42 protein-coding genes and 1 tRNA gene (1 of these 43 only partly in view) are annotated in these 41,265 nt (G+C 64.7%); 29 read left to right on the top strand and 14 right to left on the bottom strand.

The genetic code is table 11. From position 1 onward, the window contains the following. From SE92_RS03825 to SE92_RS03805, 5 genes are all read right to left on the bottom strand, one after another. Window positions 1–749, bottom strand: a 749-nt coding sequence (locus tag SE92_RS03825) for an NAD(P)-dependent oxidoreductase (RefSeq protein ID WP_063203331.1), incomplete at its 3' end; no start/stop codon positions are given. Between the two features lie 34 nt (window positions 750–783). Beyond that, a complete protein-coding gene (locus SE92_RS03820) occupies window positions 784–1,884 on the bottom strand; it encodes an ABC transporter ATP-binding protein (RefSeq protein ID WP_063194538.1) in 1,101 nt (366 codons plus the stop codon). 20 nt (window positions 1,885–1,904) lie between these two features. Beyond that, entirely contained in the window at window positions 1,905–2,816 is a 912-nt protein-coding gene (locus tag SE92_RS03815; protein ID WP_063194537.1) for a carbohydrate ABC transporter permease, read from the bottom strand. Further along, window positions 2,816–3,754, bottom strand: a complete 939-nt coding sequence (locus tag SE92_RS03810; RefSeq protein ID WP_063194536.1) for a carbohydrate ABC transporter permease — start codon at window positions 3,752–3,754, stop codon at window positions 2,816–2,818. The genes SE92_RS03815 and SE92_RS03810 overlap by 1 nt, the downstream gene beginning before the upstream one ends. 139 nt (window positions 3,755–3,893) lie before the next feature. Then, window positions 3,894–5,234, bottom strand: a complete 1,341-nt coding sequence (locus tag SE92_RS03805; RefSeq protein WP_063194535.1) for an ABC transporter substrate-binding protein — start codon at window positions 5,232–5,234, stop codon at window positions 3,894–3,896. Window positions 5,235–5,731: 497 nt separating this feature from the next. Between SE92_RS03805 and SE92_RS03800 the strand changes: the two genes are divergently transcribed. Both SE92_RS03800 and SE92_RS03795 read left to right on the top strand, forming a co-directional pair. Continuing rightward, window positions 5,732–6,526: a Spy/CpxP family protein refolding chaperone gene (locus tag SE92_RS03800; protein WP_063194534.1), complete on the top strand. Its 795-nt coding sequence runs from the start codon at window positions 5,732–5,734 to the stop codon at window positions 6,524–6,526. A 111-nt stretch (window positions 6,527–6,637) separates the two neighbouring features. Further along, window positions 6,638–7,015, top strand: coding sequence for a response regulator (locus SE92_RS03795; RefSeq protein ID WP_063194533.1), 378 nt, complete (start codon window positions 6,638–6,640; stop codon window positions 7,013–7,015). A 74-nt stretch (window positions 7,016–7,089) separates the two neighbouring features. Here the strand turns inward: SE92_RS03795 and SE92_RS36465 are convergent, their stop codons facing one another. The 3 genes from SE92_RS36465 to glk all read right to left on the bottom strand — a co-directional run bounded on the left by SE92_RS36465 (window position 7,090) and on the right by glk (window position 8,729). Continuing rightward, the gene (locus tag SE92_RS36465; RefSeq protein WP_198172549.1) at window positions 7,090–7,245 is read right to left on the bottom strand and encodes a hypothetical protein; all 156 of its coding nucleotides are present in this window, start codon (window positions 7,243–7,245) and stop codon (window positions 7,090–7,092) included. 144 nt (window positions 7,246–7,389) lie between these two features. After that, window positions 7,390–7,593: a hypothetical protein gene (locus SE92_RS03790; protein WP_063194532.1), complete on the bottom strand. Its 204-nt coding sequence runs from the start codon at window positions 7,591–7,593 to the stop codon at window positions 7,390–7,392. A 143-nt stretch (window positions 7,594–7,736) separates the two neighbouring features. Then, window positions 7,737–8,729: a glucokinase gene (gene glk / locus SE92_RS03785; protein WP_063194531.1), complete on the bottom strand. Its 993-nt coding sequence runs from the start codon at window positions 8,727–8,729 to the stop codon at window positions 7,737–7,739. A 271-nt stretch (window positions 8,730–9,000) separates the two neighbouring features. Between glk and pncA the strand changes: the two genes are divergently transcribed. The 15 genes from pncA to SE92_RS35575 all read left to right on the top strand — a co-directional run bounded on the left by pncA (window position 9,001) and on the right by SE92_RS35575 (window position 24,922). After that, window positions 9,001–9,627: a bifunctional nicotinamidase/pyrazinamidase gene (pncA, locus tag SE92_RS03780; RefSeq protein WP_063203330.1), complete on the top strand. Its 627-nt coding sequence runs from the start codon at window positions 9,001–9,003 to the stop codon at window positions 9,625–9,627. 16 nt (window positions 9,628–9,643) lie between these two features. Further along, entirely contained in the window at window positions 9,644–10,759 is a 1,116-nt protein-coding gene (locus SE92_RS03775; protein ID WP_063194530.1) for an alpha/beta fold hydrolase, read from the top strand. 140 nt (window positions 10,760–10,899) lie between these two features. After that, complete coding sequence (locus SE92_RS03770) at window positions 10,900–12,933, top strand: NAD(+) synthase (protein ID WP_063194529.1); 2,034 nt, start codon at window positions 10,900–10,902, stop codon at window positions 12,931–12,933. A gap of 31 nt (window positions 12,934–12,964) precedes the next feature. Continuing rightward, window positions 12,965–13,348, top strand: coding sequence for a GrlR family regulatory protein (locus SE92_RS03765; protein WP_063194528.1), 384 nt, complete (start codon window positions 12,965–12,967; stop codon window positions 13,346–13,348). Between the two features lie 91 nt (window positions 13,349–13,439). Beyond that, window positions 13,440–14,627, top strand: coding sequence for a DUF1236 domain-containing protein (locus SE92_RS03760; RefSeq protein WP_063194527.1), 1,188 nt, complete (start codon window positions 13,440–13,442; stop codon window positions 14,625–14,627). Window positions 14,628–15,074: 447 nt separating this feature from the next. Next, complete coding sequence (locus tag SE92_RS03755; protein WP_063194526.1) at window positions 15,075–15,890, top strand: sugar phosphate isomerase/epimerase family protein; 816 nt, start codon at window positions 15,075–15,077, stop codon at window positions 15,888–15,890. 23 nt (window positions 15,891–15,913) lie between these two features. After that, window positions 15,914–17,551 carry an ABC transporter substrate-binding protein gene (locus SE92_RS03750; RefSeq protein ID WP_063194525.1) on the top strand — a complete coding sequence of 546 codons (1,638 nt, stop codon included), beginning with the start codon at window positions 15,914–15,916 and terminating at the stop codon, window positions 17,549–17,551. 2 nt (window positions 17,552–17,553) lie between these two features. Further along, on the top strand, window positions 17,554–18,537 hold the full coding sequence (locus SE92_RS03745) for an ABC transporter ATP-binding protein (protein ID WP_063194524.1): 984 nt from the start codon (window positions 17,554–17,556) through the stop codon (window positions 18,535–18,537). Continuing rightward, window positions 18,534–19,520, top strand: coding sequence for an ABC transporter ATP-binding protein (locus tag SE92_RS03740; protein ID WP_063194523.1), 987 nt, complete (start codon window positions 18,534–18,536; stop codon window positions 19,518–19,520). Before SE92_RS03745 ends, SE92_RS03740 begins: the two co-directional genes overlap by 4 nt. After that, window positions 19,520–20,449: an ABC transporter permease gene (locus SE92_RS03735; protein ID WP_063194522.1), complete on the top strand. Its 930-nt coding sequence runs from the start codon at window positions 19,520–19,522 to the stop codon at window positions 20,447–20,449. The genes SE92_RS03740 and SE92_RS03735 overlap by 1 nt, the downstream gene beginning before the upstream one ends. Next, a complete protein-coding gene (locus tag SE92_RS03730) occupies window positions 20,446–21,303 on the top strand; it encodes an ABC transporter permease (protein ID WP_063194521.1) in 858 nt (285 codons plus the stop codon). Before SE92_RS03735 ends, SE92_RS03730 begins: the two co-directional genes overlap by 4 nt. Before the next feature lie 271 nt (window positions 21,304–21,574). Beyond that, window positions 21,575–23,425: a dihydroxy-acid dehydratase gene (ilvD, locus tag SE92_RS03725; protein WP_063194520.1), complete on the top strand. Its 1,851-nt coding sequence runs from the start codon at window positions 21,575–21,577 to the stop codon at window positions 23,423–23,425. Window positions 23,426–23,770: 345 nt separating this feature from the next. Further along, on the top strand, window positions 23,771–24,094 hold the full coding sequence (locus tag SE92_RS03720; RefSeq protein ID WP_063203329.1) for a hypothetical protein: 324 nt from the start codon (window positions 23,771–23,773) through the stop codon (window positions 24,092–24,094). Between the two features lie 312 nt (window positions 24,095–24,406). Further along, window positions 24,407–24,496, top strand: a tRNA-Ser gene (locus SE92_RS03710). Between the two features lie 90 nt (window positions 24,497–24,586). After that, window positions 24,587–24,922, top strand: coding sequence for a hypothetical protein (locus tag SE92_RS35575; RefSeq protein ID WP_157095069.1), 336 nt, complete (start codon window positions 24,587–24,589; stop codon window positions 24,920–24,922). 1 nt (window position 24,923) lies between these two features. On the opposite strand, the gene SE92_RS03705 is transcribed toward SE92_RS35575, so the two are convergent. Together SE92_RS03705 and SE92_RS35570 are read right to left on the bottom strand one after the other, a co-directional pair. After that, entirely contained in the window at window positions 24,924–25,691 is a 768-nt protein-coding gene (locus SE92_RS03705) for a hypothetical protein (protein ID WP_063194518.1), read from the bottom strand. A 52-nt stretch (window positions 25,692–25,743) separates the two neighbouring features. Next, window positions 25,744–25,938, bottom strand: coding sequence for a hypothetical protein (locus SE92_RS35570; RefSeq protein ID WP_157095067.1), 195 nt, complete (start codon window positions 25,936–25,938; stop codon window positions 25,744–25,746). 1,119 nt (window positions 25,939–27,057) lie between these two features. Between SE92_RS35570 and SE92_RS03695 the strand changes: the two genes are divergently transcribed. Beyond that, entirely contained in the window at window positions 27,058–27,795 is a 738-nt protein-coding gene (locus tag SE92_RS03695; RefSeq protein WP_063194516.1) for a DUF7168 domain-containing protein, read from the top strand. Between the two features lie 109 nt (window positions 27,796–27,904). Here SE92_RS03695 and SE92_RS03690 read toward each other — a convergent pair whose 3' ends face one another. Beyond that, window positions 27,905–28,513, bottom strand: a complete 609-nt coding sequence (locus SE92_RS03690; RefSeq protein WP_063203328.1) for a sll1863 family stress response protein — start codon at window positions 28,511–28,513, stop codon at window positions 27,905–27,907. A gap of 96 nt (window positions 28,514–28,609) precedes the next feature. On the opposite strand from SE92_RS03690, the gene SE92_RS03685 reads away from it, so the two are divergent. From SE92_RS03685 to SE92_RS03675, 3 genes are all read left to right on the top strand, one after another. Next, the gene (locus SE92_RS03685; protein ID WP_245324437.1) at window positions 28,610–30,850 is read left to right on the top strand and encodes a VTT domain-containing protein; all 2,241 of its coding nucleotides are present in this window, start codon (window positions 28,610–28,612) and stop codon (window positions 30,848–30,850) included. After that, on the top strand, window positions 30,850–31,515 hold the full coding sequence (locus SE92_RS03680) for an endonuclease/exonuclease/phosphatase family protein (RefSeq protein ID WP_063194515.1): 666 nt from the start codon (window positions 30,850–30,852) through the stop codon (window positions 31,513–31,515). Before SE92_RS03685 ends, SE92_RS03680 begins: the two co-directional genes overlap by 1 nt. A 167-nt stretch (window positions 31,516–31,682) precedes the next feature. Then, window positions 31,683–31,874 (top strand): hypothetical protein, encoded by a 192-nt coding sequence (locus tag SE92_RS03675; protein WP_063194514.1) that lies wholly within the window; start codon window positions 31,683–31,685, stop codon window positions 31,872–31,874. A gap of 45 nt (window positions 31,875–31,919) precedes the next feature. Here SE92_RS03675 and SE92_RS03670 read toward each other — a convergent pair whose 3' ends face one another. Further along, entirely contained in the window at window positions 31,920–32,144 is a 225-nt protein-coding gene (locus tag SE92_RS03670) for a hypothetical protein (RefSeq protein ID WP_063194513.1), read from the bottom strand. Between the two features lie 254 nt (window positions 32,145–32,398). Here SE92_RS03670 and SE92_RS03665 point away from each other — a divergent pair, with 254 nt between their 5' ends. Next, window positions 32,399–32,719, top strand: coding sequence for a DUF1476 domain-containing protein (locus tag SE92_RS03665; protein ID WP_063203326.1), 321 nt, complete (start codon window positions 32,399–32,401; stop codon window positions 32,717–32,719). A gap of 264 nt (window positions 32,720–32,983) precedes the next feature. Continuing rightward, the gene (locus SE92_RS03660) at window positions 32,984–33,217 is read left to right on the top strand and encodes a hypothetical protein (protein ID WP_157095835.1); all 234 of its coding nucleotides are present in this window, start codon (window positions 32,984–32,986) and stop codon (window positions 33,215–33,217) included. A 24-nt stretch (window positions 33,218–33,241) separates the two neighbouring features. On the opposite strand, the gene SE92_RS37345 is transcribed toward SE92_RS03660, so the two are convergent. Next, complete coding sequence (locus SE92_RS37345; RefSeq protein WP_283806755.1) at window positions 33,242–33,370, bottom strand: hypothetical protein; 129 nt, start codon at window positions 33,368–33,370, stop codon at window positions 33,242–33,244. Between the two features lie 803 nt (window positions 33,371–34,173). Here SE92_RS37345 and SE92_RS03655 point away from each other — a divergent pair. Further along, entirely contained in the window at window positions 34,174–35,100 is a 927-nt protein-coding gene (locus SE92_RS03655; RefSeq protein ID WP_063194511.1) for a septal ring lytic transglycosylase RlpA family protein, read from the top strand. On the opposite strand, the gene SE92_RS03650 is transcribed toward SE92_RS03655, so the two are convergent. Further along, the gene (locus SE92_RS03650; RefSeq protein ID WP_063194510.1) at window positions 35,097–36,050 is read right to left on the bottom strand and encodes an alpha/beta fold hydrolase; all 954 of its coding nucleotides are present in this window, start codon (window positions 36,048–36,050) and stop codon (window positions 35,097–35,099) included. The two genes, SE92_RS03655 and SE92_RS03650, sit on opposite strands and share 4 nt — an antisense overlap. Before the next feature lie 152 nt (window positions 36,051–36,202). On the opposite strand from SE92_RS03650, the gene SE92_RS03645 reads away from it, so the two are divergent. The 5 genes in view from SE92_RS03645 to SE92_RS03625 are tightly spaced (at most 47 nt apart) and all read left to right on the top strand, a layout consistent with a single transcriptional unit that may run on beyond the window. Continuing rightward, complete coding sequence (locus SE92_RS03645; RefSeq protein ID WP_063194509.1) at window positions 36,203–37,465, top strand: D-alanyl-D-alanine carboxypeptidase family protein; 1,263 nt, start codon at window positions 36,203–36,205, stop codon at window positions 37,463–37,465. 2 nt (window positions 37,466–37,467) lie between these two features. Beyond that, a complete protein-coding gene (tmk, locus tag SE92_RS03640) occupies window positions 37,468–38,154 on the top strand; it encodes a dTMP kinase (protein ID WP_063194508.1) in 687 nt (228 codons plus the stop codon). Beyond that, window positions 38,151–39,197: a DNA polymerase III subunit delta' gene (locus tag SE92_RS03635; protein ID WP_063194507.1), complete on the top strand. Its 1,047-nt coding sequence runs from the start codon at window positions 38,151–38,153 to the stop codon at window positions 39,195–39,197. Before tmk ends, SE92_RS03635 begins: the two co-directional genes overlap by 4 nt. Window positions 39,198–39,244: 47 nt before the next feature. Beyond that, window positions 39,245–41,233 carry a methionine--tRNA ligase gene (gene metG, locus SE92_RS03630; RefSeq protein WP_084251747.1) on the top strand — a complete coding sequence of 663 codons (1,989 nt, stop codon included), beginning with the start codon at window positions 39,245–39,247 and terminating at the stop codon, window positions 41,231–41,233. A gap of 12 nt (window positions 41,234–41,245) precedes the next feature. Further along, window positions 41,246–41,265, top strand: the beginning of a protein-coding gene (locus tag SE92_RS03625) for a TatD family hydrolase (protein ID WP_063194506.1). It continues 757 nt past the right edge of the window; 20 of the gene's 777 nt are visible here — the first part of the coding sequence; the start codon lies at window positions 41,246–41,248; its stop codon lies beyond the right edge, outside the window.

The following is a 41,265-nucleotide window of genomic DNA, read 5'->3' as shown; positions in this document are numbered from 1 at the left end:
AGCGCGGCTTCCTTCACGATGCCACCGCGGGCGGTGTTGATGAGATATGCTTTCGGTTTCATCCGGCCGATCCGCGCTGCGTCGAACAGGCCGATCGTCTCCGGCGTCTTCGGGCAGTGGATGGTGACGAAATCGGCGTGAGGCAGCGCAGCGTCGAGGTCGGTCACGGGCTCGCAGCCGGCAGCCTTGATGTCAGCAGCTCCCTTGTAGGGATCGTAGACCTGCACGTTCATTTCCATCGCCAGGCACCGCTTGGCGATGCGGCTGCCGATGCGGCCGAAGCCGATGACCAGCACGGTCTTGCCGTAGAGGTCGAACGGCAGCATACCGAGCCGGTCGGCCCATTTGCCGTCCTTGACGCAGGCGTGCAGCTCCTGGGCGCGCTTGGCGAGCGTCAGCATCATGAACAGCGCCGCTTCCGCGACCGAAGGTGAGTTGGCGCTGCCGGCAACCATCAGCGGCACCTTGCGACGGGAGAGGGCGGGCACGTCGACGGCGTCGTAGCCGACGCCGATGCGGGTCACGACCTTCATGTCCTTGGCGGCTTCGAGCTCGGTCTCGCCAAAGGCGGTGGCGCCGAGCGCCACGCCATGGACCGGCGCATGGCTCTTCAGCAGGGATTCAAAGTCCTTGGCCGAGATCAGGTTCGAAAACTCGACGAGCTCGATATCGTCGCGCTGGGTGAGGAGGGCGCGTGCCCCTGGCGACAAAGTTTGTGTAACGAAAATCTTCTTCTTGTTGGTCGCCATCGTCCCCTGCCTGCGCGAGTTTCTTGGACCGGCGTCACAACACGACGCCGGTCGCCTCGTTTAGCAGGTGCATATTGTTGAGGTCCATCGCCAAACGCATGGGTGCCCCGTCCTTGGCGCCGGCATTGGGATTGACGCGGCCGCAGATCGGCGTGCCCTCGAGCCCGAAATAGACCAGCGTCTCCATGCCCATCGGCTCGGTGACGTCGAGCACGGTGTCGAAGCTCTCGACGCCGGGCTCCAGATGCGCATGCGACTCGGTGAGATGCTCGGGCCGGAGGCCGAGCAGCAGCTTCTCGGTGCGCGGCAGCGCGTTGTAGCGCGCAGCGCGGGCCGGCGGCAGCGCGAAGGCGATGCGGTCGGTGAGGCGGATCTGCAGCGTGCCGCCTGCATCCTCGAGCCGGCACGGGATGAAGTTCATCGCGGGCGAGCCGATGAAGCCGGCGACGAAGCGCGTGGCCGGCTTGTGGTAGAGTTCGTTCGGCGTGCCGATCTGCTCGATCCGTCCCTTGTTCATCACCACGACTCGGTCGGCCAGCGTCATCGCCTCGACCTGGTCGTGCGTGACGTAGACGGTGGTGGTGCGCACCTTCTGGTGAACCTTCTTGATCTCGATCCGCATCTGCACGCGCAGTTTCGCGTCGAGATTGGACAGCGGCTCGTCGAACAGGAACACCTTCGGATTGCGCACGATGGCGCGGCCCATCGCGACGCGCTGGCGCTGCCCGCCGGAAAGCTGCTTCGGCTTGCGGTCGATCAGGTCGGTGATGTCGAGGAGGCGGGCGGCCTCCGTCACCCGCGCCTTGATCTCGGCCTTGGGATAGTGCTTCAGGCGCAGCCCGAAAGACATGTTCTCCGCGACCGTCATGTGCGGGTACAGCGCGTAGTTCTGAAACACCATCGCGATGTCGCGATCCTTCGGCGGCACGTCGTTGACGACGTCGCCGCCGATCATGATGTCGCCGTCGCTGATGTCCTCGAGGCCCGCGATCATGCGCAGCGTCGTCGACTTGCCGCAGCCGGAGGGGCCGACCAGCACGATGAACTCATGATCCGCAATGTCGAGGTCGATGCCGCGCACCGCTTCGACATCGTCGTAACGCTTGACTACTTTCCGCAAAGCAACGTCAGCCATCGAACTTCAGCTCCTCGACATCAACCCTTTGTCGCACCGGCGGTCAGGCCGGCAATGTAATAGTCCATCAGGAAGGCGTAGATAACGAGCGGCGGCGCGGCGCCGAGCAGCGCGCCGGTCATGATCTGTCCCCAGTTGAAGACGTCGCCCTTGATCAGCGTGGTGGTGATACCGACCGGCAGCACGAGCTGATCCACCGATGTCGTGAACACCAGGGGATAGAGGAACTGGGCCCAGGACACCGTGAAGGCGAAGATTGTCGCCGCGATCAGGCCGGGCAGTGCCACGGGGATGAAGATCCGCGTCAGCGTCTGCAGCCAGGAGGCGCCGTCGATGAGGGCGGCTTCATCCAACTCCTTCGGGATCGAAGCGAAATAGCCGATCATGATCCAGGTGCAGAACGGCACGGTCAGCGTCGGATAGATGAACACCAGCACGTACCATCTGTTGAGGAGCGTGATGCCGGTCAGGTCCTGGACGACCCCGAGCACCTTGAACAAGGGGATGAACAGAAGGCTGTCCGGGATCAGGTAGGTGAGGAAGACGCCGGTGGCCAGCGTCGCCGAGCCCCAGAACTTCATCCGGGCCAGCGCGAAGGCCGCGGGGATGCTGATCATCATGGTCACGATCACCACGATGATCGAGATCACCGATGAATTCCAGAAGAAGCGCAGGAACTGGTTCGAGCTCAAAAGCTCGACATAGTTCGACAGCGTCGGATGGAACACCCACCACGGGTTGGTCGCGGCCGATATTTCCGCGCTGCTCTTCAGCGAGGTGATCAGCATGTAGATCGGCGGCGTCAGGAAGAAGATGGCGAACAGCACCAGGAAGAAGTAGGACCAGCGCAGCGCCCAGGCGCGGTCGCGGCTCATGCTGCCGTATTTGACCTTGCGGGACGGGCCGGCCTTGTCGATTGCGAGCGTGCTCATCAGGCTTCGTTTCCGCGTTTGTTGACATCGCGCAGGATGAAGATCGCTGCGACCGCCAGGATCGGCACCATGAACAGCGAGACGCAGGCGCCGAGCGGAATGTCGCTGCTCTGGATGCCGACCTGGAACGCCCAGGTGGCGAACAGATGCGTCGTATCCAGCGGGCCGCCCGACGTCAGGATGCGCACGATATCGAAATTGGCGAAGGTGACGATCAGCGAGAACAGCGTGGTGATCGCGATGATGTTGCGCATCATGGGCAGGGTGATGTGCCAGATCTTCTGCCACCAATTGGCGCCGTCGATCTCCGCGGCCTCATAGAGCTGATCAGGCACGGATTTCAGCGCGGCCAGATACATGATCATGAAGAACGGCGCGCCGTACCAGACGTTGACGAGGATGACGGAGAAACGCGCCCAGAAGGTGTCGCCGAGCCAGGGGATCGGCCCGACGCCGAAGAAGGACAGGGTGTAGTTGAAGGCGCTGTAGGAGGGGTCGAACAGCCACAGCCAGGCGAGTGTGCTCATCGCCGGCGGAATCACCCAGGGCACCAGCAACATGCCGCGCCATTTGCGCTGGCCCTTGGCCGGGATGTTGTGGACGAAGTGCGCGACGATGAAGCCGATCAAGGCCTTGAAGACCACGGCGGTGATGGCGAAGATGCAGGACTGTCGCACTACCATCCAGAACGTTTCGCGCTTGAACAGGAAGGTGAAGTTGCTGAGGCCGACGAACTTCGTCATCGCCTTGTTCAGCGTGGCGAGGTGAATCGAGTAGAGCGCGGGGTAGAGCACGAGCAGCAGGATCAGGAGGATCAGCGGCAGCGTCAGGAAGAACGCGACCGTCGACTTCCGCCCGAGCGTGTTGCGCAGGCTCGATCCCTTTCGCGCGCCCGTTGCCCGGGCGACGCGACCTTGTTCGACGACGACATCGGCCATATCGGTTCCTTGGGTCAGCTTTCTTGCAAACTGTCCAACCGCCAAGCCGCCAGAAGAGGCTGCTTCGCGGTCATGCGGATTGGTGCAGGAAATGCGGGCGGCCCACGCACATGGCGTGGACCGCCCCGTCATTCCCGGCCTAACTCCGCATGAAGCCTTCGCACTCGCCTTCGGCCCAGGCGAGGGCCTGATCCATGGTCTCGCCGCGCGCAAAGCGCAGCGCCATCTTGGTCAGCGTCGCCTGGAAGTAGATCTGCTGCGCGATCTTGGGCGGCGCGGGTGACGCCGCGATCGACAGCGTCTGGTGCTTGTAGGGGTCCGGATAGTGGAACAGCGTTCCCTTCGGCGGCCCTTCCTCCTGCCAGGTCTTGAACTTGGTCATGTTCGCATAGGCCGGCAGGTCATAGCCGCCGCTCACCGCGACGAACTTCTCGATCGACGAGGGCGAGGACATGTGAACCAGCAGGCTCTTGGCCGCCTCCTTGTTCTTGCCGAAGCTCCATACGCCCCAGAAGTAGGGCAGGTACGGCGCGAACCGTCCCTTCGGGCCGGACGGGAATCCATGCGTCCAGCACTGCTCGGCGACCTGCGGCGCGTCGCGCTTGGCGACGGCCCAGGCGCTCGGCGGATTGAGGATCATCGCGCCGCGGCCGGAGATCAGCCATTTGTTGTTGGAGGCGTCGTCCCAGGACGGCGCATCGGTTGGCAGGAACGCGATCAGCTTCTTGTAGAACTCCATGGCCTGGCGAACCTGGTCGGTCTTCACCGTGATATCGCCCTTGGCATTGACGAGCTCGGCGCCGAACGACTGGAAGATCGCGCCGGCGGTGTCCACGCTGTCGGTGGTCTCGCCGAGCCCGATGCCGAAGGGAACGCCGGCCTTGTGGCAGGCCTCGGCTGCCTTCAGGAAGGTCTCCATGGTCCAGTTGTCCGCCTTGGGCGGACCGCCGGCCGGGTACATCTCCTGCACGTCGATGCCGGCATGCTTCTTCATCAGATCGATGCGGGAGCAGGGCCCCTTGATCTGGCTGCCGGGTGTCGCGGGCACTGCGAGCCATTTTCCGCCCGACTGTCCGAGGTATTTGACGGTGCCGTTGACCTCGCCATTCTGTTTGAGCAGCGGCTCCATGACGTCGTTGAGCGGCTCGAGATTCTCGGAATAGGCCTGCGGCCACCAGCTCGGCATCTGAAGGATGTCGTGACCGGACTTGGCCTGGGCCTCGGCCGCTGCGGTCAGCTCGATCTTCTTGTTGTTGCTGGTGATGTAGTCGATGGAGACTTCGACCTTCTCCTTGGCGGCCCATTCGTTGACGAGATCGGTCGAGGCCTTGTTGGCGCCGGGGACCCAATGGTCCCAGAAGCCGATCGAGAGCTTGCCGGCGGCGTAAGCGCCCCGGACGTAGGGCGCCGTGATCAGCGCCGCGGAGGACATTGCAGTGGCAGCCACAAATTGACGTCGCGTCAGTTTCTTGCGTGACATCTCGTTTCCTCGCCTGGGTGTTGTTGTTGGAGTTTCCTCTGAGAGACTTTTCTTTTTGAGTTCTTGCTTGTTGAGTTCTTGTTGTTGGATTTTCTTATTGGTGCCGTCGGCTGACGTGAACAATCCACGCTGGCCGCAGCAAATTGGTAGCGCGATCAGATCATGATTGATCGCGTCTGTCGAGAAAGCCTAAGGGCTCCTCGTCTAGAACTAAGGGTGTGTCCGGCGCCGTCTTGATTGCACGTCGGGATCATGCGTCGCGCGTCAACGCAGCCGTTCATTTTGCGACGCACACTTCGTGCAAGCGAGCCCTCGAGCGATCCGTGCGCAATTACGCCGCAGTTTCGAATAAGCCTGCATAACCGCTTCGCACGAAAGACTTTTCGGGCGTGGACAGCAATCGGCTGCGTCTGGACCGCGAAGCGGCGGAGACGATAGAGTTGCAATTGGCGGGCGTTCTCGCCGGCAGGCCAGTCAGATCGACGATGGAGACGAGAATGATCAACCCGGCGCCGCCAGCGCGGCTTCACTTGCGACAATGGTTTGCGCTGGGGTCCGTGCTCGCGCTGCTGCTCGGCAACGCCGCGGCGGCGAATGCTCAAGGTTTGGTCAAAGGCGTGCAGGACGGTGCGGCGGCCGGGAACAAGGCGGCCGGTCCGGTCGGGGGCGTGCTCGGCGGCGCAATCGGCGGTGTGGTCGGCGTCTTCACCGGGGTGCTCGGCGTCGGCAACAATAACGGCAATCAGGCGCCAGCTGCCAAGGATACTGCGAAGGACACCGGCAAGGACGCCAAGCAGCAGGGCGCGGGCAAGGACAAGGAAGCCAAGAGCGGCAAAGCGGGCAAGGGCGCCAAGGCGAGCAAGGAGGCAAAGAACACCCCGCAGGGCAAGGACAACAAGGATGTCACGGTCCTCACCCAGCCCGGCGCGCCGCAGCAGACCGCCGAACAGATCGTCGCCAACAGCGATGCCTATATCGAGCGGATCAAGACCCAGCTGAACCTCACGCCCGACCAGGAGAAGCATTGGTACGGCTTTTCGAGCGCAATGCACTACCTCGGGCATAATGGCGCGGAGCGGCTCAACTTGCGGGTTGCGCGCGCCAAGCGGGATCCCCCCGACGACATCATCGAGCAGATGCGTAACGAGTCGCAGTTCCTGATCGACCGGGCCGCCGACCAGCGCAATGTCGCGGACGCCGCCGAGCCGCTCTTTTCGAGCCTCGACGACAAGCAGAAGCAGGTCTTCATTCAGGAGATGGTGCGCCTCAGCCACGAGCGCGGATTGGATTGATCAAGTTGAATTGGATCGGGCGCGTGTGAATTAACGCCGCCCGCCACGAATTCGTGAATCCTCTCCACAATTGATGTATGGTTAGCTTTGCAAGCTGACTGCGGGGTTGATATGGCGGACGGACTCTCCGTTTTCCTGGTCGAAGACGAGGCGTTGATCCGGATGATGATCGCCGACATGGTGGTGGAGCTCGGCCACCACGTCGTCGCGGAAGCGGACAATGTCCGGGACGCCAGCGCCTTCGCCATGACCGCGCAATACGATCTGGCGATCCTCGACATCAATCTCATGGGCGTTTACGTCGATCCCGTCGCGGATCTGATCGAACGTCGCGGAAAGCCGTTTCTGTTCGCTACGGGCTACGGTCCGGAATTGCTGCCGTCCTTGCTCCGGCGCAGGCCGATCTTGCGCAAGCCGATCGCAATGGATCAGCTCAAGGCGATGATCGATTCGATGTTTCCGGGAGCTCCCGTCAAAGCCCCGCACTGAGTGACGGTGACGATGCCGCAAACGAAATGGCCGCCCGTTGGGGCGGCCATTTGGCTACGGAATTTGTTGCGGTCTCAGATCAGGCCGGCGCTGAGGTCGACGCCAAGCGCCATCAGGCCGAACGAGGCCACCAGGCCCGTGCAGCAGAACAGCAAAATGGTCTTGAAGGACGAATCGGCGAAACGCGTTTCGACGACGGCCGGCATCGCGGCGATCGAAATCATGCTCATGTTCATTGCCCCCGTTGTTTGACCCTGAATTGCATCAGGCGGGGGAACTCTTAGAGCAAAAAGTTTGACGTCAGATTGCGGAAAATCGTTAATGAAGTCGCAATCACGTCCCGCAGTCGCGCGATGTTCGCCGGATTGCAAGCCTCAGTTGCGGCCGTTCTTCAGCACCGTGGCGATGGTGTGGGCCGTCATGGCCGCACGGTCCGACGCGCGCTGGGCGGCCAGCCGGTCCCGCGCCTTTTCCTCGATCAAGAGGTCGATCAGGGCCAGCCGCTTGTCTTCATTGTCCGCCTCGCTCAGCAGGCGGTGATAGCGGTGATAGTCGAAACCCAGATCCTGCTTACGCATGTTACGCCCCCGCAACTACGCCACATACACACTTGATTGTTTCTGATCGGGAACAGGCAGGCAAGCATGTTCGTGCGTGGAACCGCACATGCGCTGAATCATCTGTGAATATTGGAACCCGCGCGCCGAGGGCCTTTCGTGCCTCAATCCAGATTGTGATCGGCAAACATCTTCAGACCGACGAAGCTCGCATCGGGCTTGGTCACGAGCCGGGTTGGAATGTTACGCAAATAGTCCTGGAACCGGCCTTTGGCTTCGAAGCGCGACCGAAACGCAGAGGCCATCAGGTACTCGGGAAAGCGCGGCACGATTCCGCCGGCGATATACACACCGCCGCGGGCGCCGAACGTCACCGCGAGATTGCCGGCGACGGAACCAAGGATGGCGCAAAACATCTCCAGCGTCGCGCGGCTGACGGGACAACTGTTCTCCAGGGCGGCCTTGGTGATGCCGGCGGCATCGCGTTGCGGCACCTGGGCGCCGTCAACCTCCGCCAGGGCTTCGTAGAGATTCTGCAGCCCGGAACCCGAAAGCGCGCCGCGCTCGATGGAGACGTGGCCGAGGCGCCGGCGCAAGCACGCGATCACACGTTCCTCCCGCTCGTTCTCCGCCGGCAGCGTCGCGTGTCCGGCTTCGGTGACGACGGCGAGGCGCGCACCATGGCGCTCGACCAGGCAGGAGACGCCAAAGCCTGTTCCGGGTCCAACCACCAGCAGCGGCTCTCCGGGCAGGCCGTCTCCTCCGCCAAGCGGGGTCAGATCGGCAGGCTGCAAGGCGGGCAGGGACCAGGCGACCACTTCGAAATCGTTGAGCACATGGACGCTGTCGAAGCCGAGAGCCGGTTGCAGCTCGTTACCGTCGATGACCCAGGGACTGTTGGTCATGACGCAGCGGTTGTTGGTGACGGGACCCGCGACGGCCAACACGGCTCTGTAAGGCTGTTCGCCGCCGGACCGGCGCGCCAGGACGTCCGCGATGGCTTCCCGGACGGTGGGGAAGTCGGCGACCTTCACATAATCGATCGGTCCGATCTGATCGAAACCGCCCCGGCCCGATTCGCTCCGGCTCAGCGCGAAGCGCGCATTGGTACCGCCGATATCGGCGAGAAGAATCTGTCCTGTCTTGCCGATATTCATGACTTCGTGGCTGCCACCGCCATTCGGCCGCGCCAACCCTGTCCTCCACGCCTTTGACCCGACCCGCCTGTCGCGGACGGTTGCGAGAATCCGCCCTCGGGTGCGCCTAGTCAACACGGACGAGGCCGATCCGTTGCATCCCGGCAATGGTCAGGTGACCAATTCGCGCGGGCCTCGCAAGGTGCTGCCGGTTGCGAAGCAGCGCGGGAAGGCCGACACTAAGCGGACGGGCCTGGCTCCGGCGGGCAAGACATATCGAACGAGATGGGCGATGAAGATTTCCGACCGCGACGTGCTGCTGGCGATCGACGTGCAGAACGACTTCTGCTCCGGCGGAGCGCTCGCCGTTCCCAGCGGCGAGAAGGTCGTCCCGGCGATCAACCGCATCGCCCAAAGATTCGGCAATATCGTGCTGACCCAGGATTGGCATCCGCGCGACCACGTCTCGTTCGCGCCGAACCATGCGGGCAAGCAGCCGTTCCAGACCATTGAGCTCGATTACGGCACCCAGGTGCTGTGGCCGATGCATTGCGTGCAGGGCACCTCGGGCGCCGAATTCCATCGCGATCTCGACATCGTCAGGGCGAGCCTCGTGGTGCGCAAGGGTTTTCGCCGCGGCATTGATTCCTATTCGGCGTTATTCGAGAACGACAAGAAGACGCCGACAGGCCTGCTCGGCTATTTGCGCGAACGCGAGCTGAAGACCGTCTTCGTCGCCGGGCTTGCACTCGATTTCTGCGTCCGCTTCTCGGCAGAGGATGCCCGCGCGGCGGGATTCGATGTCGTCGTCATCGAGGACGCCTGCCGCGGCATCGATCTCGACGGTTCGGTGGCGTCGACGCATCAGAGCTTTCGACAGCGCGGTATTTCGGTGGTCGGCCTGGAGGCGTTCCTCTAGGGGGCGCGAGATAGTCATGGCAGAGAAGGCCGGCAAAGACAGAGGCACACAGGACGCCATCCCCGACGATCCGCTGCTGTGGCCATTTGCGGCGGCCCGTCTCGCCATGGATTCCTGCTTGTGGTGGCTGGAGCGCGGCCCGGCGGAGCAGGAAGAAAGCAGTCTGCCCTGGACGACGCCGAACAACGTCGCGCTCGAGCTTGTGACCATGCGGCTGCGCGATTGCTCACGGGGGCGGTCCGGCCAGGCTGCGCTGGTCTGCGCGCCCTATGCGCTGCATCGAGCCCTGATCGCCGATTTCGCGCCCGGCCACAGCGTGGTGGGGTCGCTGCAAGACGGCGGCGTTGACCGGGTCTATCTCACCGATTGGCGGTCAGCCACATCCGACATGCGCTACCTCTCGATCGACAGCTATCTCGGCGATCTCAACGTCGCCGTCGACGAGATCGGCGCGCCTGTCGATCTCGTGGGGCTGTGCCAGGGCGGCTGGCTGTCGCTGCTCTATGCCGCGCGCTTTCCCGCCAAGGTCCGGCGGCTGGTGCTGGTCGGCGCGCCTGTGGACCTGTCGATCGATTCTTCATTGTCCCGTCTCACCCACAACGCGCCCGAGATGGTCTACGACCAACTCGTCGCGCGCGGCGGCGGCAATGTCCGCGGCGAGGAAATGCTCCGCCTGTGGTCCAAGGCGCCGAGCCGCGACGATATCGTCCAGGCTCTGCAGAAAGACCTGTCGGACGAAGAAGGCACTGCGCTGCTCACGCGCTTCGACCGCTGGAATGCCGAGACGCTCGATCTGCCGGGTAAATATTATCTCGAGATCGTCAATCGAATCTTCCGGAAGAACCAGATCGCCGGCGGCGGTTTCACAGCTCTCGGCCGCACGGTCGACCTGAAGGACGTCAAGGCGCCGGTCTTCCTGCTCGCCGGGCTCGATGACGACGTTGTGCCGGCCGCGCAGGCGCTCGCTACCGCAGGTCTCCTCGGCACACCGCTGGCCTTCATTGCGGCGGCTTCCGAGCCGAGCAATCACCTCGGCCTGTTCATGGGCGCGCGCACCCACGCGCATGCCTGGCCGCGGATCGCCGAATGGCTGCGCGGCGATCTCTCCGGCGTGCTGGCCCGCAGCGCCTGAGCCCGTCGGGCGCTGGCTGGCAGCCCTGCAAATCCGTTATGCATGACGTCGGATGGCCTGCACGGGACCTGGTCGATGGGCTACATAGGGTCTGAGGCTGACGGCTTCGGCAGCGAAGAGATTTTGGGGTACTGCGCTCGATGACTTTCCACTCGATCTACGCCCACGGATTTGCGCGGGTGGCGGCCTGTGTCACCACCTCCCATGTCGCCGATCCCACGGCCAACGCCAAGGCCGTGCTGGCGGCGGCCAATGCCTGCCACGAGCAATCGGTGGCGGTCGCGGTGTTTCCCGAGCTGTGCCTGTCCGGCTATGCGATCGAGGACCTGGTCAAGCAGGATCCGCTGCTCGATGCGGTCGAGCGCGGCCTCGTGGGCATCGTCGAGGGCTCCGCAGGACTGATGCCGGTCCTGATCGTCGGCGCGCCGCTGCGCTTTGGCCATCGCATCTACAATTGCGCCGTTGTCATTCATTGCGGCAACGTTCTCGGCGTGGTGCCGAAGAGCTATCTGCCGACCTACCGCGAGTTCTACGAGGGGCGGCATTTCGCCTCCGGCGCCGGCATCGCCGGGGAGACGATCGCGTTCGGAGGACTGCATGCTCCGTTCGGCATTGACCTTCTATTTTCGGCGGAGGATGTCCCAGGCCTCACCATTGGCGTCGAAATCTGCGAGGACATGTGGATTCCGGTGACGCCATCAGCGGAATTGGCGCTCGCCGGTGCGAGCGTGCTGATCAATCTCTCGGGCAGCCCGATCACGATCGGCCGGGCTCGCTCGCGCGCGCTGCTGTGCCAGTCGACATCGGCGCGTTGCCTCGCGGCTTACGTCTACTCGGCTGCTGGGGCAGGGGAATCGACCACCGATCTTGCCTGGGACGGCCAGACCTCGATCTACGAGAACGGCGTGCTGCTCGCGGAGGGCGAGCGGTTCCGGCAGGGCGGCCAGATCACAACTGCCGACATCGATCTCGACCTGCTCAGGCAGGAGCGTGCGCTGATGGGCACGTTCGACGACAATCGCCGCCAGCGCGAGGCGTTCTACCGCAAGGTGACATTCGCCCTGAAGCCGCCATCCGCCGATATCGGCTTCCTGCGCAAGATCGAACGCTTTCCGTTCGTGCCGAGCGACGAAAGCCTGCTGGAGCAGGATTGCTACGAGGCCTACAACATCCAGGTCGCCGGCCTCGTCCAGCGCATGCGCGCCACGGGCACCAAGCGCGTGGTGATCGGCGTCTCGGGCGGGCTCGATTCCACCCACGCCTTGATCGTCGCCGCCAAGGCTGTCGATCTGCTCGGCCTGCCGCGGGAGAACATCCTGGCCTACACCATGCCGGGCTTTGCCACCGGAAGCGAGAGCAAGACCCACGCGCTTGCGCTGATGAAGTCCTTGCACACGAGCTGGCAGGAGCTCGACATCCGCACCACCGCGACGCAGATGCTGAAGGACATCGGCCACCCCTTCGGCCAGGGCGAGAAGGTCTACGACGTCACCTTCGAGAACGTGCAGGCCGGCCTGCGCACGGATTATCTGTTCCGGCTCGCCAACCATCACGGCGGCATCGTGATCGGAACCGGCGATCTCTCCGAGCTTGCGCTCGGCTGGTGCACCTATGGCGTCGGCGACCAGATGGCGCATTACAACGTCAATGCCGGCGTGCCGAAGACGCTGATCCAGCATCTGATCCGCTGGGTGATCTCGTCGAAGCAGTTCAGCGACGACGTCAACCGCACGCTCGGATCGATCCTGGTTGCCGAGATCTCGCCCGAGCTGGTGCCGGTGGAGCCCGGCCAGAAGCCGCAGAGCACGGAAGCGTCGGTCGGGCCGTACGAGCTGCAGGATTTCAACCTGTTCTACACGTTGCGCTTCGGCATGCGCCCGTCCAAGATCGCCTTCATGGCGCAACACGCCTGGAAGGACGTGGCCAAGGGCGAATGGCCGCCGGCCTTTCCGGGCGACCGGCGCAGGGCCTATGATCTTCCCGAGATCCGACGCTGGCTCGAAGTGTTCCTGCGCCGCTTCTTCGCCTTCAGCCAGTTCAAGCGTTCGGCCATGCCGAACGGCCCGAAGGTCTCGGCGGGTGGCTCGCTGTCGCCGCGCGGCGACTGGCGCGCACCGTCGGATTCGAGCGCGGCGGCGTGGCTCGAGGATCTCGAACGCAACGTGCCGAACTGATCGGGGCGGACCGACATGGGAAGGTGATCGGATGTCGGCGGGGGATGGGGCAGAGACGGGTGAGGAGGCCAGGGTCATCAACGGCCTCTACATTTTCGACATCGAAATGCGCGACGGCAAGCGCGGACAGGCGAGAGGCGTGGTCGTGCTCAGCGATGGCCGCATCATGGGCGGCGACAGCTTCTTTTACTACACCGGCAGCTACACCTTCCGGAACGGCAAGTGGCGCGGCGACATGATCGTCAATCAGCATACCGAAGCCGTCGGCAGAACCCTCGCATTCGGCGGCCGGGAGGTCACTTGCGGTTTCTCGGGCGACTACTCCGCCGGTGGCGCCGAGGTCGAAGGCATGGCGCTGGTCGGCAAGACCAGCGTGACATTCACGGCCCGCCTCACACTCAAGGACGCGACGTGAGCCGCGCGTGACCGACCCTCGTTCCCGTCTGGAACATTCCCACCGACAGAACGTTCGCGTCCGTTGTTGCGAATTGTCGAGGAGAGGGATCATGCGTCAACACTTGATGTTATCGACTGCGGCCGTCGGGCTTATGCTCGCGTCCGGCATTGCCTATGCCCAGGCGCCCGGTGAGCGCAGAGACGAGCCCAGACGGACCGAGGAACCCGCCAAGGGCGCTGGGCCGCAACGTGGCGGCGCCCAAGAGCGCGTTCAAGAACGCGTGCAGGATCGCGTACAGGGCGCCCAGGAGCGAGTGCAGGGCGCGGGCCGCGAAGAGAAGGGCGGCGGCCCTGCCAGGCAGGATGCGAATGACGACAAGCGTCAGCCCGCCAATTCCGCCGAGCGCAGTCAACCGAAGCAGAAAGATCAGGCACAAGAATCCCGCGAGCCTTCGCGCGATCGCAACCGTGAAGCCGAGAGCGCGAAACCGGGACGCGACGGCAAGAGCAGCGCCGAGACGAAGCAGGACAAGTCAGCGCCGCAGAAATCAACGGCCGAGTCCGAGAAATCCAAGACCGGGCCCGCTGCCCAGCAGAACCAGCCGCCGCGCAATGCCGCCGAGCAACAGCCGGCGCAGCAGAACAACCGGCCAGCAACGGCGACGGACACGAACCGTACGGCCCCGACCAACAATGCGCAGACCGCGCCGTCCGGTACCCAGACCAATACGCAGGTCAATCAGCAGGCCCAGGTGACGTCCGAGAAGCAGGTGCGGATCTCCGAAACGGTGAGCCGCGCCCGCCTGGCGCAGCCGGAGCGCAACCTCAACATCTCGATCCGGATCGGCGAGACGATTCCGCCACGCGTTCGTCTCTACCGGGTTCCGCCGGAGATCGTTTCGATCGAGCCGGAATACCGGGACTACGAGTATTTCGCCACGGATGACGAGGTCGTCATCGTGGAGCCGCGCACGCATCGCATCGTCAGCCAGGTGCCGCGCGATCCGGCGCGAGCCCGCGCCCAGATGGGTGGCAGCGCTTCACCGAGCATGGCGGCGGCCGGGGCGAGCCCAGTGAACTGCCAGATCATGCGGCGTGACGCGTCGGGCAACGTCGCTCAGGCCGAGCCCACCACGGTCGGCTCGACCGCGCGCGGCGACACAATGAGCGTGATCGTCCAGATGCCCGGCGGCGGCTCGTCCGCGCCGATCGCGCTCGGCGCTCCCGCGGGCAACATCGTGGTCGCCACGCAAGGGCAGGGCGACTGCACGGTGACGCTCGAGCCGCAGACACGCTAACCGAAAAACCCCGCAGAAACGACAACGCGCCGCCCGGATGCCCCATCCGGACGGCGCGTTGCTGCGTTCGATTAGAAAGTTTCGAGGTCCGGAGTGCCTAGGAGTCCGGACCTCGTCACCTTGCCCCAGCCTTCAATCCCCCGCCCCATGTGGTCCCCCAACCCCATGTAGCGCGATCAGAGGGTGATGCCCGTGGAAGTGGCCGCCGATCGATGTCCCGCGATGTACGCGAACTATGGTTAGGATTCCATTCCGGATCACTACGGACAACGATACCGCTTGCCATGTGTTCGTTCGGCATCGGCACAGCGGTCGCTGATGCCTGAATCGGGAGCGGGCCGGGAGGATGTCCACATCTGCTCGCGCCCCGGAACCTCGATTTCACCGGCCTGTCATTGAACTGGTCTAGCGCTGCTCCCGTCATCGCTGACAGCCAAGGAGCAAGCCATGTCGAAGCCGGTGCTGGGCGCCGCATTGTCCATCAAATCGATCCCCGCGCATCGCGACTGGCTTCTCGACAGGCAGCGCGATCTCGAGATCCAGGATTTCTTCCGCGCGGACCTGCTCGATAGCGATTGGCGCAGCACGGCCGGCGAGATCAAGCAGATGCTGTCAGGCCATACCGGCCGGCTCGGCATCCACGGCCCGTTCTGGGGTTTCAAGATCGACAGCCACGATCCCATGATCCGCCAGGCCGTGACCAAGCGCCTGCTGCAGGGCCTGGAGGCCGCCGAGTTCCTTGGCGCGACGCAGATGGTGATCCATTCGCCGTTCACGACCTGGGACCACAACAATCTCGATCTCTACCCTGACAACCGCGCCAACATCGTCGAACGCGTCAAGGCGACACTGGCCGAGGTGATCGCGCGTGCCGAAAACATCGGCTGCGAAATCGTCATCGAGAACATCGAGGACAAGGACCCGCGCGATCGCGTTCGTCTCGCCAAGGCGCTGGAAAGCGGCAAGGTCCGCGTCTCGCTCGACACGGGCCATGCCAACTACGCCCACATCTCCACCGGCGCGCCGCCGGTCGATTATTGCGTCGAAGCCGCCGGCGACATGCTCACGCATGTGCACCTGCAGGACACCGACGGCTTTGCCGACCGGCACTGGGCGCCGGGCGAGGGCAACATTCCCTGGGTCGCATTGTTCCGCGCGCTGGGACGGCTGAATTCCAATCCGCGGCTGATCCTCGAGCTCCGCAATCACGACGACGTCCGCAAGGGCGCAGCCCATCTCGCCGCGCTCGGTCTCGCCGAATAACCGCATCATCTGGGGCTATCGTTATGAGCAAATTCACCCGTCGCACCATCCTGAAATCCGGCGGGGCCGCCGCGAGCACGCTGCTGCTGCCGCGCTTTGCCATCGCGCAAGGCGACAATCGTCCGTCGGTGACGATCGCCGTGCAGAAGGTCACCAACGCGAACGTGCTCGACGTGCTGCGCGAGCAGTCCAATGTCGGCGAGCGCGTGTTCTTCTCCTCGATCTGGGAAGGCCTGATCTCCAAGAACTGGCGCGGCAATCTGGAAGCCGTGCCCGGCCTTGCCACCGAATGGCGCCGCATCGACGACCAAACCGTCGAGGTGAAGCTGCGCCAGGGCGTCAAATTCCACAACGGTGATGAGCTTACTGCGGAAGACGTCGTCTTCACCTTCAGCCGCGAGCGCATGTTCGGCGAGACCGAGGCCAAGAGCCGCTCCACCATCCAGGCCTTCGAGAAGATCCCGACGCCGCGGCCCGGCAAGGAGCTGCCGCCTGACGTGCCCGCCGTCGCGCGCCGCATCTGGCCGGATCTCGTGCGCGTCGATGCCGTCGACAAGTACACCGTGCGCTTCTACAACGCGACGCCCGACGTCACGATCGAAGGCCGGCTGTCGCGCTACGGCTCCGACATCATGAACCGCCGCGCCTGGGACGAGTCCGCGAGCTATCTCGACTGGGCGCGCAAGCCGGTCACGACCGGCCCCTACAAGGTCGTCGAGCTCAAGCCCGACGTGTCGCTGACCCTAGAGGCCCACGACGAATATTGGGGCGGCCGTCCGCCGCTCAAGCGCATCCGCTTTCTCGAAGTGCCTGAAGTCGCGAGCCGCATTAACGGCCTGTTGTCAGGCGAATACCAGTTCGCCTGCGACATCCCGCCGGACCAGATCGCCGGCATCGAGAAGAATGCCGCGTTCGAAGTGCAGGGCGGCACCATCCTCAATCACCGCCTGACCGTGTTCGACAAGAACCACGCCGTACTCGCCAACCCGCTGGTGCGCCGCGCCTTCACCCACGCGATCGACCGCCAGGCGATCGTGGACAGCCTGTGGGCCGGCCGCACCCGCGTGCCGAAGGGTCTGCAGTGGGAGTTCTACGGCGACATGTTCAACGCCGACTGGAGCGTGCCGGCCTACGATCCCAAGCTGGCGCAGGAACTGCTCAAGCAGGCCAATTACAAGGGCGATCCGATCCCGTACCGTCTGCTCAACAACTACTACACCAACCAGGTCGCGACCGCGCAGGTGCTGGTCGAGATGTGGAAGTCGGTCGGCCTCAACGTGCAGATCGAGACCAAGGAGAACTGGTCGCAGATCATGGAGCGTGCGCCGACCCGCGCCGTGCGCGACTGGTCGAACTCGGCGGCCTTCAACGATCCGGTCTCCTCGCTGGTCGCCCAGCACGGGCCGAACGGCCAGCAGCAGCAGATCGGCGAGTGGACCAACGCCGAGCTGAACAAGCTCTCGGAGTTCCTGGAGACATCGACCGACCGGCCTGCGCGCAAGAAGGCGTTCCGCCGCATGCTGGAGATCGCCGAGCGCGAGGACCCCGCCTACACGGTGCTGCACCAGAACGCGACCTTCACCGCCAAGCCGAAATCGATCAAGTGGAAGGCCTCGCCCGCCTTCGCGATGGATTTCCGCGCCGGCAATTTCGAGGCGTGAGCGTGGCTGCACTGGTCAACATCCAGGATTTGCGCGTCGCCTTCAGCGGCGTGCCGGTCCTGCGCGGCGTCGATCTCGCGCTGCAGAAGGGCGAGGCCGTCGGTCTCGTCGGCGAGTCCGGCTCCGGCAAGTCGGTGACGTGGCTTTCCGCGCTCGGGCTGTTGCCGCGGCAAGCGACGGTCACCGGTTCGGTGCGGCTCGACGGGCGCGAGCTGCTCGGCGCGCCCGCGTCCGAGCTCGACCAGGTCAGGGGCGGGCGCATCGCCATGATCTTCCAGGATCCGGCGAGCGCGCTCAACCCGGTGCTGACCATCCGCAAGCAGCTCTGCGAAGCGCTGGCGCTGCATCGGGATCTCCAGGGCAACGCCGTGAAGGCGGAAGCACGACGACTGCTCGATCTCGTCGGCATCCCCGACGCCGGCCGGCGGCTGGAGGCCTATCCGCACGAATTCTCCGGCGGCCAGGTCCAGCGCATCATGATTGCGATGGCGCTGGCCGGAAATCCTGACGTTCTGATCGCGGACGAACCCACCACCGCGCTCGACGCCACCATCCAGGCCCAGATTTTGGAGCTGCTGTCGTCGATCCGACGCGAGTTCGCCATGGCGATGGTGCTGATCAGCCACGATCTCGGCGTCGTCGCGGAAAACTGCGACCGCGTCGCCGTGATGTATGCCGGCCGCATCGTCGAGCAGGCACCCGCCAACCAGCTGTTCGCCGATCCCGTGCATCCCTATGCGCAAGGGTTGATCGGCGCGCTGCCGCCGCTCGATGGGCCGCGGCGCCGCCTGACGGCCATTCCCGGCACCGTGCCCGATCCCGCGAAGATGCCTGACGGCTGCGCCTTCGCGCCCCGTTGCGCGATGGCGGCCGAGGCGTGCAATCTGGCAGCCCCGCCGCTGGCGCCCATCGCGAATGACCGCGTGGTCGCTTGCATCCGCGCCGAGGCCTCCCGCCGCGCGCTGCTCGGGATCGCCGCCGAATGAGCCCGCCGCTCGTCGAGGTGTCCGCGATCTCGCGCAGCTATTCGATGCGTTCCGGCATGTTCGGCCGAGCCACGGCCGTGCATGCCGTCGATGGGGTCTCACTGACCATTCCAAAGGGCGAAACGCTGGGCCTCGTCGGCGAGTCCGGCTCGGGCAAATCCACCACCGGTCGCATCGTGCTCGGCCTCGAGCCGCCCGATCGCGGCGAGGTGAGGTTCGACGGCAAGCCGATGGCTGCGCCGGGCACGCCGGCATGGCGGGCGCAGCGCGCGCGCATGCAAATGATCTTTCAGGACCCGCTCGGCGCGCTGGACCGGCGTTTGCCGGTCGCAACGCAGATCCGCGAGCCCCTCGACATTCACGGCATCGGCACGCCCGCGATGCGCGACGAGCGCGTCCGCGAATTGCTGCGCGCGGTCGAGCTGACGCCCGCGCATGGCGCGCGCTATCCCGGAGCGCTCTCCGGCGGCCAGCGCCAGCGCATCGTGCTGGCGCGGGCGCTGGCGACAAACCCGGATTTCCTCGTCTGCGACGAGCCGGTCAGCGCGCTCGACGTCTCGATCCAGGCGCAGGTGGTGAACCTGCTTTGCGATCTCCAGGCCCAGCTGTCGCTGACGCTGCTCTTCATCAGCCACGATCTGCGCGTCGTCAGGCAGATCAGCAATATCGTCGCCGTGATGTATCTCGGCCGCATCGTCGAGATCGGCAGCGCCGACGATCTGTTTGCGCGGCCCGAGCATCCCTACACGCAGGCGCTGGTCTCGGCGTCGCCCGCGCCGGGCCGCCGCAGCGCAGGCCGCATCGTGCTGGCGGGCGATCCGCCAAATCCGGCCGCGCGCCCACAAGGCTGTGCTTTCCATCCGCGCTGCCCGCGCGCCATCGCGCGCTGTGCGAGCGAGGTGCCGGCGCTGTCGACCCTCAGTGGCGACAGGCAGGTCGCCTGCCATCTCGTCACCGGCGCCCAAGCGCGGGACGCGGCGTGATGGGACGCTATCTCGCCATTCGCTTCGGTCGCGCCGCGCTCACGATCGTGCTGGTCGTCACCTTCGCCTTCGTCGTGCTTCGCCTCTCCGGCGATCCCGCGCTGATGATTTTGGGACCCGAGGCGCCGCCCGAGGTGCTCGCGGCGTTCCGCAAGGCCTGGGGCCTCGATGATCCCATCTGGTTTCAGTATCTCGATTATTTCGGCGCCATCGCCAAAGGCGAGCTCGGCCGCTCCATGCGCGACGGGCGGCCCGCGATCGAGCTGGTGCTGGAGCGCATTCCGGCGACGCTGGCGCTGACCTTGCCGGCGTTCTTCTTCAAGGTCGCGCTCGGCGTTCCCGCCGGCATCTATGCCGCGCTGCATCGTGGCTCCGCCATCGACCGCGCCGTGATGATGACGGCAGTCGCCGGCTTCACCGTGCCGAGCTTCGTGCTGGCGCTGATCCTGGTCCTCGTCTTCGCCGTGCAGCTCGGCTGGCTGCCCTCGGGCGGACAGGACAGCTGGCGCCATGCGATCCTTCCCATTGCCACGCTGAGCCTCGGCGGGGCCGCCGTGCTGGCGCGCTTCACCCGCAGCGCGATGCTGGAGGTGCTGGGCCAGCCCTATATCCGCACCGCCTCCGCCAAGGGCGTGCCGTGGCGCAAGGTGGTGACGTCGCACGCGCTGCCGAACGCGGCGATCCCGACCGTCACCATCCTCGGCTTCATGGTGGGCACGCTGATCGCCGGCGCGGTCGTGGTCGAGAGCGTGTTTTCCTGGCCGGGAGTAGGGCGCCTGCTCGTCGTCGCCGTCGCCAACCGCGACCTCGCCGTCGTGCAGTGCATCCTCCTGCTGGTCGCCATGACCATGGTCACGTCGAACCTGGTCGTCGATTTCCTCTACGGCTTCCTTGATCCCAGGCTGCGCGCCAAAGGAGCGCACGCATGACCGACGCGACGCTGAAGGACACGGCTGGTCGCCGCATCAGCCTGCCGGCGATCCCGCTCTCGGTCGCGCTGGCGATCGGCTGGATCGTCGCCATGCTGGTGATCGCGGCCTTTGCCGAGAAGATCGCGCCCTACGGCTATACCCAGCTCGATCTGCGCAACCGGCTGGCCGCACCCGGCAATGTCGCGCACTGGCTCGGTACCGACGAACTCGGCCGCGACGTGCTGTCGCGGCTGCTGGTCTCGATCCGCATCTCGCTGCTGATCGCCTTCGGCGCGACCGCGATCTCGGCCGTCGTCGGCACCACGCTCGGCTTCCTCGCCGCGCATTTCCGCGGCGTCGTCGAGCAGTTCGTGCTGATGCTGACCGATTTCCAGGCCAGCATGCCGTTCCTGATCATGGCGCTGGCCGTGCTCGCCTTCTTCGGCAATTCGCTGCCGCTCCTGATCGGGTTGATGGGCCTGTTCGGCTGGGAGCGCTATGCCCGCATCGCGCGCGGCCTCGCCATCTCCGCCAATGCGCAAGGCTATGCCGCAGCTGTCCGCCAGTTAGGGGCGACGCCGCCGCGGATTTACCTCCGGCACATCCTGCCCAACATCGCCTCGACCCTGATCGTCTCGACCACACTGGTCTTTCCCGAGGTGATCCTGATGGAATCGGGCCTGTCCTTCCTCGGCCTCGGCGTGCAGCCGCCGATGACCAGCCTCGGCAACATGGTCGGCTACGGCCGCGAATACCTGACCCGGGCGCCCTGGATCATGCTGGCGCCGGCGGCCACGATCGTGGTCACAACGCTCGCGGTTTCCGTGATCGGCGACTGGCTGCGCGACCGGCTGGATCCGACCTTGCAGTAGGTCTCGTGTCCCGGACGCGCGAAGCGCGAGCCGGGACCCAGGACGCCCCCGCACCCGCTGCCGCATGGGCCCCGGCTCTGCAGCGCACCATCGCCAGGACGACGCTGCGCTGCGTCCGGGGCACGAGACAGCCCGCGCCGGGAGCAGGGGAGCCCTGTCCGCCCCAAGTTCCCGTTGCGCGCGTTCCCCGGCTGCGCTATCCGGCCACAAAGGCCTGAGGCGGCACCAGATTTTCCCGCTCTGCGCCGCAAACCCGAGGACGGAAACCGCCATGCCAGCCTATCGCTCCCGCACCACCACCCACGGCCGCAACATGGCGGGTGCCCGCGGCCTTTGGCGCGCGACCGGCATGAAGGACGGTGATTTCGGCAAGCCGATCATCGCGGTCGTCAATTCCTTCACCCAGTTCGTGCCCGGCCACGTCCATCTCAAGGACCTCGGCCAGCTCGTGGCCCGCGAGATCGAGCAGGCCGGCGGCGTCGCCAAGGAGTTCAACACCATCGCGGTCGATGACGGTATCGCCATGGGCCATGACGGCATGCTCTACAGCCTGCCGTCGCGCGAGCTGATCGCCGACAGCGTTGAGTACATGGTCAACGCGCATTGCGCCGACGGCATGGTCTGCATCTCCAATTGCGACAAGATCACGCCCGGCATGCTGATGGCCGCGCTGCGCCTCAACATTCCCGTCGTGTTCGTCTCCGGCGGCCCGATGGAGGCCGGCAAGGTCAAGCTCGACGGCAAGACCAAGGCGGTCGACCTCATCGACGCCATGGTGGCCGCGGCCGATAGCAAGGTCAGCGACGAGGACGTCAAGGTGATCGAGCGTTCGGCGTGCCCGACCTGCGGTTCCTGCTCGGGCATGTTCACCGCCAACTCCATGAACTGCCTCACCGAGGCGCTTGGCCTGGCGCTGCCCGGCAACGGCACTGTCGTGGCGACCCATGCCGACCGCAAGCGCCTGTTCGTCGAGGCCGGCCACACCGTCGTCGATATCGTCCGCCGGTACTACGAGCAGGACGATGCCAGCGTGCTGCCGCGCAACATCGCCAACTTCAAGGCGTTCGAGAACGCGATGACGCTCGACATCGCGATGGGCGGCTCCACCAACACCGTGCTGCATCTGCTCGCCGCCGCCCATGAGGGCGAGGTGAAGTTCACCATGAAGGACATCGACCGGCTGTCGCGCCGCGTGCCCGTGCTGTGCAAGGTCGCGCCCTCCGTCGCCGACGTCCACGTCGAGGACGTGCATCGCGCCGGCGGCATCATGGGCATCCTCGGCGAGCTCGATCGCGCCGGGCTGATCGACACCTCCGTCTCGACCGTGCACGCCCCGACCATGAACGATGCGCTGGAGCGCTGGGACATCAAGCGCAGCAAGAGCGAGTCCGTCCGCACCTTCTTCCGCGCCTCGCCCGGCGGCATCCCGACGCAAGTCGCTTTCAGCCAGGAGCGCCGCTACGACGAGCTCGACGCCGACCGCGAGAAGGGCGTCGTGCGCGATCTCGCGCACGCCTTCAGCAAGGACGGCGGCCTTGCCGTGCTCTACGGCAACCTCGCGCAGGACGGCTGCATCGTGAAGACCGCGGGCGTCGATTCCTCGATCCTGAAGTTCTCCGGCCCCGCGCGCGTGTTCGAAAGCCAGGACGCCGCGGTCGAAGGCATCCTGGGCGGCAAGGTCGTCGCCGGCGAGGTCGTGGTCATCATCTACGAAGGCCCGCGCGGCGGCCCCGGCATGCAGGAGATGCTGTATCCGACCAGCTATTTGAAATCGATGGGCCTCGGTAAGGCCTGCGCGCTCGTCACCGACGGCCGCTTCTCCGGCGGCTCGTCCGGCCTGTCGATCGGCCATCTCTCGCCGGAAGCCGCAGAGGGCGGCAACATCGGTCTGGTGCGCACCGGCGACATCATCGCCATCGATATCCCGAACCGCAGCATCACGCTCGAAGTCTCCGACGAGGAGCTGGCCAAGCGCCGCGCCGCGGAAGAGGCCAAGGGCGATGCCGCCTGGCAGGCGCAGGGGCGCAAGCGCAACGTCTCGACCGCGCTGCAGGCCTACGCCGCGCTCACCACCAGCGCCGCCCGCGGCGCGGTGCGCGAGGTGAAGCGGCGCGGGAAGTAAGCCCTTGTAGCCCGGATGGAGCCAACGGGTCGGCGCGTTAAGCGCCGCGCCGTTGGTGCAATCCGGGGCAAGTGCGAGACCGGACGAGAGACCGGTCCCGGATTGCGCTGCGCTCCATCCGGGCTTCTCATCGGGTCGTCGCGCCAGCATCGATGGTCAACAAGTCCTGAACGGCCGGCGCAAGCCGGCCGTTCGCATTAAGGATGCCCCGATGAACTTCAGCGGCGCTGGATTTTGCGGCGTATAATGCGGCCACCTTCGCAAATCCATTTCGGGCAATCGGGGCACCACATCATGTCGCGTACTCTTGCTGTTGTTTTCTCCACCGCCGTCGCCGCGATCTCCATGACGGGGGCTGCCTCCGCCGGCTGCTACAATTGCTACGCACCGCCGCCATGCCAGACCTGCTACCAGCAGCAATACGTCGCCCCGCAATACCGCACCGTCGATGAGACCGTGATGGTGTCGCCCGGCTCCGTGGTCGCGCATCGCACGCCGGCGCAGTATCGCACCGTGATGGTGCCGCAGACCGTGATGGTCGCGCCGCCCAGCGTGCAGTATCAGCAAATCCCGCCGCAATACGCCACGCGCCAGCGCGTCGAGATGGTCTCGCCGGGGTATTCCTATTACGCACCGGTGCAGATGGGCTGTGCGAGCTGCGGGTACTGAGGACGACGTAACAGAGATCGGTTTCGAACGGCGCTCCTCGCGGGGCGCCGTTTTCTTTTGCGTGCCGAAAACGAGGCCCGGCCATGGAGACCAATCCTGCCCGGGCCTCGCAACCGGCGACGCCCTGGGAGATGTCGCCAGCGTTCGGATTGCCGAGACGTCGGCGCGAGACAGCACCGAGACTGCCGCCAAGCTAGAGGAACAGGCTGACGCTCGCCTGACAGACCGGCGGGCGGATGGGATCGAGGCGAGGGCCCAACTTCGCGTTGCCTTGTGCGGTCGACTGCGTTAAGCGACAGGCGTTCCGGGCTTGGAAGGGTGGCCGAGTGGTTTAAGGCACCGGTCTTGAAAACCGGCGTGCCCGCAAGGGTACCGTGGGTTCGAATCCCACCCCTTCCGCCACCTGCGACGCTGAGGCGGTGCCCAAGGAAGCTCGGCGTTGAAATTCGGCCCCCGTCGACACTGGATCTTTTGTGCCCTAACATCGAGCATATGGGCCAGGTTCTCAAACTTATCAATTGCTTCGACTGCGGACACGCGGTGTCGGTCAACGCTACTGCGTGTCCCGGTTGTGGTTCGAAGCACTTGGCTGGCCCGCCAACGCTTGGTCGTAAGCGGACACCTATCCCCAACGTCGAGGCGCGTAACGACCGCAACATTTTCGTAATTGCCGGGATGCTCGGCGCGATCGGCGCCGTGTATGGGGTGGCCACCAGTTTAGGGCCCTGGACGGCGGCGCTGCTCGGGATCGCCTATGGCGTCGGCGGCGTCTTGATCGGTGTGCCGCTCGCTGGCCTCTTGAACATCACCCGTCGGCTTTGGTCTTAGCCTAAAGCTTTGTCCGGATGCCCTTAACGAGCGCAGCTTGAGCCCGGTCTGTCGCCATAATTTCCTGCCGCAGCGCCTCGGTATCGCTCTGTAATCGCGTAAAGAACTCGGGGAAGTGGTCCATGAACGTGATGACGTCGCGTCCCTGGTTCACTCCGTAGAACAAATCCATCACATCCAGTGCGACGGATGCTGACAGCCAAAGGTCAATCTTCACGAAGTGTGGGTCTTCTGCGTCGAAGAACGGCGCATCGACCATCTCACCGTCCTGGGCAATCCCAAAAACGCTGTCCGTGCTTACGACGTTAGCGTGGGCTTGCTGATTGTTGATCAAACCTTTCTTTGCCTTGATGTTATCTGAAACCGCTTTGCAGTTTTGCTCCAGCCATCGATAACGTCTCACAGTAAGTTTCGGGTCGCTAGTGATGATGTTGTCTTCGTCGACTTCAAAGAAGTGCTCGTTTTCAGGATTTGCAATTGCAAACGCTGCTGCGGCCCCCGCCTCAAGCACCTGCCGAAGGTCCATCATTGCTTGCACCTTGTGCCGCCGGACCACGGACAACAACGCAAGCATGTGATACTTTTTCATCAACGCGAAATAACGCGCGAAGATCATTCGGTCGTGATCGATGCCGATCACGCAGCGGGACAAGAACACCGACGCCGCCCGCGCATTGACATAGTGCTGCCCAAATCGTTTTTCAGCGGCGAGCACCATTTGCAGCTCGCTGTCGGCGATTTCTTCCAATGTCGATTGCGGGAAGTCCATGACGAGGTTGATCTTGAACGATCGAGGAAGTGAACGAGTCCGAAGAGATCCGTTAGAGTGGCGCCCAATGGGTCGGATGCATCAAACCACGATTGGGAACCTCAGCCCATGCCCCGCTTACGTGCTGACCGGTTGTTTCGATCGGTTCACGATTGTTTCCGACGCCTTTTTCCAGCCGCAGCCGCACCATAGTTAAATCTCGTGGCGCCGTGGCGATCGGTTGCCACTCAATTTTCAAACCGGTCATGCAACGTCTCCCAACGCTCCGCGGCCCCGGTCTGACAACCCGAACCACTCGGCGTCCAAGCTGACCGCTTGGTGCTCCAAAAGACCAGCCTTGGCCAAGACGCGATAGCGAGGCACCGCCCGATCGGTCGTGATTCCAGCTTCGCCACGCTCAGCGATATGTTGCAAAACTCGAATGTCTTCTTCGGTCAGATCTATTGTTGCCATCTCGCTCTCTCCCACGCACCAGATTGAAATGGGGATTGACCAAGCGATATCCAAGTCAGACGTGGGGTAGGGCGTGGGTTGAACCGTAGAAAATTGAAATAGCTTTGAAAATTCAATACCCTTCGATTGACACCCCTTCCGCCAACGGATGGCGCTGAAACCTCACGGGCTTTATGCGGGCAGTAGCGTTCACGTCTTGACCCTGGTTCCCTTGCAATCTTAAATGGCATCTGATGAGGACAGTAAGTGCGCAAGGGATGATGCGATGATCAACCGTTTTTTGGCTACGATCGCGTTGATATTACTCGCAGTCTTAGGCGGCATGACCACAACATTTGCTGCGCCGACTTCGGCACGACATGCAGTGACCGCGACGGCACAGGTGCTTTGCGACGCGCGAGGATGTCGTCCGGTAAAAAGTGGATGCCGGCTGGAATATCGAACCGGCATCGCTGGTGGTGCAGTGCCCACGGGCGGAAACGTTGAGATTTGCCCGCGCCAGTCGGCTCGATAGATAGGCGCGCGCCGCATCAGGTTGATGGGCCTAGCGCAAGATGCGTCGATCTGATTCTTCGACCGAAAAACGATCGTGTCCTTGCACCCAAAAAAACTATTGCGGCTCGGCTGGCTTATCGCGCTCATGGCTTTCGGCTTCGGCGGCTGCGCACGCGTCCATGCCATGGCACCTGCTTAGATAGTACCGAGCGCCCGCCACGATCGAGCCAACAGCGAGCACGGTAACAAGCAGGATGATCATCCACCGTCTATTCGACATTCCATGTCCTTCTATGATGACAGCCTTCTACCAACCGCCGTCCGATGCCCGATCGTGAAGGCAAGGAGGAGAGGTGGTGCCCTTCTGCCAGTCTATCCGACCGCGATCCATTGGCCATGCCTCCCAGACAGGTAATCCGTGAACCAAACCTCCACTCCGGCCGCGCTCGATAAGCTGAAGCTCCGCATTCAGGCGTTGCGCGCCAAGACGATCGCCAATGGCTGCACCGAGGACGAGGCGCTGTCGGCCGCCGCCAAGGTCGCCGAGCTTCTGGATCGGCACGATCTGTCGCTCTCGGACGTCGAGCTGCGCGCCTCGCCGTGCGAACGGAGGGTCTTCGAGACCCATCGCAAGAAGCGAATTCCGCTGGACGACTGCATCGGCGCGATCGCCCATTTCTGTGATTGCCGGGTCTGGCGCGAGAAGAATGTGGCCGGCGAGAACAGCTATGTGTTCTTTGGTCTCGGCGCGGATGTCGAGGTCGCGCATTATCTGGCCGAATTGATCGACGGCGCCGTGCGCGCCGAGCTTGGGCGCTTCAAGACCTCGGTCGACTACAGCAGGTTTCGGCACCAGGAGCGGCATCTGGCCAATGCCTCCTTCGCGCTCGGAATGGTGACGTCGATCGCAGACAAGCTAGTGGCGATCAAGGCCGGTCGCGATCAGGTCAACGAGAGCACTGGCCGCGGGCTGGTCGTCCTCAAGACCTCGGTGGTCGACACAGAATTCGACAAGCTCGACCTCAAGCTTCGGAGCCAGCGCAGCACGGGCCGGATGGTGTCGATGACGGCCTATGAAGCCGGCGGCGCTGCTGGAGCGTCGCTGGCCATCAATCCCGGGGTTGGCGGATCGCGGTCAGGTTGGCGTCAGCCCTGATTGAGCCACCGCCGCGTGTGACGGCAGGAAAGGGGCGTATGAGCCTCAGCCGTGCCAAGCGCACTCCTACAATCCTCTTTTGAGTGGGCAGGTTCGACGAACCACAACCTCAGCTCTTCACATTGCCGCCCTTCAACGCCTCCCACGCCGCCTTGTTCGCCTCATCGAACGCCTTGCGGGACTCGGCGAGCGCCGCACTCAGCACCGTCCACGATTCACTCCCGGCCTGCTTCAGCTTCTGCAGGCGCGCCTCTGCCTCGGACGCGTCGGATTTCATCTGCTTGAGCGCGGCATCGACATCGCCGGTGTGGGCTACGGCGACCTTGCCGGCGGCCTCGCGGAATTTGTCCGCGGCTTCGCGCCAGGCCTTGGCTTGAGCCGCGGCGACGTCCTTGAACGTCGCCTGCTGCTGCTCGAATTGTTTGCCGGCGCCCTCGAAGTAGGTTTTCACCTGCGCTTCGAAGCCGGCCCATTGCTTGTCGAGGTCGGTCTTGGCGCTCGCCCAGGCGGCTTCACCTGCTTCGGCCTGGGTCTTGAGCATCGCCTTGAATTCATCACGGCGCTTGGTCAGATCCTGCAGCAGCTGATCCGTCTTGACCTTGGACTCGGCCTTGGCCTGGCCGGCCTTGACCTCGAAGGAGGCGAGGGCGGCATCCATCTCGTCGATCCGCTCCTTGGCCCAATTGAGGTAGAAGTGCACGCTGCTCTGCTGTGACATGGTGGTCTCCATCTGCTTGCCGGAGTGACGATCCCAGAGCTTGGGCTTGCTGGTATTGACATGTCTCAATGACGTTGCGGTCTCACGCAATTGCGATTGCCGCGCCGCGCAAAGCCGCATCGACGCCGGTGCAAAAGGGGAGCGCTTGGCGTCGCGTCGACCAGCGCGCGCCTCTTCAGTGTGGAACCCGTTGAGCGCTCAGCGCGTTTAGCCGCGAACGCGATTTGCGAGGTCCCCCTGCTCAAGAGTTCATCGACCCTGATCCCCGGCGACACCGTCTGGCGGCGCTGCAAGGCGCGGCGCGTGGCGGTTCTCAACGATGCCGCCGCTTATTTCGCGGCCCTGCGCACGGCGCTGCTCGATGCGCAGAAGCTCGTCTACATCGTCGGGTGGGATATCCATAGCGAGACCAGGCTGGTGGGCGCATCCGGGAAGGCCGATGACGGGCTGCCGGACCAGTTCGGCCCGTTTCTGCGCGCCCTGGTTCAGCGCCGGCCCGCCTTGCGGATCAACATTCTGGTCTGGGATTTTGTTTCGTTCTACGCCTCCGAACGTGAATGGAATTCCGCGGCGAAATTCACCGAAGATACCGAGGGCCGGGTCCAGTTCGTGCTGGATTCCACGCTTCCGTTCGGTTCGGCGCAGCACCAGAAGATCGTCTGCATCGACGGTTCGCTGGCATTCGTCGGCGGGCTCGATCTGACGATCCGGCGCTGGGACACGAGCGAGCATTGCGCCAAGCTCGCCGCGCGCTGCGATCCCCAAGGCAAGCCATATCCCCCGTTTCATGACGTGCAATGCCTGGTCGACGGGGACGCGGCCGCCTCGGTGTTCGAGCTCGCGGAGGCCCGCTGGCGCGCGGCAGGCCAACAGACGCTTGATCGGCCCGCGCCGCAGGGCACGCGCTGGCCGTCGAACGTGGCGGTCGAGGCCGAGGAGATGCCCGTGGGCATCGCCCGGACCGAGGTGGTCTGCCCCGCAGGATCGACCATCCGGGAGGTCGAACGCTCGCTGATTGCGGCGATCAGGTCCGCGACCAGCTTCATCTACATCGAGAACCAGTTCACCAGCGCCACCGGGATCGCGGAAGTGCTGGCGGAGCAGATGCAACGCGTGCCGTCGCTTCGGGTTCTGGTCGTCGCTCCCAAACTGCATTCCTCGTGGCTGGAATCCCAGGCCATGCAGAACGGCCGCGGGGCTTTCATCGCGTGCTTCAGCGAGGCGGGCGTGGCCGAGCGGATCCGTTTCGTCCATCCGGTCTCATGCGACGGGGATCAGGAAGCGGCCGTGATGGTGCACAGCAAGCTCATGATCGTCGATAACAGGATCCTGCGGATCGGTTCGGCCAATCTGAACAACCGGTCGATGGGCGCCGACAGCGAATGCGACCTGATCTTCGAAGCCGCATCCGACGAGCATCGGACGTTCATCACGTCGGTTCGCCGGCGCCTGATCGCGCATTTCTGCGGCCTCGACGAACGACGCGTCGCGCAGAACGACGATCATCTCTTTGCTCTGCTCGACGAAGTGTCGAAAGCCGGCGGCGCGAAGACGCTGCGGGGCGTGGAGGCCTCGGTCATCACCAGCACGCTCGCGACCATGGTCCAGCCGGTGGCGGATCCCGAGCATCCCTTGTACTTCGAGCGCGCGGCTTCGCGCATGTGGAACACGAAGCCCGTCATCGGGATCGTATCGATCGCGGTGGCGCTCCTGGGCCTGGCGATGGCGTGGTCGTACACATCCCTCAGCGGCCTTGCCGACACGGGGCGCCTTTCGACCTTGCTGTCGACCTATTCGCACTCCGGCTGGGGACCGCCACTGGCGATCGTGGCTTTTGTGCTCGGCGGGCTGGTGGTGTTTCCGGTGCTGGTGCTGATCGCCGCAACGGCGGCCGCGCTCGGGCCGTGGCTGGGGTTCGTCACCGCGACCGCCGGCGCCTTGCTCAGCGCCTTCGTCCTTTTCGTGATCGGGCGGGCACTCGGACGACAGCGGCTTCAGCGACTCCTCGGACGGCGTGCCGCACGAATCCAGGACCGCGTCGTCGGCAAGGGCATACTGGCGGTGGTCGTGATCCGGATGGTACCAGTCGCACCGTTCTCGCTGGTGAATGTCGTGGCCGGCGCGAGCACGTTGCCGCTACGCGACTTCCTCATCGGGACCGCGCTCGGCATGACGCCCGGTATTCTTGCCATGGCCGTGCTGGGGGCCCAGATCGCGGATCTGGCGCGCAATGCATCCTGGAGCAGCATGTTGCTGCTCGTGCTGGCGTTCCTGGGTTGGCTCGGCGTCTGCGCGGTCGCGCAGTTCGTCGCCACCTGGCTCGCCGGGAGGCGCTGATGCGCTTCATGACGTGGAATGTCCACGGCACGTTCAACCTCAATCCGAAGTTCGATCTGGAAGGGGTTTGCTCGATCGTTCGCAAATGGACCCCTGATGTCGTCGCGCTTCAGGAGGTGGATTCGCGGTCGCGCTCGGACGATCCGTTCGTGAAGCTGGCGAGCGTCGTCGGCGATCATCGCGTTCACGCCAAGTCGATCGTCACGAAGGATGGCGACTACGGTCAGATGCTCCTGAGCCGGTTTCCGTTCGCAGGTGAGCCGGAGATCGTCGACGTGTCCTACCGGGAGCGCGAGCCGCGGCGGGCCATCGCGACAAGCCTGCTGACGCCGGCCGGTCACGTGCGCGTGGTCGCCACGCATCTTGGCCTCAGCATCCACGAGCGCTATGCGCAGGCCCAGGCCCTGGTCAGCCTGGTCAAGCCGGCCAGGACGGTCGTCCTTGGCGATTTCAACGACTGGTTCTGGGTGAGATCGGTTCGGCGCGTGCTGGCGCAAGTCTGCCCGAACCGGACGCGGCTGCGAACTTTCCCGTCGGCTTTGCCCTTGATGCGGCTCGACCGGATCTATGCGACCTCCGACAGCCCGATCGGGAAAGTATGGACCGACACGGCGGCGAGGGCCTATTCGGACCATTTGCCTGTCATTGCAGACATCGAGATCTAGCGATGTCGCTGTTTTGCCCGACGGCGCAAATCGGCGTTCGCGACGCCTCGAAAAAACGAGTTATTTTACAACTACATGGCTACTGTGCATGGGGTTGTTTTTCGAATTTTGGTTGAGCACAGTCGGCCAGACGAGGAACTTTTTCCTCACGGCCGCGTTATCCGGCCATGACTGAAGACGTTTCATTCCGACGCAAACCCCTGACCCCCGAGCAGCGCCAGGCGCGCGATGCGACACGCCGAGTCGAGGCCGAAAAGGCCATGCGCGACCATGAAGAGGCGCAGAAGGCGTTTTACGCCAACAAGGAGCGGCTGAAGGCCGAGCGGCTGGCGCGCGAAGCCGCGGCGCCGAAAGGCTGATCTCGCGCGCCCTGCGCCAGCACATCTTCGGGCGGGCGCTGGCGGCTAGAGCCGGCTCGACATCCGCGTTGAACTCAAGGCCAGGACGAGCGCCTGGACGGCTCCCGCGAAGGCGCCGCGGGGCATTCGTGCCTCGATCGCTTCGGCCGCGACCCGACAATCCTCGGCGACCTTGAGCAGCCCTGTTCGCGTCAGGTCCATGGTGGAGAGGGCGGCCTGCTCCAGGCAGACCCGTTCAAGCCGTCGAAACTCCCGCAGCTCTTTGTTCATGCGTCAGCTCTCGGTGTGTCCCAAGCCTATGCGGCGCTGAGTCTGCTTAACAAATGGTAAACAATCTCAGCTTGGCCGGGTTGGCTGGCGCCGGGCTTGTGCGGGCATGCCCGTGGCCGGCCGGGGCTGACGGCAGGCTTGACGGCGTTTGGCTTCCGCCGGAAGCTTCGAATGGTCCCAAACCATCGTGAACCACGGAGGCGTTTGCCCCAGTCAGTCCGACCCTCATCAGCGAAAGCGCAATGGAGCTGACCATGACCACGTTCGACAAGCGCGAGCAGGGCTTTGAGGCCAAATTTGTCCACGACGAGGAGCTCATGTTCAGGGCCACCGCCCGGTCCAACAAGCTGCTCGGTCTCTGGGCCGCAGGCCGGCTTGGCCTCAGCGGCGATGCCGCGGCCAGCTATGCGACGAGGCTGGTAACGGACCATCTGGAAGACCGGACCATGGACGAGGTGCTGGACAAGGTGGCGAACGATCTTGCCGGCACGGGCCTTGCGCGCGAGCAGGTCGCGCTGAAGCTCCAGGAGTGCCTGCATCAGGCGCTGGCGCAGCTCGAAGCAGACAAGCAATAGACGGCGATCCGTTGCGCCTCACTCGGCGTGCTTGCGCATTCCGGAATCGCTGAGCCTGTCGACGAAGGCAATGCCGATCGCCGAGAGGATGAAGGTGATGGTTCGAGATCATCACGACGCCGATCAGCGCCGGCACGCTCATCATGATCCGTTTCGTGCTAGCGTGCCTCGCGGCCATCGTGCGACGGCCGGATCGGGAGGCGGGGAGTGAGTAGGGGAAGCTTCGGCAGATGGGCCAGCGGGATCGCACTCGCCGGTGTGCTCATGGTTGGCGCCGGCTCCACCGAGGTCTCGGCGACGCCTCTGACGCCGTTTCGCTACGAGGCGCAGGCGCAGCGTCATTGTCCGCGCGACAAGGTGGTCTGGCTCAACTTCAAGAAAGGGGTCTACTACCGCAAGGGGCAGAAGCGGTACGGCCTGGGGTTCGACGGCAGCTTCGTCTGCCAGAACGAAGCCCGCGACGGCCTATATCGTCGCTCCCTGCTGGGCCTGCGCTAAGGGCGTGCAGCCTGACGGTGCGGGCTAATTCTGACCAGCCAGCTTCACCGGGATGTGCTGGGACGTGCTGATCACCCGGGGGCTTCCGTCCGGATAGGTGCGGTCGCCACGGATCAGGGATTCCAGAACCAGGAAAAACTTCTCGGCAAGCATTTGCGTCACCTTCGTTGGTGAGGGCCTCTTGAAATGAGTCGAGGCGTCGAATGCGGAAATTCAATCAACTAAACGGGAGTAGAGCAATCCCAGGGGATTGCGATGCTGCATCGCGCTGGTGGTGTGGTTCGAAAACGGGAAAGCGGCGCCGACGTTCAGGCGAAGGCCAGTGCCACGAGGCTCGAGCAGAGCAGCACCAAACCGCCCGCAGTCAATGCCAGGAAGCTGTCAGATACCAGGTCATGGTTGCGCATGGGACACCTGCCGCTCTCGTCTTCGATGCTCGGTCGGATCGATCAAAATTCGCCGAACGCGCCGTCTTGAAAGAGGTGATGCTTGCCGTTCGCGCGAGTGCCTTCAGGCCCTCGTGCGGTAACCTTCAAACGCATGGGCCAGGAAGATCCCCGCGCTTACCAGACCCATCAGTGCCGAAACCGTCTCGATCATCGTTAAATTCCAAATCCCGCCCTTGCATTCGAGAAAGCGCGTGCGGCCTTGCACAGTCAAAAGAATTCCAATGAGGGCAGCGACAATGGGGGTGGAGTGAGGATTTGGCGCAACAGAATGTCCAGCCGTGGCACAGAGCAGGCGCCATCGCTCCGTAGAACAACGGAAAAATGCGAACGTCCCGTTTACCATCCCGGCGGGATCGCTGTGGGCTCCCCATTTCCGCCGTGTTCGGGTTGCGTTATCGTTACTGCTTCCGAGACGGTGGTGGGCCGGCTCGGATCAGACGACCGGACAGCGCTCCCCGTAGCCAAAGCGGGATGGGTGCGCCTCCGGCAAAGTGGTATTTGGGGCGCATGGGGATCCGACGGTCAGATTCGGTTTTGCGGGCCGCACGCGGTGTTGCGGCGGTCGCGACCTGCGTTGTGCTTGCCAACTGCGCCTCCTCCAACAAATTCGCCAGCCGCGTCGATCCGAAATACGGCGTGTCCTCGAGCCCCCGGGTTGTGGCTTTCGGCGAGCCGGTCCCGAAGGGCGGCGGCACCTACCGCGTCGGCAAGCCCTATGTCGTGGCTGGCCGGACCTACGTGCCGGAGGAGGACGTCAACTACCGCGCCGAGGGCATGGCGTCCTGGTACGGCGACGATTTCCACGGTCGCCTGACCGCCAACGGCGAAGTGTTCGACATGACCTCGCTGACCGCGGCGCATCCGACCCTGCCGATGCCGTCCTACGCGCGGGTGACCAACGTCTCAAACGGCAAGTCGCTGATCGTCCGCGTCAATGACCGCGGACCCTATCACGGCAACCGCCTCATCGACGTCTCGAACAAGGCCGCCGAACTCCTTGAATTCAAAGGAAATGGTGTCGCCAAGGTCCGTGTCGAATATGTCGGCCGGGCGCCGCTGGAAGGCTCCGACGACCGTCAGCTTCTGGCAACCCTGCGCACCGGCGTGCCGGCGCCGTCGCCCTCGATGGTCCGGGTCGCCTCGGCAAAGCCCTTCGTGCCGGAATTGCCGGGATCGAGCCGCAGCGCCATTCGCGGCGACGTGCCGATGCCGGAGGGGCGGCCCTATAATCTCGGCAACACCTCCGCCGACATGGCCTCGCTCAATGCGACCTCGGAAATGTCGGCCTCGAGCCGCAGCCGCGGCCGGGCGGTCCAGAACGCCCGCGCGGTGTCCTATGAGGAAGACGGCCGCTACGCCGCCGAGAGCGCGCCCTCATCGGCCGACGGCGCAGCCGAGGCCCGCAGCATTCTGAGCGGCCGCGGGCTCTATTAGGCCGCGCTCTCCCTCAGGAACTTCACGAGCGCTGCGTTGACCTCCTCGGCGCATTCCTGCTGCACCCAATGGCCGGCGCCCTCGATGATCAGCTTTCGCTTGAGATTGGGCAGCACGCGCTCGAGCTCGTTGACGCGCTTGGCGCCGATCAGGCCGGTGATGACGGCGTCCTTGGAGCCGGCAATGAACAGCGAAGGCTGACGGATCTGCGCATCCTGCCAGGGCGCCGTCAGCTCCCAATTGCGGTCGATGTTGCGGTACCAGTTCAGTCCGCCGCGAAAGCCGGACTTGCGGAAGCTCTCGGTGAAATAGGCCAGATCCGCCTCGCTGAGCCAGCCGGGCAGCGGCTCCTCGGCGGTCGCGTGGCTGAGAAAGCCCTGGCCCTCCTGCACGAACATGGCGGCGGTGGGATCGGCCAGGCCCCGTCCTCCGAGCACGATGCGCATGGTGTGGGCGACGTCGCGCTCCAGCTCGGCCTCGGCGACGCCGGGCGCCTGGAAATACTGCCAGTAGAAATTGGTGACGCCGCCCTGGCGGAGCAGGTCGAGCGGCTTGCCGCGGCCGCGGAACGGCGGCGGAACGCTCAGGCCCGCGACCGCCGTGAAGATGTCGGGCCGGAACAGCGCCGCGTGCCAGGCCACCGGCGCCCCCCAATCGTGGCCGACCACCATCGCCTTGGTCTCGCCGAGGGCCTGCACGAGACCGACCACATCGCCGACCGTGTCGAAGATCGAGTAGGCGGCCACGTCAGGCGGCGCCGCGCTTTGGCCGTAGCCGCGCATGTCGGGGGCGACGACGTGAAACCCGGCCTCGGCCAGCGCAGGGATCTGGTGGCGCCAGGAGTAGGACAGTTCCGGCCAGCCATGGCACAGCACCACCAGCGGACCCTGGCCGGCTTCGCGGATGAAGAGATCGATGCCGTTGGTCTTGATCACGCGGGTTGAGGACATCGCTTTTCCGCCTTGTTTCAGGGGTTTGGTCGCGAAACATGAGGCGCCACGATAGGGGCGCGGCGAGAATCGTGCAATCTCGCGGCAGGCGTCCAACCTCGTGTTGTTCGCCCCGGTTCCAGCTGTTAGAACGCCGCTCTCAGGGCTTGGCCATGGCATTTCGTCCTTCTTCGCTTCGACGCATCCGCTTCACCGCCGGAGCGCTGGCGCGCGGCCTGATGGCGATGATTTTGGTGGGAAGCGTCGGCTGGAGCGGGGCGCTTCTGGCCGCCAACCAGAGCGTCCAGGGCGCGAAGAAAACCGAGGATTCCGGCTTCGACGGCGATGCCCCGACCGCGATCCTGATCGAGGCGTCCTCAGGCAGCGTGCTGTTCGAGAAGAACGCCGATGAGCTGCGCGCGCCCTCCAGCATGATGAAGCTGATGACGGCAGAGGTCGTCTTCAACGCCATCAAGAAAGGCGACATCAAGCTGACCGACGAGTACCGGATCAGCGAGAACGCCTGGCGCCGGGGCGGCGCGCCCTCGGGCGGCTCGACCATGTTCGCCGCCATCAACAGCAAGGTCTCGGTCGACGATCTCCTGCACGGCGCGATCATCCAGAGCGGCAACGACGCCTGTATCGCGCTCGCCGAGGCCATGGCCGGCAACGAGAAGATCTTCGCGGCCGACTTCATGACCAAGCGCGCCCGCGAGCTCGGCATGACCAAATCGACCTTCGGCAATTCCAACGGGCTGCCCGACCCCGCCAACAAGATGACGGTGCGCGAGCTCGGCGTGCTCGCGCGCCACATCATCCTGGACTTTCCCGAGTTCTACAAACTGTTCGGCGAGAAGGAGTACACCTGGAACAAGATCCGCCAGCCCAACCGCAATCCGTTGCTCAATTCGATGGAAGGCGCCGACGGCCTCAAGACCGGCTACACCAAGGAAGGCGGCTACGGCATGGTCGGCTCGGCGGTGCAGAACGGCACGCGGCTGATCGTCGTCGTCAACGGCCTGGAAGACCCCGAGGATCGCGCCACCGAAGCCAAGAAGATGCTGGAATGGGGGTTCCGTAATTTCGAGACCCGCACGCTGATCGCGGCCGAGCAGCCCGTCGGCTACGCCAAGGTGTTCGGCGGCGAGAGCCGCTCGGTCAAGCTCGTCGCCAAGACGCCGGTGAAGGTGATGGTGCACAAGAACGGCAGCGACAAGCTGATTGCGCGCGTTGTCTATAGCGGCCCGGTGCGGGCGCCGGTCGAGGCCGGCCAGCGGGTCGGCGTGGTCAGGGTCTGGCGCAGCGGCAACATCGCGGTGGAGACGCCGGTCTATGCGGCCGAAGCGGTCGGCACCGGCTCGACCGTGCGACGCGCGATCGACGGCGCCAGCGAGCTCGTGATCGGCATGTTCCGCGCGGGCGCCGAGAAGCTCTGACCATGAGTGAGAGCGTGGCACAGCGACCGTCCGGGCGCGGACGCTTCATCACCTTTGAAGGCGGCGAGGGCACCGGCAAGTCGACCCAGATCAAGAGGCTGGCCGACCGCCTCAAGGCAGCAAAGTTGCGCATCCGGGTCACGCGTGAGCCGGGCGGCTCGCCGGGCGCCGAGATCATGCGTCATCTGGTGCTGTCGGGCATGGGCAGGCTGCTCGGTCCCGAGGCGGAGACGCTGCTGTTTGCCGCCGCGCGCGATGACCATGTCCGTACCGTGATCCTGCCTGCACTGAACCAGGGCACGTGGGTGCTGTGTGACCGTTTCGCCGATTCCACGCGCGCCTATCAGGGCAGCCTCGGCCGCGTGCCGGCCGGGCTGATCAACGCGATGCAGCGGGTCACGATCGGTGATCTCAAGCCTGATCTCACCATCATTCTCGATCTGCCAGTCGAGATCGGCCTGCAGCGCGCCGCCGCGCGCCGCGGCAGCGGCACGCCTGACCGGTTCGAGAGCGAGCAGCTGAGCTTCCACCAGGGCCTGCGCGAGGCCTATCGCAAGATCGCTGCGGACGATCCCGCGCGCTGCGTGCTGATCGACGCGAACTCCGATCCGGACACGGTTGCGGCCCGCGTCTGGACGGCGTTGCGCGAGCATCTGCTTCCGACGCCGGCCTCGGTGGTTTCCGCATGAGCCCGCGTCAGACCGAGCGCGACAGCGCCATTCCGCACCCGCGCGAGACATCGAGGCTGTTCGGCCATCGCGACGCCGAGGCGGCGCTGCTGGCGGCCTATCGCAGCGGGCGAATCCCGCACGCCTGGTTGATCGGCGGACCGCAAGGGATCGGCAAGGCAACCTTGGCCTACCGGATGGCGCGCTTCGTGCTCGCCCACGGCCAGCCGCTGGCGGAAGCCGTGCAGCGCGCCGAAGACCTTGCGATCGATCCTGATGACGCCGTGGCGCGGCAGGTGGCGGCCGGCTCGCATGGTGGCCTGCTGACGCTGGAGCGCACCGCCAATGACCGCGGCGTGATGCGCACCGTGATCACCGTGGACGAAACGCGCGAGACGATCGGCTTCTTTGGCTCGACCGCGGCGGCCGAAGGCTGGCGTGTCTGCATCGTCGACACCGTCGACGAGCTCAATCCAAACGCGGCCAATGCGCTTCTGAAGATTCTCGAGGAGCCGCCGCAGCGGTCGCTGTTCCTGCTGGTCAGCCACGCGCCCGCGCGCGTGCTCGCCACCATCCAGTCGCGCTGCCGCAAGCTGCGGCTGCGACCGCTCGTCACCGATGACGTGATTGGCGCGGCGGCTTCGGCGGCCGAGCTCGATCCGAACGATCCCGCGCTGCGCGAGGCGGCGGAGGCCTCCGAGGGCAGCGTCGCACGGGCCCTGACGCTGCTGGGTGGCGATGCGCTGAAACTCCAGCAGCGTACGGCGGCGCTGCTCGCGCGCCTGCCGCAGGTCGATCCGCGCGAATTGCACACGCTCGGCGATTCGCTCGGCACCAGCGACCGCGTCGCGCTCGCCGCCTTCATCGACGGCATCGATCGCTGGATCGCCGAACGCCTGCATGCGGACGAGGCCAATGCCAACCAGAACCTGCCGCGCCTTGCGCGTCTAGCTGAGGTATGGGAAAAGATCGTCCGCGCCGCGCGCGACACCGAAACCTACAATCTGGAGCGCAAGCCCTTGGTTTTCTCGGTGTTCGGCTGGCTGGCGGACGCAACGCGCTAGGCGCAGATTCGATTCAAAAAATTCGAGAAGCCGTAAAGGAATTCGTCGTGGCAACGCGAGCTAAGAAAACCGCCAAGGGCAAGAAGGCTGCGAAGAAGGCGGCCAAGAAGACTGCCAAGAAAGCCACGAAGAAGGCTGTGAAGGCGCTGACGCGCAAAGCTGCCAAGAAGGTCAAGACGACCAAGAAGGCCACCACCACGAGGAGTGGGAAAAAGGGCGCAGCGAAGCCGGCAAAGAAGGCTGCGAAGAAGCAAGTCATCGCCAAGAAGGCTTCGAAGAAAGCGGCCGCCAAAAAGCCCGCCAAGGCCCCTGCGAAGAAAGCAGCCAAGAAGGCCGCAGCGCCGGCCGTCGTCGCCGCGCCGGCTCCCGTCGTCGCTCCGCCGCAGGCTGCAAAGCCCAAGGTCTCTAAACCCAAGGTCTCTCAACCGAAGGCCCCGCCTGCTCCAAAGCCCGCCGCAGCTCCGCAAGCCGCGACGCCGGTTGCCGCCCCCGCGCGCGACAACGTCTTCTACATCACGACCGCGATCGCCTATCCCAACGGCAGCCCGCATATCGGCCACGCCTATGAGGCGATCGCGACCGACGTGCTGGCGCGTTTTGCGCGGCTCGACGGCAAGGATGTGTTCTTCCTGACCGGCACCGACGAGCACGGTCAAAAAATGGTGCAGACGGCGGCCGGTGAGGGCATGACCGCAGCAGCGCTGGCGACCCGCAATGCCGGCCGTTTCAAGGAGATGGACGAGCGCCTGAACGTGTCGTTCGACCGCTTCATCCGAACCACCGAGGAGCAGCATCACCGTTCCAGCCAGGAGATCTGGCGGCGCATGGAGGCGAACGGCGACATCTATGCCGACACCTATGCCGGCTGGTACTCGGTGCGCGATGAAGCCTATTACGCCGAGGACGAGACGCGCCTGAACGACGACGGCGTCCGGCTCGGACCGCAGGGCACGCCGGTCGATTGGGTCGAGGAGAAGAGCTATTTCTTCCGCCTCTCGCAGTACCAGGACAAGCTGCTGAAGCTCTACGCGGATCACCCTGATTTCATCGGGCCGGACTCCCGCAAGAACGAGGTGGTGAGCTTCGTCAAAGGCGGCCTGCGCGATCTCTCGATCTCGCGCACCACGTTCGACTGGGGCGTGAAGGTGCCCGGCGACGAAGAGCACGTGATGTATGTCTGGGTCGACGCGCTGACCAACTACATCACCGGCGTCGGCTTCCCCGATGAGGGCGACAAGAACTGGCGCTACTGGCCGGCCGATGTGCACATCATCGGCAAGGACATCATCCGTTTCCACGCGGTGTATTGGCCGGCGTTCCTGCTGTCGGCCGGGATTCCGCTGCCGAAGCGGATCTATGCCCACGGCTTCCTGTTCAGCCGGGGCGAGAAGATGTCTAAGTCGGTCGGCAACGTCGTCGATCCCTTCAACCTCGCCGACCAGTACGGCGTCGACCAGGTGCGCTATTTCTTCTTGCGCGAGGTGCCGTTCGGACAGGACGGCAATTACAACCACGAGGCCATCGTGGCGCGCATCAATGCTGACCTCGCCAACGATCTCGGTAACCTTGCGCAGCGTTCGCTGTCGATGATCGCAAAACAGCTCGGCGGCGTGCTGCCCGAGCCCGGCGAGTTCAGCGACAACGATAATGCGATTTTGGCGATGGCCGACGGCATGGTCGCCGCGTCACGCGCGGCCATGGCGACGCAGCAGATCCATCACTGGCTCAACGCCGTCTGGGCCGTCGTTGCTGAGGCCAACCGCTATTTCGCGGGTGAGGCGCCGTGGGCGCTCGCCAAGACCGATCCGGCCAGGCAGAAGACGGTGCTCTACGTCACCGCCGAAGTCGTGCGCCAGATCGCGATCCTGGCGCAGCCCGCGATGCCGACCGCCTCGGGCTTGCTGCTCGACAGCCTCGGCATTCCCGCGACCGAGCGTAGCTTCGCCACGCTCGGCGGCGCGAGGCGGATCGCGCCGGGCTCGACCTTGCCGGCGCCGACGCCGGCATTCCCGCGCTACATCGAGCCGGCAGCCTAGGACGTTCGCGCGATGCTGGTCGATAGCCATTG

Origin of the sequence: Bradyrhizobium sp. AT1 (assembly GCF_001590795.1) — a bacterium.
In the GTDB taxonomy this organism is placed as follows: Bacteria; Pseudomonadota; Alphaproteobacteria; order Rhizobiales; family Xanthobacteraceae; genus Bradyrhizobium.
Note: the sequence above shows the minus strand (reverse complement) of the source record. Positions and strands in the feature narration are given on the sequence as shown.

Excerpts from the sequence above, each read along its gene's own strand:
- SE92_RS03805 (WP_063194535.1), bottom strand. The coding sequence starts at position 5,234 with ATGTCACGCAAGAAACTGACGCGACGTCAATTTGTGGCTGCCACTGCA.
- SE92_RS03765 (WP_063194528.1), top strand. The coding sequence starts at position 12,965 with ATGTCGGCGGGGGATGGGGCAGAGACGGGTGAGGAGGCCAGGGTCATC.
- SE92_RS03660 (WP_157095835.1), top strand. The coding sequence starts at position 32,984 with ATGGTTGGCGCCGGCTCCACCGAGGTCTCGGCGACGCCTCTGACGCCG.
- SE92_RS03795 (WP_063194533.1), top strand. The coding sequence starts at position 6,638 with ATGGCGGACGGACTCTCCGTTTTCCTGGTCGAAGACGAGGCGTTGATC.
- SE92_RS03800 (WP_063194534.1), top strand. The coding sequence starts at position 5,732 with ATGATCAACCCGGCGCCGCCAGCGCGGCTTCACTTGCGACAATGGTTT.
- SE92_RS03770 (WP_063194529.1), top strand. The coding sequence starts at position 10,900 with ATGACTTTCCACTCGATCTACGCCCACGGATTTGCGCGGGTGGCGGCC.
- SE92_RS03740 (WP_063194523.1), top strand. The coding sequence starts at position 18,534 with ATGAGCCCGCCGCTCGTCGAGGTGTCCGCGATCTCGCGCAGCTATTCG.
- pncA (WP_063203330.1), top strand. The coding sequence starts at position 9,001 with ATGAAGATTTCCGACCGCGACGTGCTGCTGGCGATCGACGTGCAGAAC.
- SE92_RS03650 (WP_063194510.1), bottom strand. The coding sequence starts at position 36,050 with ATGTCCTCAACCCGCGTGATCAAGACCAACGGCATCGATCTCTTCATC.
- SE92_RS03705 (WP_063194518.1), bottom strand. The coding sequence starts at position 25,691 with ATGGACTTCCCGCAATCGACATTGGAAGAAATCGCCGACAGCGAGCTG.
- SE92_RS03675 (WP_063194514.1), top strand. The coding sequence starts at position 31,683 with ATGACTGAAGACGTTTCATTCCGACGCAAACCCCTGACCCCCGAGCAG.
- SE92_RS03760 (WP_063194527.1), top strand. The coding sequence starts at position 13,440 with ATGCGTCAACACTTGATGTTATCGACTGCGGCCGTCGGGCTTATGCTC.
- SE92_RS03680 (WP_063194515.1), top strand. The coding sequence starts at position 30,850 with ATGCGCTTCATGACGTGGAATGTCCACGGCACGTTCAACCTCAATCCG.
- SE92_RS03755 (WP_063194526.1), top strand. The coding sequence starts at position 15,075 with ATGTCGAAGCCGGTGCTGGGCGCCGCATTGTCCATCAAATCGATCCCC.
- SE92_RS03635 (WP_063194507.1), top strand. The coding sequence starts at position 38,151 with ATGAGCCCGCGTCAGACCGAGCGCGACAGCGCCATTCCGCACCCGCGC.
- SE92_RS03720 (WP_063203329.1), top strand. The coding sequence starts at position 23,771 with ATGACGGGGGCTGCCTCCGCCGGCTGCTACAATTGCTACGCACCGCCG.
- glk (WP_063194531.1), bottom strand. The coding sequence starts at position 8,729 with ATGAATATCGGCAAGACAGGACAGATTCTTCTCGCCGATATCGGCGGT.
- SE92_RS03775 (WP_063194530.1), top strand. The coding sequence starts at position 9,644 with ATGGCAGAGAAGGCCGGCAAAGACAGAGGCACACAGGACGCCATCCCC.
- SE92_RS36465 (WP_198172549.1), bottom strand. The coding sequence starts at position 7,245 with ATGAGCATGATTTCGATCGCCGCGATGCCGGCCGTCGTCGAAACGCGT.
- SE92_RS03665 (WP_063203326.1), top strand. The coding sequence starts at position 32,399 with ATGACCACGTTCGACAAGCGCGAGCAGGGCTTTGAGGCCAAATTTGTC.
- SE92_RS03815 (WP_063194537.1), bottom strand. The coding sequence starts at position 2,816 with ATGAGCACGCTCGCAATCGACAAGGCCGGCCCGTCCCGCAAGGTCAAA.
- SE92_RS03790 (WP_063194532.1), bottom strand. The coding sequence starts at position 7,593 with ATGCGTAAGCAGGATCTGGGTTTCGACTATCACCGCTATCACCGCCTG.
- SE92_RS35570 (WP_157095067.1), bottom strand. The coding sequence starts at position 25,938 with ATGACCGGTTTGAAAATTGAGTGGCAACCGATCGCCACGGCGCCACGA.
- SE92_RS03820 (WP_063194538.1), bottom strand. The coding sequence starts at position 1,884 with ATGGCTGACGTTGCTTTGCGGAAAGTAGTCAAGCGTTACGACGATGTC.
- SE92_RS03750 (WP_063194525.1), top strand. The coding sequence starts at position 15,914 with ATGAGCAAATTCACCCGTCGCACCATCCTGAAATCCGGCGGGGCCGCC.
- SE92_RS37345 (WP_283806755.1), bottom strand. The coding sequence starts at position 33,370 with ATGCTTGCCGAGAAGTTTTTCCTGGTTCTGGAATCCCTGATCCGTGGC.
- SE92_RS03655 (WP_063194511.1), top strand. The coding sequence starts at position 34,174 with ATGGGGATCCGACGGTCAGATTCGGTTTTGCGGGCCGCACGCGGTGTT.
- tmk (WP_063194508.1), top strand. The coding sequence starts at position 37,468 with ATGAGTGAGAGCGTGGCACAGCGACCGTCCGGGCGCGGACGCTTCATC.
- SE92_RS03730 (WP_063194521.1), top strand. The coding sequence starts at position 20,446 with ATGACCGACGCGACGCTGAAGGACACGGCTGGTCGCCGCATCAGCCTG.
- SE92_RS03645 (WP_063194509.1), top strand. The coding sequence starts at position 36,203 with ATGGCATTTCGTCCTTCTTCGCTTCGACGCATCCGCTTCACCGCCGGA.
- SE92_RS03690 (WP_063203328.1), bottom strand. The coding sequence starts at position 28,513 with ATGTCACAGCAGAGCAGCGTGCACTTCTACCTCAATTGGGCCAAGGAG.
- SE92_RS03670 (WP_063194513.1), bottom strand. The coding sequence starts at position 32,144 with ATGAACAAAGAGCTGCGGGAGTTTCGACGGCTTGAACGGGTCTGCCTG.
- SE92_RS35575 (WP_157095069.1), top strand. The coding sequence starts at position 24,587 with ATGGGCCAGGTTCTCAAACTTATCAATTGCTTCGACTGCGGACACGCG.
- SE92_RS03810 (WP_063194536.1), bottom strand. The coding sequence starts at position 3,754 with ATGGCCGATGTCGTCGTCGAACAAGGTCGCGTCGCCCGGGCAACGGGC.
- SE92_RS03735 (WP_063194522.1), top strand. The coding sequence starts at position 19,520 with ATGGGACGCTATCTCGCCATTCGCTTCGGTCGCGCCGCGCTCACGATC.
- ilvD (WP_063194520.1), top strand. The coding sequence starts at position 21,575 with ATGCCAGCCTATCGCTCCCGCACCACCACCCACGGCCGCAACATGGCG.